Annotated in this window: 53 protein-coding genes, 2 tRNA genes and 1 riboswitch (2 of these 56 cut by a window edge); of the genes, 30 read left to right on the top strand and 25 right to left on the bottom strand. The window is 70.1% G+C overall.

Annotated features, from left to right (window positions below; all coding sequences use genetic code 11):
* The 3 genes from MUN76_RS12190 to MUN76_RS12180 all read left to right on the top strand — a co-directional run.
* A protein-coding gene (locus tag MUN76_RS12190) for an FAD-dependent oxidoreductase (RefSeq protein ID WP_244685005.1) crosses the window boundary here: on the top strand, positions 1–78 show its end. The gene continues 1,065 nt to the left of window position 1, outside the view; 78 of the gene's 1,143 nt are visible here — the last part of the coding sequence; its start codon lies off the left edge, out of view; the stop codon is at positions 76–78.
* 122 nt (positions 79–200) lie between these two features.
* Positions 201–824 carry a PadR family transcriptional regulator gene (locus MUN76_RS12185; protein WP_244685004.1) on the top strand — a complete coding sequence of 208 codons (624 nt, stop codon included), beginning with the start codon at positions 201–203 and terminating at the stop codon, positions 822–824.
* A 44-nt stretch (positions 825–868) separates the two neighbouring features.
* Positions 869–2,320: an MFS transporter gene (locus MUN76_RS12180; RefSeq protein WP_244688776.1), complete on the top strand. Its 1,452-nt coding sequence runs from the start codon at positions 869–871 to the stop codon at positions 2,318–2,320.
* A gap of 215 nt (positions 2,321–2,535) precedes the next feature.
* Here the strand turns inward: MUN76_RS12180 and MUN76_RS12175 are convergent, their stop codons facing one another.
* The 5 genes from MUN76_RS12175 to MUN76_RS12155 form a co-directional block, all read right to left on the bottom strand.
* Complete coding sequence (locus MUN76_RS12175) at positions 2,536–4,377, bottom strand: ABC transporter ATP-binding protein (protein ID WP_244685003.1); 1,842 nt, start codon at positions 4,375–4,377, stop codon at positions 2,536–2,538.
* Complete coding sequence (locus tag MUN76_RS12170) at positions 4,374–6,224, bottom strand: ABC transporter ATP-binding protein (RefSeq protein ID WP_244685002.1); 1,851 nt, start codon at positions 6,222–6,224, stop codon at positions 4,374–4,376. Before MUN76_RS12170 ends, MUN76_RS12175 begins: the two co-directional genes overlap by 4 nt.
* 463 nt (positions 6,225–6,687) lie before the next feature.
* Entirely contained in the window at positions 6,688–7,647 is a 960-nt protein-coding gene (locus MUN76_RS12165; protein ID WP_244685001.1) for a 1,4-dihydroxy-2-naphthoate polyprenyltransferase, read from the bottom strand.
* Positions 7,644–8,963: an AMP-binding protein gene (locus MUN76_RS12160; RefSeq protein WP_244685000.1), complete on the bottom strand. Its 1,320-nt coding sequence runs from the start codon at positions 8,961–8,963 to the stop codon at positions 7,644–7,646. Before MUN76_RS12160 ends, MUN76_RS12165 begins: the two co-directional genes overlap by 4 nt.
* Before the next feature lie 51 nt (positions 8,964–9,014).
* Entirely contained in the window at positions 9,015–9,788 is a 774-nt protein-coding gene (locus MUN76_RS12155) for an IclR family transcriptional regulator (RefSeq protein WP_244684999.1), read from the bottom strand.
* 133 nt (positions 9,789–9,921) lie between these two features.
* Between MUN76_RS12155 and MUN76_RS12150 the strand changes: the two genes are divergently transcribed.
* Positions 9,922–12,084 carry a malate synthase G gene (locus tag MUN76_RS12150; RefSeq protein WP_244684998.1) on the top strand — a complete coding sequence of 721 codons (2,163 nt, stop codon included), beginning with the start codon at positions 9,922–9,924 and terminating at the stop codon, positions 12,082–12,084.
* 80 nt (positions 12,085–12,164) lie between these two features.
* Here the strand turns inward: MUN76_RS12150 and MUN76_RS12145 are convergent, their stop codons facing one another.
* On the bottom strand, positions 12,165–13,115 hold the full coding sequence (locus MUN76_RS12145; RefSeq protein WP_244684997.1) for a 1,4-dihydroxy-2-naphthoyl-CoA synthase: 951 nt from the start codon (positions 13,113–13,115) through the stop codon (positions 12,165–12,167).
* A 287-nt stretch (positions 13,116–13,402) separates the two neighbouring features.
* Here MUN76_RS12145 and MUN76_RS12140 point away from each other — a divergent pair, with 287 nt between their 5' ends.
* On the top strand, positions 13,403–14,425 hold the full coding sequence (locus MUN76_RS12140; protein WP_244684996.1) for an o-succinylbenzoate synthase: 1,023 nt from the start codon (positions 13,403–13,405) through the stop codon (positions 14,423–14,425).
* A 40-nt stretch (positions 14,426–14,465) separates the two neighbouring features.
* Here the strand turns inward: MUN76_RS12140 and MUN76_RS12135 are convergent, their stop codons facing one another.
* From MUN76_RS12135 to MUN76_RS12120, 4 genes are all read right to left on the bottom strand, one after another.
* The gene (locus MUN76_RS12135; RefSeq protein WP_244684995.1) at positions 14,466–15,674 is read right to left on the bottom strand and encodes a cobalamin-independent methionine synthase II family protein; all 1,209 of its coding nucleotides are present in this window, start codon (positions 15,672–15,674) and stop codon (positions 14,466–14,468) included.
* A 67-nt stretch (positions 15,675–15,741) separates the two neighbouring features.
* Positions 15,742–17,475: an AMP-binding protein gene (locus MUN76_RS12130; RefSeq protein ID WP_244684994.1), complete on the bottom strand. Its 1,734-nt coding sequence runs from the start codon at positions 17,473–17,475 to the stop codon at positions 15,742–15,744.
* Between the two features lie 5 nt (positions 17,476–17,480).
* Entirely contained in the window at positions 17,481–20,639 is a 3,159-nt protein-coding gene (locus MUN76_RS12125; RefSeq protein WP_244684993.1) for a DUF2207 domain-containing protein, read from the bottom strand.
* Positions 20,640–20,643: 4 nt separating this feature from the next.
* Positions 20,644–21,252 (bottom strand): adenine phosphoribosyltransferase, encoded by a 609-nt coding sequence (locus MUN76_RS12120; protein ID WP_244684991.1) that lies wholly within the window; start codon positions 21,250–21,252, stop codon positions 20,644–20,646.
* Between the two features lie 131 nt (positions 21,253–21,383).
* On the opposite strand from MUN76_RS12120, the gene MUN76_RS12115 reads away from it, so the two are divergent.
* Positions 21,384–21,457, top strand: a tRNA-Arg gene (locus tag MUN76_RS12115).
* 99 nt (positions 21,458–21,556) lie between these two features.
* Here MUN76_RS12115 and MUN76_RS12110 read toward each other — a convergent pair.
* Positions 21,557–21,775 (bottom strand): hypothetical protein, encoded by a 219-nt coding sequence (locus tag MUN76_RS12110; RefSeq protein ID WP_244684990.1) that lies wholly within the window; start codon positions 21,773–21,775, stop codon positions 21,557–21,559.
* A 114-nt stretch (positions 21,776–21,889) separates the two neighbouring features.
* The gene (locus tag MUN76_RS12105; protein WP_244684988.1) at positions 21,890–22,300 is read right to left on the bottom strand and encodes a DUF1801 domain-containing protein; all 411 of its coding nucleotides are present in this window, start codon (positions 22,298–22,300) and stop codon (positions 21,890–21,892) included.
* Between the two features lie 202 nt (positions 22,301–22,502).
* On the opposite strand from MUN76_RS12105, the gene MUN76_RS12100 reads away from it, so the two are divergent.
* Positions 22,503–23,456: an EamA family transporter gene (locus MUN76_RS12100; protein WP_244684986.1), complete on the top strand. Its 954-nt coding sequence runs from the start codon at positions 22,503–22,505 to the stop codon at positions 23,454–23,456.
* A 62-nt stretch (positions 23,457–23,518) separates the two neighbouring features.
* Positions 23,519–24,046: a Dps family protein gene (locus tag MUN76_RS12095; RefSeq protein WP_244684984.1), complete on the top strand. Its 528-nt coding sequence runs from the start codon at positions 23,519–23,521 to the stop codon at positions 24,044–24,046.
* A 131-nt stretch (positions 24,047–24,177) separates the two neighbouring features.
* Here MUN76_RS12095 and MUN76_RS12090 read toward each other — a convergent pair whose 3' ends face one another.
* On the bottom strand, positions 24,178–24,735 hold the full coding sequence (locus MUN76_RS12090; protein ID WP_244684983.1) for a small multidrug efflux protein: 558 nt from the start codon (positions 24,733–24,735) through the stop codon (positions 24,178–24,180).
* A gap of 190 nt (positions 24,736–24,925) precedes the next feature.
* Between MUN76_RS12090 and MUN76_RS12085 the strand changes: the two genes are divergently transcribed.
* Together MUN76_RS12085 and MUN76_RS12080 are read left to right on the top strand one after the other, a co-directional pair.
* The gene (locus MUN76_RS12085) at positions 24,926–26,164 is read left to right on the top strand and encodes a sensor histidine kinase (protein ID WP_244684981.1); all 1,239 of its coding nucleotides are present in this window, start codon (positions 24,926–24,928) and stop codon (positions 26,162–26,164) included.
* Positions 26,161–26,763 carry a response regulator transcription factor gene (locus tag MUN76_RS12080; RefSeq protein ID WP_244684979.1) on the top strand — a complete coding sequence of 201 codons (603 nt, stop codon included), beginning with the start codon at positions 26,161–26,163 and terminating at the stop codon, positions 26,761–26,763. The genes MUN76_RS12085 and MUN76_RS12080 overlap by 4 nt, the downstream gene beginning before the upstream one ends.
* Positions 26,764–26,781: 18 nt before the next feature.
* Here MUN76_RS12080 and MUN76_RS12075 read toward each other — a convergent pair whose 3' ends face one another.
* Complete coding sequence (locus tag MUN76_RS12075; protein ID WP_244684978.1) at positions 26,782–27,252, bottom strand: MarR family winged helix-turn-helix transcriptional regulator; 471 nt, start codon at positions 27,250–27,252, stop codon at positions 26,782–26,784.
* Between the two features lie 139 nt (positions 27,253–27,391).
* On the opposite strand from MUN76_RS12075, the gene MUN76_RS12070 reads away from it, so the two are divergent.
* Positions 27,392–27,658 carry a hypothetical protein gene (locus MUN76_RS12070; protein WP_244684976.1) on the top strand — a complete coding sequence of 89 codons (267 nt, stop codon included), beginning with the start codon at positions 27,392–27,394 and terminating at the stop codon, positions 27,656–27,658.
* Here the strand turns inward: MUN76_RS12070 and MUN76_RS12065 are convergent.
* A complete protein-coding gene (locus MUN76_RS12065) occupies positions 27,627–28,295 on the bottom strand; it encodes a TetR/AcrR family transcriptional regulator (protein ID WP_244684975.1) in 669 nt (222 codons plus the stop codon). The genes MUN76_RS12070 and MUN76_RS12065 overlap by 32 nt on opposite strands.
* A gap of 73 nt (positions 28,296–28,368) precedes the next feature.
* Here MUN76_RS12065 and MUN76_RS12060 point away from each other — a divergent pair, with 73 nt between their 5' ends.
* The 3 genes from MUN76_RS12060 (at position 28,369) to MUN76_RS12050 (ending at position 31,116) form a co-directional block, all read left to right on the top strand.
* The gene (locus MUN76_RS12060) at positions 28,369–28,947 is read left to right on the top strand and encodes a hypothetical protein (protein ID WP_244684973.1); all 579 of its coding nucleotides are present in this window, start codon (positions 28,369–28,371) and stop codon (positions 28,945–28,947) included.
* Positions 28,948–28,956: 9 nt separating this feature from the next.
* Positions 28,957–30,156, top strand: coding sequence for an MFS transporter (locus MUN76_RS12055; RefSeq protein ID WP_244684971.1), 1,200 nt, complete (start codon positions 28,957–28,959; stop codon positions 30,154–30,156).
* 66 nt (positions 30,157–30,222) lie between these two features.
* Positions 30,223–31,116, top strand: coding sequence for a class II glutamine amidotransferase (locus MUN76_RS12050; RefSeq protein ID WP_244684969.1), 894 nt, complete (start codon positions 30,223–30,225; stop codon positions 31,114–31,116).
* Positions 31,117–31,201: 85 nt separating this feature from the next.
* Here MUN76_RS12050 and MUN76_RS12045 read toward each other — a convergent pair whose 3' ends face one another.
* Positions 31,202–31,624: an SHOCT domain-containing protein gene (locus tag MUN76_RS12045; protein WP_244684968.1), complete on the bottom strand. Its 423-nt coding sequence runs from the start codon at positions 31,622–31,624 to the stop codon at positions 31,202–31,204.
* A gap of 147 nt (positions 31,625–31,771) precedes the next feature.
* Here MUN76_RS12045 and MUN76_RS12040 point away from each other — a divergent pair, with 147 nt between their 5' ends.
* A complete protein-coding gene (locus tag MUN76_RS12040) occupies positions 31,772–33,694 on the top strand; it encodes an AMP-dependent synthetase/ligase (protein WP_346730393.1) in 1,923 nt (640 codons plus the stop codon).
* A gap of 79 nt (positions 33,695–33,773) precedes the next feature.
* The gene (locus MUN76_RS12035) at positions 33,774–34,697 is read left to right on the top strand and encodes a DUF1295 domain-containing protein (protein WP_244684967.1); all 924 of its coding nucleotides are present in this window, start codon (positions 33,774–33,776) and stop codon (positions 34,695–34,697) included.
* Here MUN76_RS12035 and MUN76_RS12030 read toward each other — a convergent pair.
* The 4 genes from MUN76_RS12030 to MUN76_RS12015 form a co-directional block, all read right to left on the bottom strand.
* Entirely contained in the window at positions 34,694–35,242 is a 549-nt protein-coding gene (locus MUN76_RS12030) for a DUF4395 family protein (RefSeq protein WP_244684966.1), read from the bottom strand. The genes MUN76_RS12035 and MUN76_RS12030 overlap by 4 nt on opposite strands.
* The gene (locus tag MUN76_RS12025; RefSeq protein WP_244684965.1) at positions 35,239–35,670 is read right to left on the bottom strand and encodes a TlpA family protein disulfide reductase; all 432 of its coding nucleotides are present in this window, start codon (positions 35,668–35,670) and stop codon (positions 35,239–35,241) included. Before MUN76_RS12025 ends, MUN76_RS12030 begins: the two co-directional genes overlap by 4 nt.
* A 207-nt stretch (positions 35,671–35,877) precedes the next feature.
* Positions 35,878–36,330: an SRPBCC family protein gene (locus MUN76_RS12020; protein WP_244684964.1), complete on the bottom strand. Its 453-nt coding sequence runs from the start codon at positions 36,328–36,330 to the stop codon at positions 35,878–35,880.
* A 374-nt stretch (positions 36,331–36,704) separates the two neighbouring features.
* A complete protein-coding gene (locus MUN76_RS12015; RefSeq protein ID WP_244684963.1) occupies positions 36,705–37,916 on the bottom strand; it encodes a cation:proton antiporter in 1,212 nt (403 codons plus the stop codon).
* Between the two features lie 190 nt (positions 37,917–38,106).
* Here MUN76_RS12015 and MUN76_RS12010 point away from each other — a divergent pair, with 190 nt between their 5' ends.
* Entirely contained in the window at positions 38,107–38,553 is a 447-nt protein-coding gene (locus MUN76_RS12010) for a DUF5684 domain-containing protein (RefSeq protein WP_244684962.1), read from the top strand.
* 332 nt (positions 38,554–38,885) lie between these two features.
* On the opposite strand, the gene MUN76_RS12005 is transcribed toward MUN76_RS12010, so the two are convergent.
* Complete coding sequence (locus tag MUN76_RS12005; protein WP_244684961.1) at positions 38,886–39,416, bottom strand: hypothetical protein; 531 nt, start codon at positions 39,414–39,416, stop codon at positions 38,886–38,888.
* A gap of 1,371 nt (positions 39,417–40,787) precedes the next feature.
* Here MUN76_RS12005 and MUN76_RS12000 point away from each other — a divergent pair.
* Positions 40,788–41,030 (top strand): hypothetical protein, encoded by a 243-nt coding sequence (locus MUN76_RS12000; protein ID WP_244684959.1) that lies wholly within the window; start codon positions 40,788–40,790, stop codon positions 41,028–41,030.
* A gap of 243 nt (positions 41,031–41,273) precedes the next feature.
* On the opposite strand, the gene MUN76_RS11995 is transcribed toward MUN76_RS12000, so the two are convergent.
* Positions 41,274–41,501, bottom strand: coding sequence for a hypothetical protein (locus MUN76_RS11995; protein ID WP_244684957.1), 228 nt, complete (start codon positions 41,499–41,501; stop codon positions 41,274–41,276).
* Between the two features lie 175 nt (positions 41,502–41,676).
* A tRNA-Ser gene (locus MUN76_RS11990) sits at positions 41,677–41,767 on the bottom strand.
* Between the two features lie 127 nt (positions 41,768–41,894).
* On the opposite strand from MUN76_RS11990, the gene MUN76_RS11985 reads away from it, so the two are divergent.
* A complete protein-coding gene (locus MUN76_RS11985; protein WP_244684955.1) occupies positions 41,895–42,224 on the top strand; it encodes a DUF7882 family protein in 330 nt (109 codons plus the stop codon).
* Between the two features lie 75 nt (positions 42,225–42,299).
* Positions 42,300–42,605: a DUF7882 family protein gene (locus tag MUN76_RS11980; RefSeq protein WP_244684953.1), complete on the top strand. Its 306-nt coding sequence runs from the start codon at positions 42,300–42,302 to the stop codon at positions 42,603–42,605.
* Between the two features lie 48 nt (positions 42,606–42,653).
* Here the strand turns inward: MUN76_RS11980 and MUN76_RS11975 are convergent, their stop codons facing one another.
* Positions 42,654–45,380 carry a helix-turn-helix domain-containing protein gene (locus MUN76_RS11975; RefSeq protein WP_244684951.1) on the bottom strand — a complete coding sequence of 909 codons (2,727 nt, stop codon included), beginning with the start codon at positions 45,378–45,380 and terminating at the stop codon, positions 42,654–42,656.
* 153 nt (positions 45,381–45,533) lie between these two features.
* On the opposite strand from MUN76_RS11975, the gene MUN76_RS11970 reads away from it, so the two are divergent.
* The 3 genes from MUN76_RS11970 to trpS are packed head-to-tail and all read left to right on the top strand — an operon-like array spanning position 45,534 to position 48,356.
* On the top strand, positions 45,534–46,412 hold the full coding sequence (locus MUN76_RS11970) for an exodeoxyribonuclease III (protein WP_244684949.1): 879 nt from the start codon (positions 45,534–45,536) through the stop codon (positions 46,410–46,412).
* Positions 46,413–46,445: 33 nt separating this feature from the next.
* Complete coding sequence (locus tag MUN76_RS11965; protein WP_244684947.1) at positions 46,446–47,303, top strand: exodeoxyribonuclease III; 858 nt, start codon at positions 46,446–46,448, stop codon at positions 47,301–47,303.
* Positions 47,304–47,348: 45 nt separating this feature from the next.
* Entirely contained in the window at positions 47,349–48,356 is a 1,008-nt protein-coding gene (trpS, locus tag MUN76_RS11960) for a tryptophan--tRNA ligase (RefSeq protein ID WP_244684945.1), read from the top strand.
* A 2-nt stretch (positions 48,357–48,358) separates the two neighbouring features.
* Here trpS and MUN76_RS11955 read toward each other — a convergent pair whose 3' ends face one another.
* Positions 48,359–49,357 (bottom strand): hypothetical protein, encoded by a 999-nt coding sequence (locus tag MUN76_RS11955; protein WP_244684944.1) that lies wholly within the window; start codon positions 49,355–49,357, stop codon positions 48,359–48,361.
* A 239-nt stretch (positions 49,358–49,596) separates the two neighbouring features.
* Here MUN76_RS11955 and MUN76_RS11950 point away from each other — a divergent pair, with 239 nt between their 5' ends.
* The 7 genes from MUN76_RS11950 to MUN76_RS11920 form a co-directional block, all read left to right on the top strand.
* Positions 49,597–51,726, top strand: coding sequence for a bifunctional lysylphosphatidylglycerol flippase/synthetase MprF (locus MUN76_RS11950; protein WP_244684942.1), 2,130 nt, complete (start codon positions 49,597–49,599; stop codon positions 51,724–51,726).
* 17 nt (positions 51,727–51,743) lie between these two features.
* Entirely contained in the window at positions 51,744–52,448 is a 705-nt protein-coding gene (locus MUN76_RS11945) for a DUF1345 domain-containing protein (protein ID WP_244684940.1), read from the top strand.
* Between the two features lie 80 nt (positions 52,449–52,528).
* A riboswitch (FMN riboswitch) is annotated at positions 52,529–52,676 on the top strand.
* A gap of 54 nt (positions 52,677–52,730) precedes the next feature.
* Positions 52,731–53,984, top strand: coding sequence for a bifunctional diaminohydroxyphosphoribosylaminopyrimidine deaminase/5-amino-6-(5-phosphoribosylamino)uracil reductase RibD (locus tag MUN76_RS11940; RefSeq protein WP_244684938.1), 1,254 nt, complete (start codon positions 52,731–52,733; stop codon positions 53,982–53,984).
* Positions 53,957–54,625, top strand: a complete 669-nt coding sequence (locus MUN76_RS11935) for a riboflavin synthase (RefSeq protein ID WP_244684937.1) — start codon at positions 53,957–53,959, stop codon at positions 54,623–54,625. The genes MUN76_RS11940 and MUN76_RS11935 overlap by 28 nt, the downstream gene beginning before the upstream one ends.
* Positions 54,622–55,884 (top strand): 3,4-dihydroxy-2-butanone-4-phosphate synthase, encoded by a 1,263-nt coding sequence (gene ribB / locus MUN76_RS11930; RefSeq protein WP_244684936.1) that lies wholly within the window; start codon positions 54,622–54,624, stop codon positions 55,882–55,884. Before MUN76_RS11935 ends, ribB begins: the two co-directional genes overlap by 4 nt.
* Before the next feature lie 56 nt (positions 55,885–55,940).
* The gene (ribH, locus tag MUN76_RS11925) at positions 55,941–56,450 is read left to right on the top strand and encodes a 6,7-dimethyl-8-ribityllumazine synthase (RefSeq protein ID WP_244684935.1); all 510 of its coding nucleotides are present in this window, start codon (positions 55,941–55,943) and stop codon (positions 56,448–56,450) included.
* Between the two features lie 56 nt (positions 56,451–56,506).
* A protein-coding gene (locus MUN76_RS11920) for an ABC transporter ATP-binding protein (RefSeq protein ID WP_244688772.1) crosses the window boundary here: on the top strand, positions 56,507–56,647 show its beginning. The gene runs 1,866 nt beyond the window's last position; 141 of the gene's 2,007 nt are visible here — the first part of the coding sequence; the start codon lies at positions 56,507–56,509; its stop codon lies off the right edge, out of view.

Below are 56,647 nucleotides of genomic sequence, written 5' to 3'. Positions count from 1 at the left end.
GCCGTCGGTCGGGTCCTCGCCGATGCGGTGCAGGGGATCGCGTTCACGCCCGAGCCGTTCCGCCTCGCCGCGCACTGACCCGCTCGGCACACCGCCGACACGCCCGGCACGATACCGACCCACCCGGCGTCCTGATCCGGCGTCGATCGATCCGTGCCGAGTGATATAGTCCATCCGTACTAGTACGAACGGACCAGATCGTGACCTCCCCCACCCCGCGCCTCACGCCCCTCGGCGTCACGGTGCTCGCGCTCCTCATCGAGGACGACATGCACCCCTACGAGATGCTTCGCCTCATGGAGCAGCGCCGTCGGGACCGCATCGTGTCGGTCACGAAGGGCTCGGTCTACCACACCGTCTCGCGGCTCGAAGCGCAGGGCTACATCGCCGAGGCGGGCGTGGATCGCGACGGCAACCGCCCTGAACGGACGCGTTACACCCTCCGCCCGCCCGGCCGCGACGCGGTTCCCGCCTGGGTCATCGAGGAGCTCCCACGCACCGACCGGCCGGCCGCGTTCCGCGTCGCGCTCGCCGAGGCCCACAACATCCCTCTCGACACGGCCACCGCACTGCTCACCCAGCGCCGCGACGCCCTGCGCGTGCAACTCGACACCCTGCGAGAGGGCATCACCGCCGCCCGTGACCGCGGCACCCCGGACCAGTTCCTGATCGAGTTCGAACGCGAACTCGCCCTCCTCGACGCCGACCTGAGCTGGAGCGACACCCTGCTCGACCGCATGTCGAACGCACCCATCCCCTGGGGCGATGACGGTCGTTCCGACCCCGCCCAGTACGCCCTCCTCCGAAAGGCCGCCCAGCTGTGAGCACCCCCACGTCCCCCCGAAGCCCCTGGCCCGCCCTCTGGGCGATGGTCATCGGCTTCTTCATGATCCTCGTCGACACCACCATCGTGTCGGTCGCGAACCCGGCCATCAAAGCCGCACTCGATCCGAGCACCAACAACCTCGACAACGTGGTGTGGGTGACGAGCGCGTATCTCCTCGCCTACGCCGTGCCCCTCCTCATCACCGGCCGCCTCGGCGACCGCTTCGGGCCGCGCACCATCTACCTCATCGGCCTCGCGATCTTCACGCTCGCCTCCCTCGGCTGCGGGCTCTCGACATCGCTCACCTCCCTCATCGTGATGCGCGCGCTGCAGGGCCTCGGCGCGGCGCTCATGACCCCGCAGACCATGGCCGTGATCACCCGCACCTTCCCGCCGAACCAGCGCGGCGCGGCGATGGGCCTGTGGGGCGCCACCTCGGGTGTGGCCATGCTCGTCGGTCCGCTTGCGGGCGGCCTGCTGGTCGACGGCTTCGGCTGGGAGTGGATCTTCTTCGTCAACATCCCGGTCGGGATCGTCGGGTTCGTGCTGGCCTGGATCCTCGTGCCGCGCCTCGAGACCCACCCGCACCGCTTCGACATGGGCGGCGTCGTGCTGAGCGCGATCGCCCTGTTCCTCATCGTCTTCGGCCTGCAGGAGGGCGAGAAGTTCGACTGGGGCGTGATCTGGGGGCCGATCTCGGTGTGGCTACTGATCGGGTCCGGGATCGTGGTGCTCGGGCTCTTCATCTGGCAGCAGGCGAAGACGCGCAGCGAGCCGCTCGTGCCGCTCGATCTCTTCCGCGACCGCAACTTCTCGATCGCGAACTTCGGGATCGCCACCGTCGGCTTCACGGTGACGAGCATGTCGCTGCCGCTCATGTTCTTCATCCAGCTCGCACGCGGGCTCACGCCGACGCAGGCGGCACTGCTCATGATCCCGATGGCGGTGGGCGCCGGTGTGCTGTCGCCGTTCGCGGGCAAGCTGCTGGATCGGATCGACCCGCGCTTCCTGCTGGTGCCCGGGCTCACGTGTGTCGTGCTCTCGCTCGTGTGGTACTCGCTGCTGATGAACGCCGACACCCCGATCTGGATGTTCCTGCTGCCCTCCGCCCTGATGGGCGTGGGCAACGCGGGCATGTGGGGACCGCTCGCGACCACCGCGACCCGGAATCTGGCGCCGCGCCAGGCCGGTGCGGGCGCCGGGATCTACAACACGACCCGCACGATCGGGTCGGTGCTCGGGTCGGCCGCGATCGCCGCGTTCATGCAGGCCCGCCTGGAGTCGAACCTGCCCGCCGCGGCGGAGGCCGGATCCGGGAGCTTCGGCGGGGACGCGCTGCCCGCCCCGGTGGTCGAACCGTTCGCGACCGCGATGTCGCAGACGATGCTGCTGCCCGCGATCGTGCTGCTCCTCGGGGTGGTCGCGGTGTTCTTCCTCAAGCGCCCGCCGACGGCCCGAACCGCCGCCCGGCAGGAGGCGCCGGCGGACTCCTAGCCAGGGTCCCGCGGGCTTGGGGGTCTCCGGCGTCGATCCCGCGCCGCACGCCAGCCCGCCCGGCTGCCCCACCGCTCGCCACACCAGCCCGCCACTTCCGGCGGAGATCTCAGTTATTCAGGAGCAGATCCTGCGATTCGGTCCGAAAGAGCTGAGATCTCCGCGTGGAGGACAGGGAGCAGAGGCGGGAGTTCGCGGTGCAGGGCGGGCGCCGCCTACTCCTCCTCCTCGGGTGGCGCCGCCGCGAGGGTGCGCTCCCACTCGGCGTGCAGCTTGGCGAAGCGGCCGCCGCGCGCGACCAGCGCCGCGGGGCTGCCGTCCTCGATCACGCGACCGCGCTCCATCACGAGCACCCGATCCGCGATCGCCACGGTCGAGAGCCGGTGCGCGATGATGATCGCCGTGCGATCCGCGAGCAGGCGCTGCAGCGCCTCCTGCACCAGCCGCTCGCTCGGCAGGTCGAGCGACGCCGTCGCCTCGTCGAGGATGAGCACGGCGGGATCCGCGAGGAACGCGCGCGCGAACGAGATGAGCTGCCGCTGCCCCGCCGAGACCCGCCCGCCGCGCTTGTTCACGTCGGTGTCGAACCCGTCGGGCAGCGCCTCGATGAAGGCCTCCGCTCCCACGGCGCGCGCCGCGGCCCGGATCTCCTCGGGCGTCGCATCGGGTTTGCCGAGCGCGATGTTCTCCGCCACCGTGCCGGTGAAGAGGTACGCCTCCTGCGTCACCATGACCACCGCGCGGCGCAGATCCTCCGTGGCGATCTCACGCATGTCGACGCCGTCGAGCAGCACACGCCCCGCGCTCGGGTCGTAGAACCGCGCCACGAGCTTCGCGAGCGTCGACTTGCCGGCTCCGGTCGTGCCAACGAGCGCCACGGTCTGCCCGGCGGGCAGCTCGAGCGAGCACTCCTCCAGCACCGTGCGGCCGTTGCCGTAGCCGAAGACGACCCGGTCGAAGGCGAGGGCGCCCCGGGCTCGCGCCATCGTGACCGGCTGACGGGGATCCGGAACCGTCGGCTCCTCCTCCAGCACCCCGGAGACCTTCTCGAGCGCGGCAGCCGCCGACTGGTAGGAGTTCAGGAACATCGCCACCTCCTCGAGCGGGCCGAAGAAGTTGCGCACGTAGAGCACGGCCGCGAGCAGCACGCCGAGCGCGAGCGTGCCGTCGCTCACCCGCAGCGCACCCCAGAGGAGCACCACGGCGATCGTGATGTTCGCAAGCAGAATGAGGCCGGGATCGAGCACGCCGAGCAACCGGATGACCCGCAGGTTGGCCTTGCGGTAGTCCTCCGACACGGCCGCGAACGCCTGCGCGTTGCGACGCTCCGTGCGGAACGCCTGCACCGCCCGGATCCCCGTCATCATCTCGACGAACTGCACGATCAACCGCGCGCTCACGACGCGCGTCGTGCGGAAGCCCTTCTGCGACTCCACCACGAACCACCGCATGAGGATCGCCAGCGGGATCCCCATGCACACGAGCAGCAGCCCGCTCTGCCAGTCGAGCAGGCAGAGGGCGATCACGGTGAACGTGCCGATCAGGATCGCGTCGATGAGCTCGTTGAGACTGCCGTCGAGCAGCTCCTGGATCGACTCCAGATCGCTCGTCTGCCGCGAGATGATACGCCCCGAGGTGTACCCCTCGTGGAACTCCAGGCTGAGTCGCTGGGTGTGCCGGAAGATCCGCATGCGCATCTCCAGCATGACGGCCTGCGTCAGTCGCGCGATGAGCACGGCGTACCAGCCGATGAGCGCCGCCGCGGCACCGCCCGAGACCAGGAACGCCAGCGTGATCCCGATCGCGGGCCACCACTGCCCCTGCTCCACCGCGAGCGGCAGCGCATCGTCGATCCCGGCCGCGATCAGCATGGGACCGATGACTCGCAGCACGGTCGATACGAGGATCACCGCGGCGGTCAGCAGCAGCAGCTTGTGCAGCGGCTTCAGGATCGACCCGAGCAGACGCAGCGACCGCCGCCGGATCGCGCGGCTCTCGGCAGTCGTGTAGTCCTCGCGGTCCTCGCCGCTCGTGCCCCGCACGCTCTCCGCGCTCATGGCCGGTCCTCCGATGCGATGCTGACGATCAGGTGGCGGTAGTGCTCGCTCGTGCGCAGCAGCTCCGCGTGGGTGCCGACGGCCTCGATCCGACCGTCGCGCATCACGGCGACCCGGTCGGCGAGGGCGACGGTCGAGGGGCGGTGTGCGACGATGAGTGCCGTCGTGTCCGCGAGCACGCGTCGGAGCCCGGCCTCGACGAGCGCCTCCGTGTCGACGTCGAGCGCCGACAGCGGGTCGTCGAGCACCAGCACCGCGGGTCTCGCGGCCACCACCCGGGCGAGCGCGAGCCGCTGCCGCTGACCGCCGGAGAGGCTGAGCCCCTCCTCGCCGACCTCGGTGTCGAGTCCGTCGGGCAGCTCGAACACGAAGCCTGCCTGAGCCACCTCGAGCGCCTCCCGCAGCACCTCCTCCGCCTCGGCGCCGGTCGGATCGAGATCCGGCCGCCCCAGCAGCACGTTCGCGCGCACCGACGACGAGAACAGCACGGGCTCCTCGAACGCGATCCCGATGTGCCGGCGCAGCTCGTCGAGCCGGAGCTCGCGCACGTCGACGCCGTCGAGCGTCACCGCGCCGCCGGTCACGTCGTAGAGCCGGGTCGGCAGGGTGGTGAGCGTCGTCTTGCCGCATCCCGTCACCCCCACGAGCGCCATGGTCTCGCCCGGACGCAGCACGAGTTCGAAGTCGTCGATGATGTCGGCCTCGGTGTCGCGTGCGTCGGGGTAGTGGAAGTTGACGTCGCGGAAGGCGAGCTCACCCCGCGGCTCCGGGATCGTGCGGGGGGATTCGGGATCCCGGATCACGACCTGCGCATCGAACACCTCGAACACCCGATCGGTCGCGGTGCGCGTGTCGATGAGGAAGGAGAAGAGGAAGCCGAGCGACCCCATGGGCCAGCGCAGCGCCGTCGCCATCGCGAAGAACGCGAACAGCTCGCCCACCGAGAGCTCGCCGCGGCTCACGAGCCAGATGCCGGTGCCGAGGCACCCGCCGAGCGCGAGCACCGGCACGAGGTCGTACCAGAACCACAGCACACCGACCTCGCGCCCCTTGCGCAGCTCGGTCGCGCGCAGGGACTCGGCCTGCTGCGCGAACTTGCGCAGCGCGTGCCCGCCCCGGCCGAACGCCTTGAGCACTCGGATCCCGTGGACGCTCTCCTCGACGGCCGTCGCGAGGTCGCCGACCTGATCCTGGCTCCGTCGCGAGAGCGCGCCGTAGCGGCGCTCGAAGCGGTAGCCCATCACCCAGATCGGGATCGAGCACACGATGAACACGACGCCGAGCGACCAGTGCCAGCGGAACAGCAGCGCGGTGCCGACGACGATCGTCGTCAGGTTGATGAGCAGGAGGATCGCACCGAACGCCACCCAGCGCCGGATCATGCTGATGTCCTGCATCATGCGGCTGAGCAGCTGCCCCGACTGCCAGCGGTCGTGGAACGCGACCGGCAGGCGCAGCAGGCGCTCGGTGAAGCTCTGGCGCACCGCGTACTCCACGGCCGTCGACGGCACCAGTACGAGCATCCGGCGGAGGAACACGAGCAGCGCCTCCAGGACGCCGAGGGCGAGCACGCCGAGCGTCGCCCACACGATGAGCGAGCGGTTGCCCGAGAGCAAGGGGCCGTCGATCACCCACTGCAGCACGAGCGGGATGCCGAGGCTCGCGAGGGCGGCGCCGAGGCCGACGAACGCGCCGGTGATGAGGCGCGGCAGCGCGGGCCGGGCGAACGGGAGGAGCCGCGCGAGCGCGCGGAGCGTCGAGACGCGGGGCGCGGACTGACCCGCGGCGAGCGAGTGGGCGGACGGGTGGGAGTGAGGCGCCTCATCGGGCGACGGAGAAAATGACATGATCCCTGGTCAGACGTGCGCCAGTGGCGCGAGAGTGCGGTATCGGACGGAGCGGCGAGCGGTGCTCGCGGTCGGCGGCGCGTGAGGCGGGCGGCGCACGGCCGCGACGAACCTAGATGCTGCCGGACAGGGCACTGCCCGGATGAGTGAACGCGATCGGCACGATGTGAGATGCCATGTTCTCCTCCTTTCCGGGTGCGAGGGATACCGGGATCAGCCTATCGAGCGGCTTCCGCGCGCCGCAAGCGCCAGTTCGCGGGTGCCCCGGGCGACGGTGCGCCCGGGCCACGTGGGCTTGGGTGGCCGGCGCGCTGCTGATGGTCGCGGGACTGCAGCGCGTCACCGAGCGGACACGATCGCGCCGATTGGACACGATTCGCGCGGTACGGTCCGTGTTCGGTCGAGAGGATCGTGTCCGCTCGGCGGCGGCCTCGCGGGCGAGCGGGTCCGGGATCCCGACCCGCTAGAAGGCGAAGCCGATCCCGAGCAGCACCCCGTAGGCGAGCGCGGCGAGACTCGTGAGCTGCAGCACGAGGATCAGCTCGCGCGGCGTCTTCGCGGTGATGATGATCAGGATGCAGGGAGCCACGAGCAGCAGCACGAACCAGACGAGCAGCATGCCCGGGTTCACGAGACCGAAGAACGCGGGTACCGCGAACGGCAGCAGCACGCAGACGATGTAGAGCACGCGCGAGGCGCGATCGCCGATGCGGACCGACAGGGTGCGCTTGCCCGCGAGGCGGTCGGTCGGGATGTCGCGCAGGTTGTTCACGACCAGCACCGCCACGGCGAAGAGCCCGACGCCTGCGCCCGCGTACCAGGCCTCCTGGTTCTGGATCTCGGTCTGCAGCCACACGGTGCCGACCGTCGCGACGAGACCGAAGAAGATGAAGACCATCACCTCGCCGAGACCCGCGTAGCCGTAGGGCCGTTTGCCCCCCGTGTAGAACCACGCCGCGACGATCGCCACCGCGCCGAGCGCGAGGAACCACCAGCGTTCGCTCAGCACCACCGCGATGATCCCGGCGACAGCCGCGAGGCCGAAGAACACGAGCGCCGTCGCCAGCACCCGCTTCGGGTTCACGAGCCCCGAGGCGGTGAGCCGGGCCGGGCCGACCCGGTACTCGTCGGTGCCGCGGATCCCGTCGGAGTAGTCGTTGGCGAAGTTCACACCGATCTGCAGGCAGACAGCCACCGCGAGGGCGAGCAGGGTGAGGGGCCACGAGAACTCGCGGAGCATGTGGGCGATGCCCGCACCTGCCGCCACCGGGGCGATCGCGAGCGGCAGCGTGCGCAGGCGCGCACCGCCGACCCAGCTCCGCCAGGTGATGCGGGGCGGCTCTCCCGCCGCCACCTGGCGCTCGGCCGCCGCCCGCCGGGCGGGGTTGCCCGAGCGGCGGAGATCTCTCGACGACTGGTTCATGCGCGATCCTCTTCCTGCTGCGATGATGCCGACTGCGATGGCGATACCTGCGACTCTGGCTCCGCGTGAGCCTCAGATCGCGCCCGCGTCTCCCGCTCGGCCTGCGCCGTCGGTGCGCCGGCCGCGGCCCCGATCTCCCGGAAGCTGGCGCGGAGCCTGCCGAGCCACTCGGCCACCCGCACCAGGTCGGGTTTGCCGCCCGGGAGGCGCGGAATCTCCTCGATCTCCGTCGCCCACTCGGGCGCCGCGGCCGTGCCGAGCCGATCCTTGATCGCGGCCCGCACGTCGTCGAACGGCACCGCGTCGGGCCGCGTCTCGACGACCAGCGACGGTCGCTCGCCCCACTCGGAGTGCGGCAGCGCGAGCGCGAGCGCGTCCTCCCAGCCCGTGAACTGCCGCGCGACCGCCTCGATCTGGTCGAGCGAGACGTTGACGCCGCCCGACACGAGCACCCGATCGAGCCGCCCGGTGACGGTGAGCATGCCGCCCAGCAGCTCACCCGCGTCACCCGTGCGGTACCAGCGGGTGCTGCCGCCGTCGCGGTCCGCGTCGTCGATGAATCGCTCGGCCGTGTGCGCGGGATCCCCGACATACCCGAGCGCCAGCGTCGACCCGGCGAGCTGCACCTCGCCCGAGCGGATCCGCACCCGGGTGTCGCCGATCTCGACGCCGTCGTAGACGCACCCGCCAGAGGTCTCCGTCATGCCGTAGCTGCGCCGAAGCGCGACGCCGAGGTCGTGCGCGCGCCGCCGGAGCTCCAGCGACACCGCCTGCCCGCCGACGAGCACCGCGTCGAACCGCTGCAGCGCCTCCGCAGCGTCGGGATCCCGCTCGGCGAGATCCAGCAGCCGCGAGAACTGCACCGGCACCAGCGAGACGTACCGCCGCGGGCCCTCCATCCGCTCGGCGGCGTCGAGCAGCGCCGCGGGGTCGAACGGGCCGTCGACGAAGACGGGGTCGATGCCCGAGACGGCGCTGCGCACGAGCATCTGCACCCCCGAGATCAGGTGGCTCGGCAGCGCGACGAGCCAGGCTCCCGGGCCACCGAGGGCCTCGTGCGTGAAGCGTGCGCTCGCAAGCAGGGCGGACGCCGAGAGCGCAACCGCTTTCGGCACGCCGCTCGACCCGGAGGTGCGGATCACCATCGCCGTGCCGGAGGGCAGCGAGGCGGCGAGCAGTTCGTCGACGGAGTCGGGATCCGCCCCCGGCGGCAGCGGCAGGATCGGGGCGCCCCCGCCCAGGGCGTCGCTCAGCGCGGCGAGCAGCCAGGCGCGATCCTCGGACGGAATGGCGCGGAGCCCGTGTTGCGAAGTCACCCGACCAGGGTACTCCGGTTGGCGGGGCGCGGGCGTCGCACCGGTGCCGGATCAGCGCGCTGCGGCGAGCTCCTGCGCGGCGAGGGTGAGCTCGCGGACGGCCGTCTCGACGATCGCATCGGTCATCCGGACCGCCGGTCCCGAGATGGACACCGCGGCCGCCGTCCCCGGCACGGCCACGGCGATGCAGCGCACCCCTACCTCCTGCTCCCCGTCGTCGATCGCGAAGCCGCGGCGACGCGTCTCGCGCAGGTCCGCGAGCAGGGCGTCCTCCGCGGTCAGGGTCGTCGGGGTGTACCGCGGTAACCCGGTGCGGGCGACGAGGGCGCGCACCCGGGGCTCCGGGAGGGCCGCGAGCATGGCTTTGCCGACGCCGCTCGCGTGGGGCAGCACCCGGCGGCCGACCTCCGTGAACATCCGCATGCGATGCCGCGACGGCATCTGCCCGATATAGGTGACCAGATCGCCGTCGAGCACCGCGAGGTTCGCGGTCTCCTGCGCCGCGTCCTCCAGGCGGATCAGCGCCGGCCGCGCCAGCTCGGCGAGCTGGGGCGTGGCCCGCTCTCCGAGCCCGATGAGCGCGGCCCCCAACGCGTAGGAGCGCTGCTCGTCCTGCCGCACGTACCCCAGGTCCCGCAGCGTGGCCAGGAGCCGGTGCGCGGTCGGGACCGCCAGCCCGACCCGCGCGGCCAGGTCGGCGAGGGCGACGCTGCGGTCGGCGCTCGCCAGTGCTTCGAGCAGCGCGAACGCGCGCTCGACGGACTGGACTCGGGTGCTGGATTCGCGGGTGCTGGACGCGGGTGTGGACGCGGGTGTGGCGCTCATGATTCCACTATACGAAATGCTGACTCCGACAGAGGGAATGCCGCCCTAGGCTGGAACCGCCGTCCCGATCTACGCCCACTTCCCCCGCACCGCGCCACCCCTTGCGCCCCCTGCCGCCGCCCCGAGGAGACCCATGTCCCGCCACCTGTCACGCGCCGACCTCGCCGTCGCCGAGCCCATCGCCCAGTTCGCCGAGGAGTCCCTCGAGCGCCACGGGCTCGATCCCGAGTCCTTCTGGACCGGGGTGAGCGCGATCGTCCACGAGCTCGGCCCGCGCAATGCCGAGCTGCTCGCGGAGCGGGAGACCCTGCAGGCCGCGCTCGACGCGCACCACCGCGCCCGCCCGGGGGCACCGGATCCGGCACAGACCCGTGCCTTCCTGACCGAGATCGGCTACCTGCACCCGGAGCCCGCCGCTGTGACCGTCACCACCACGGACGTGGCTCCTGAGATCGCCGAGCTCGCAGGCCCGCAGCTCGTAGTGCCGCTTCTGAACGCCCGGTTCGCGCTGAACGCCGCGAACGCGCGCTGGGGCTCCCTGTACGACGCGCTCTACGGCACCGACGCGATCCCGCTCGACGGTGAGCTCGCGCCCGGGGACCGCTACAACGCGGCGCGCGGAGCGGCAGTGATCGCCCGCGGCCGCGCCCTGATCGACACGGTGGCGCCGCTCGCCGCGGGATCCCACGCGCAGGCGGTCGGCTACCGCGTCGACGGCGGCGCGCTCCGCGTGGAGCTCGGCGACGGCGCTCGCACCGAGCTGGCCGACCCGAGCGGATTCGCCGGGTTCCTCGGGGATCCCGAGACCCCCGACTCCGTGTTCCTGCGCCACCACGGGCTCCACGTCGAGATCGTGGTCGACCGCTCGGGAGCGATCGGCGCGACCGACCCCGCGGGTGTGCAGGACGTCGTGCTCGAGTCGGCGCTCACCACGATCATGGACCTCGAGGACTCGGTCGCCGCGGTCGACGCGGACGACAAGGCGCTCGGCTACCGCAACTGGCGAGGGCTCATGGACGGCAGCCTCGCCGAGGACGTCGCGAAGAACGGGCGCACGATCCGGCGCACGCTCCACCCCGACCGCACGATCACCGCCCCGACCGGCGAGGCCGTCACCCTGCCGGGCCGCTCGGTGCTGTTCGTGCGCAACGTGGGCCACCTCATGCGCACCGATGCCGTCCTCGACCGAGATGGCGCCCCCATCGGCGAGGGGATCCTCGACGCGATCATGACATCTCTCGGATCCCTCGACGACCTCCACGGCACCCGCGCCAACTCGCGCACCGGATCCGTGTACATCGTGAAGCCGAAGATGCACGGCCCCGACGAGGTCGCCTTCACCGTCGAACTCTTCGAGCGCGTGGAGCGCCTGCTCGGCCTCCCCGCGCGCACCGTGAAGATCGGGATCATGGACGAGGAGCGACGCACCTCCGTGAACCTCGCGGCCTGCATCGCGGCCGCCTCCGACCGGGTCGTGTTCATCAACACCGGATTCCTCGATCGCACGGGCGACGAGATCCACACCTCCATGCACGCGGGCCCGTTCCTGCCGAAGGCCGCGATCCGGTCCCGGCCGTTCATGCAGGCGTACGAGGCGCGCAACGTGCAGGCCGGGGTCGCGGCCGGGCTCACGGGGCACGCGCAGATCGGCAAGGGCATGTGGGCGATGCCGGACCTGATGCACGACATGCTCGAGCAGAAGATCGGGCACGTGCGCTCCGGCGCCTCGACCGCCTGGGTGCCGTCCCCGACCGCTGCGACCCTGCACGCGACGCACTACCACCTGGCCGACGCGTTCGCGGAGCGGGCGGCACTGCCGCCGCTCGATCCCGCGTCGCTCGACACGCTGCTGCAACCGCCGCTCGCCACGCCCGCCGACCTCGGGCCCGAGGTGGTGCAGACCGAACTCGCGAACAACGCGCAGTCGATCCTGGGGTACGTGGTGCGCTGGATCGATCAGGGAGTCGGCTGCTCGAAGGTGCCCGACATCCACGATGTCGCGCTCATGGAGGATCGCGCCACGCTGCGCATCTCGAGCCAGCTCCTTGCGAACTGGCTGCTGCACGGCGTCATCACCGAGGCCGAGGTCGATGCTGCGCTCGCGCACTACGCCGCGGTGGTGGATGCGCAGAACGCCGGGGATCCGGGGTACGAGCAGCTGCTGCCGGAGGGCGAGCCGGGGGTGGCGTTCACCGCCGCGCGCCGGCTGATCCTCGAGGGGGCCGCGCAGCCGAGCGGGTACACCGAGCCGCTCCTCCACGAGCTGCGGCGGGCGAAGAAGGCCGGGGCCCGGTAGGGGCTGGCCGGACTGGCCGCCCGGTCAGGATCGCCGGGTCCGGGTCCGGGTCCGGAGCTGGGCCCCGGGGCGCCGGGCGGCTAGAAGTGGTACGGGTAGGGGCTCCAGTCGGGATCCCGCTTCTGCAAGAAGGAGTCGCGCCCCTCCACGGCCTCGTCGGTGCCGTACGCCAGGCGCGTGGCCTCACCCGCGAAGAGCTGCTGGCCGACGATGCCGTCGTCCACGGCGTTGAACGCGTACTTCAGCATGCGGATCGCGGTGGGCGACTTGCCCAGGATCTCGCGCGCCCACTCGATCGCGGTCGACTCGAGTTCGGCGTGCGGCACGACCTCGTTCACGAATCCGATCTCGTAGGCGCGCTGCGCATCGTACTCACGGGCGAGGAAGAAGATCTCCCGAGCCACTTTCTGCCCGACCTGCCGCGCGAAGTAGGCGCTGCCGTACCCGGCGTCGAACGAGCCCACATCGGCGTCGGTCTGCTTGAAGCGCGCGTGCTCGGCGGACGCCAGGGTGAGATCGCAGACCGCGTTGAGCGAGTGCCCGCCGCCGGCCGCCCAGCCGGGCACCACCGCGATGACCACCTTCGGCATGAATCGGATCAGCCGCTGCACCTCCAGGACGTGCAGACGCCCCGCGCGGGCGCGGTCGACGCCCTCGGCGGTGTGCGCCGTGTCCGCATCCGCGTCGGCCGCCGCGTACTGGTACCCGTCGCGGCCGCGGATGCGCTGATCCCCGCCGGAGCAGAACGCCCAGCCGCCGTCTCGGGGACTCGGGCCGTTGCCCGTGAGCAGCACGACCCCGACCCGCGGGTTCGTGCGCGCGAGGTCGAGCGCGTCGTAGAGCTCGTCGACCGTGTGCGGCCGGAACGCGTTGCGCACCTCGGGCCGGTTGAACGCGACGCGCGCGATCCGACCGTCGAGGCTGAGATGGGCGGTGATGTCGGTGTAGTGCTCCGCGCCGGGGGCGACCTCCCACACCGAGGGGTCGAAGATGTCGGAGACCGTGCGTGGCTGCGAGTCCTGTGGCGTCATGGTTCCAGCCTAGACACCGCGGGCCGGGTGCGGGTGCGCGCTGCGCTTCGGCCGGCACCTGCGCCCACCGCGCACGGCCATCTGCACAGTTGCGGGGTCACTCGTGCGGGGTGCGAGACGCGAAACACTCCCCCAAAGTGACCCCGCGCGGGTGCGGGTGACGGCAGGTTCGGGTGACGGCGTGTACGGGTGACGGCGTGTACGGGGTGACGGCAGGTGCGAGTGACGGGCAGGTGCGGGGAAGGCGGGGAACGCGCAGCACAGGGCCCGCTCCCTAGGATGGAGCTATGTCCGGCCGTCCGCTCCCCCCGCTCGACACGGTGCTCGACGCGGCGCGGGTGGTGACGATCCCGACCCGCACCCGGTTCCGCGGCGTGAGCGTGCGCGAGGCCGTGCTGCTCGCCGGCCCCGAGGGACCGAGCGAGTTCTCGCCGTTCGTGGAGTACGACGACGCCGAGGCCGCGACCTGGCTGGCGGGGGCGCTGGACTTCGGCTGGCACCCGCAACCCGCCATGCGACGCGATCGCATCGCGGTCAACGCGACGGTGCCCGCGGTCGATCCTGAGGCGGTGCCCGGGATCCTCGCGCGGTTCCCGGGCTGCCGCACCGCGAAGGTCAAGGTCGCCGAGCGCGGGCAGGATCTCGCCGCCGACGTGGCACGCGTCCGTGCGGTGCGCGAAGCGATGGACGACGAAGCGCGAGTGCGCATCGACGCGAACGGCGGCTGGACCGTGGAGCAGGCCGTCGACGCCCTGCGCGCGCTGGCGTCGTTCGATCTCGACTACGCCGAGCAGCCGTGCGCCACGGTGGCGGAGTTGGTCGCCGTGCGCGATGCTCTCGCAGGATCCGGCACGCGAGTGCGGATCGCCGCCGATGAGAGCGTGCGCAAGGCCGACGACCCGATCGCGGTCGCCCGCTCTGGCGCCGCCGACCTGCTGATCCTGAAGGCGCAACCGCTCGGCGGGATCCCGAACGCCCTCGGCATCGTGGCCGAAGCCGGTCTGCCCGTCGTCGTATCGAGTGCGCTCGACACCTCGGTCGGCATCGCCATGGGACTGCGGCTCGCCGCCGCACTGCCGGAGGAGCTCCTGGCCGGGGCCTGCGGGCTCGGCACCGTGGCGCTGCTCGACGGCGACGTGACGGCCGACTCGCTGCTCCCGGTCGACGGGGCGATCGCCGTGCGGCGACCGGCGCTCGACGCCGCACTCCTCGAGCGGCACCGGGCCACGCCGGAGCGAGAGGCCTGGTGGCGGGAACGGATCCGCCGCTGCTACGACGTGCTGGTGCAGCGGGCCGCGGCCGTCGGCTGAGCGAGCGTCAGGCTCCGCTCAGCCGGCGATCCAACAACGCTCAGACGCGAGCCGACGCGCGACGCGCGCCCTCGCCGAGCGACTCGAGCTTCGCCCACGCGATCTGCGGGTGCACGCGCCCGCCGAGTCCGCAGTCGGTCGCGGCGATGACCCGATCCGGGCCCACGACGCGTGCGAAGCGCTCGATGCGCTGCGCGACGAGATCCGGGTGCTCGACCAGGTTCGTCGAGTGGCCGATGACGCCGGGGACGAGGATCAGGTCGTCGGGGATGATCGCGGCGTTCTCCTCCCACACCGCCCACTCGTGCTCGTGGCGGGCGTTCGCCGCCTCGAAGGAGATCTGGCCGACCTTCGCACCGAGCACCGTCTTCAGGATGTGCTTCAGCTCGATGTCGGTGGTGTGCGGGCCGTGCCAGGAGCCCCAGCACAGGTGCAGACGGATCTGCTCCTTGGGCAGCCCCTCGATCGCCGCGTTGATCGCGTCGATGCGGATCTGCGTGAACGCGAGGTAGTCCTCGACGCTCGGCTCGGGGTTGATCTGGTCCCAGTTCTCGGCGAGCGACGGATCGTCGAGCTGCAGGATCAGCCCGGCGTCGGTGACGGCGCGGTACTCCTCGCGGAGGGCCGAGACCCACGCGTCGATGTGCTCCTGCTCGCTCGCGTAGTACTCGTTCTCGATGCGGGCGGCGGATCCCGGTGCGATCGCGGTCAGGAAGCCGCGCTCCCCCTCGCGCAGCGCGGCACTCAGGTTACGGGTGTCGGCGGCGATGGCGGCCTGACCGGTGTAGCTGATCGGACCGGTCGTCGCGGGGAACGCGGTCGCGTTCTTGCCGACGCTGATCCCGCTCTCCGGATCGCGGTAGGCGTCGGCGAAGATGCTCCAGTCGCGACGATCCGGGAACGAGGTGAGCTGCACGTCACCGGGGGCCGAGCGCACCGGGGTCTGGCTGAAGATGTCCTTGCCGGTGAGCGAGAGCCCGGCGGTGCGCTGGAAGGAGTAGGTCCACCAGGCGCCGTAGTCGACCGCGTTCGACATGGCCTTGCCGAACTCGCCGTCGCCGGGCTGGGTGATGCCGGCCTCGCGCTGACGCTCGACGATATCGCGCACGGCCTCGCCCACCAGCGCCTCGTACTCGGGCGTCGAGCGCAGCGTGAAGCCGTCGTCCTCGAACGTTCGGGCGGCGTTCGCCTCGATGAGGGCCTGCGTGCGCGGCAGGCTTCCGGCGGTGGTGGTCTCGATCTGCGTCATGCCGACCACGCTAGCGGGCCGTCGGGGCGGTCCCGAATTGCGTGACGTTCCGTGACCCCGCCCGCGACTACCCCTTCAGGCCGGGGAAGTCCTCCTCGCGCCACTCGCTCGCGATCCGCTCCCCGGCGGCGTGCGCGGCCTCCTCGCGCTGCCGCAGCTCGACCCGCCGGATCTTGCCCGACGTCGTCTTCGGCAGCTCGAAGAACTCGACGCGGCGCACCCGCATGTAGGGCGGCAGCGCGGTGCGCGCGTGCGCCAGAATCGCCCGCGCCGCGTCGGCATCGGCAGCCGTGCCCGCGGCGAGCGCGACGTAGGCCTTCGTCACGTTGAGGCGAGTGTCGTCGGGGGCGGCGACCACCGCGGCTTCGGCCACGAAGGCGTGCTCGAGGAGCGCGCTCTCGACCTCGAACGGCGACACCTTGAAGTCGCTCGACTTGAAGATGTCGTCGGTGCGCCCGACGAACGTCAGGACCCCGTGCGCGTCGCGCTGCGCGACGTCACCCGTGTGGAACAGCTCGCCCTCGGTCGCGCGGGCGGTCGCGGCCGGATCGCCGTAGTACCCCGGCATCAGGTTCACCGGCCGCTCGGGCGCGAGACGCAGGCAGATCTCCCCCTCATCGACCTCCGCACCGGACACGGGGTCGATGAGCACCGCGTCGACGCCCGGGAGCGGTCGCCCCATGGCACCCGGCACGAGCGGATCGCCCGGCATGTTGCCGATGAGCGCGGTCGTCTCCGTTTGCCCGTAGCCGTCGCGCAGCTCGAGGCCCCACCACTCGTGAATCCTGGCGATGACCTCGGGGTTCAGCGGCTCACCGGCCGACACGATCTCGCGCAGGGCGTGCGGCTTGCGGTCGAGCCGGTGCTGGATCAGCATGCGCCACACCGTCGGAGGCGCGCAGAACGTGCTCACCCCGGCGCGATCCAGCTCGGAGACGAGGAACTCGGCATCGAACCGCGCGTAGTTCGCCACGAAGATCGTTGCTCCGACGTGCCACGGCCCGAAGAAGCTCGACCAGGCGTGCTTCGCCCACCCGGGGGCGCTGATCACGAGGTGGGTGTCGCCCGGTCGCACCCCGAGCCACGACAGGGTCGTGAGGTGGCCGAGCGGGTAGCTCGTGTGGGAGTGGACGACGATCTTCGGCAGGCTCGTCGTGCCCGAGGTGAAGTAGAGCAGCGCGGGATCCTCGCTCGCCGTGGTCTTCGCGATCGGTGCGACCGACGCCGCGCTCGATTCCTCGTACCGCACCCAGTCGAACAGCGCCGCGCGCTCGTCTGCCGTCGCCGCGTCGAAGCCGACCCCGACACCGCGGTAGTCGCCGGGAACCGCTGCGAACTTCATGGCGTCCTCGGCCGCCGCGAACACCCACCGCACCGTGCCCCGTGACACCCGATCCTCGAGCTCATGCGGGCCGAGCACGACCGAGGTCGGCAGCAGCACGACCCCGATCTTCATCGCGGCGAGCATGATCTCCCACAGCTCCACGCGGTTGCCGAGCATCAGCATCGCCACGTCGCCGCGTCGCGCGCCGATGCGGAGCATCCAGTTGGCCACCTGATCGGAGCGGCGCTTGAGCTGCGCGAACGTGCGGGAGAGCTCGCTGCCGTCCTCCTCCGAAATGCGCAGGGCCGGAGAGTCGTTGCCGTCCGCAAGCACATCGAAGACATCGTGGGCCCAGTTGAAGTGGGCTCCGACATCGGGCCAGCGGAACTCCGCTCGGGCGCGATCGGGAGCACCCGCCAGCTCGAGCAACTGATCCCGGGCTGCGAGGAAGGCGGCGGTGGCGTCGGTGTGGCTCATGGGTCCTATTGTCTCTTGGATCGTGCCGCGCGTTGCGAGGTTCGGGATCGCGCCGCGGCCTGCGCACGCGCTTGCGCGCCCGTGGACGTGCGCGGCGGCGTCGGCCGCGCCTTCGCGACCAGGACCGCCTGCGCCGTCACCGCGACCAGCATGACACCGCCGAGCAGGAACGCGGCGATCCCCCGGGAGTCGCTGCCGGGCATGCTCATGACCGCCCAGCCGAAGGCCACGCACTGCGCGACGGTGGCGATAGGGATCGCGGCGAAGGCGATCGTCGCGAGCGACGCGCTGGCGCCCCGGCGCGAGCGCACGGCCATGACCATCGTGCCGACCGACGCGACCGTGATGAGCCCGGCGAGACCGAGCACCAGCCCGTAAGGCAGGTGATAGGCGGTCTGGTAGCGCTCGAACGCCTCGTCGTCGACGCCGCTGAAGGTGCCCTCGGCGAAGTCGATCCGCACCCCGAGATCGTTCGTGCGACCCAGGTCGTACTTCGTCAGCCAGGCGTTGACGTCGGGATCGATCGTGTACGGCGGTCCCTCGCCCTCGGCGTCGCCGGGTCGGGACTCCACCTCGTCGACGGCGAGGCGGACGACGAGCGCGCCGTCCTCGTCGACGCGCTCGCTGCCGATGCGCAGGTCGTAGGCCTGGCTGTCGTCGGAGTAGGTGCGGAACTCCATCTCCCACGGCTCGTACCAGTTACCGCTCTCGAACGGGATCCGGTCGCGATCCATATCGGAATCGATCCAGCCGCCGCCACGGATTGCGTCGACCAGGTCGGGCGCGACCGTGAGCTGCAGGCTGATCGGGCGCACCGGGGCATCGCCGTCGAAAGGGTTGCTCGGGTTCGTGTAGAACGTGTCGTCCCAGAAGGTGTAGAGCGCGGTCCACCGCAGCTGCTGGGTGGTCTCGGGATCCGTCACCGCATCGACCACCGGGGTCGACAGCGTGTACTCGATCTCCACGTCGTGCGAGCCGCTCAGCACCTCCTCGAGCTGCGTCACGACCGCGAGGCTCTGCGGCTGCGGGATCTCCCGGAACGGGACCTCCTCGCCGTCGATCCGCACCGCGTCGACGGCCGTTCCGAGGGGCTGCCCGAGTCGGGTGCTCGGCCACTCGCGCACGAACTGCGGCACGCGCCCGCCGTCGGCGAAGCCCACGGTGTGGTGCTCGACCACACGAAGCGACGCCCGCCGCTCGGCGTCGCGCTCGAGCGTCGCCTCGATCTCGAACCCCTCGATCTGGGTGAGCGACGTGCCCGGCAGGTCACTGAATCTCGAGATGTGGTCCAGCGAGTGCATGTACGGCGCCGGCTGGGTCGCGGCGGTCACGACCGCCCCCGCGAAGAGGGCGATCGATGCCGCGAGCGCAAGGAGTGCCGGGATCGACACGAAGTGCTCCGTGCGCCAGCCGCGGCCGAGATGCGGATCCCCGGCCTCCTGCCCGGCGAGCGCAGCCGCGGCGCGACCGGCTCGGCGCGGCCGCTCGAAGAGCAGCGCGTACGGCAGCAGTGGATCGTCGACGGGGCCGCGATCCCGCAGCCGGGTCGCCTGCGCGTACGCGTCGATCCCGCGCAACTGCTGCATCAGCAGGGCGCCGGATCGGGTGAGCGGACGCGGCCGCTGGACGACCCACAGGGTCGCGAACGCGAGGGCCGTCGAGATCACGACGAACGCGAACGGCCACCACACGACGGTGAGGATCACCTGCTCCGACAGCTGCCGCAGGATGCCCCACTGCAGCAGGGTGAGGGCGATCGGCGCGCAGCGGAACGTGTCGCGCACGTAGCTGTCGGGCACCCACCGCAGCTTCTCCTCGACGACGAGGTCGTCCTTCGACCAGCGCGACGAGCGGCGCCAGACGGATGGGAAGTTGCCCGCGCGACCGGCGCGACGGCCGGCGCGGGCGACGGCGCTCAACCAGCTCGTGCGCTTCTCGGTCAGGCGCGCATCGGGCTCGCCCCGGCGGGTCCGCGGCACCCGGGCCAGAGCATCGACGAGCTCGGCGTGCCGGGGCCGGTCGAGGAACTGCGCGACGAGCCCGGGCGAATCCTCCGGCGGCGTGCTCCGCGGCAGGTACCAGGGCTCCCCCGCGCTGTCGGCCCACACGATCCGGCGAGCCGCGAGCGCGAAGAGGAGCAGGATCCCGAGCAGCACCAGCGGGATCAACGGGCCGTAGGTCTGCACCCAGAACAGCGTGGTCTGCGGCGGCTGCTCGAAGGTTCCGGGCGCGAAGCTGGCGTCGATCCAGACGTCGGCGTTCGGCGGCAGCGTGTCGTCGTTGGTGAAGGCGTAGCGGACGCCCGCGGCGGTCTCGGCCTCGGGGGTGAGCCACACCGTCTCGCTGAGGAGCAGCCAGCCGACGTACGCCTTCGGCGCGCGCACCAGCGCGTCGTTCACCTCGGGCGCGAGCGTCAGGGAGACCTCGATGCCCTTCGTGGCCTGCGGCCACGTGGGCGCGAACAGCGGCCAGGAGAGCTCGTCGATCGGGCGGTCCGTGGCTTCGTCGACCTCGCTGGAGACGAGGTGGTGGAGGACGTACGAGACGCGGATCTCCGGTGTGCCCGAGAAGTCGGCGCCGTCGGCGCGCGCGAGCCGGATCGTGGTGGTGGTCGGCTGCGCGTCGATCGTCATCTCGGCGGCGACCCCGTCGATCGTGGCCTCCACCAGCTCGAACTCCACGTCGTGACCGCGGAACTCCGTGACGATCTCGCGTTCGACCCGCGATTCCGGACCGTTCACGAAGTCCGCGGTATACGTCTCGCTCACCTCGGCGACGAACGCGCCGTCGTCGTCGCGATCCACCACGTAGTCGATCGCCGCGTCGCGGGCGACCCAGTCCACTTCGCTGAGCTCCGCGGAGTCGATCACGTCGTCGAAGTCGAGGGGCTTGTTGATGATCGGCCCGAACAGCAGGAACACGCCGATGAGCGCGAGCGCGACCCAGCTCGCGATGATCCCGCCGCGCACCGTCCGATCGCCCCGGGCGCGAAGGCGTGTCTCGACCGCGGTGAGCACTCGTGCGAGCCAGCGGAAGAACGGGGTGTGCTCGGGCTGCGGATCGGGGATCCTGCCCGAGGTCAGCAGCTCCGGATCCGACCCCTCGAGGTCGAACGGATCCATCGGGGGCAGCTTGCCGCCCGTCTTGCGCCGCTTCGTGCTCATCGGGTCAGCTGTGGAAGACCGTGTGCAGCGCGGGATCGTCGATGGCCGCCCGGCCGCCGAGGCCGTCGATCTCGAAGAGCACGGCGGTACCCGCGACGGCGTAGCCGAGCTCGCGCATCAGCGCGTGCGCCGCGACGAGGGTGCCTCCGGTCGCGAGCACGTCGTCGATGAGCAGGACGCGGCTCCCCGGGGCGAAGTCGGCGTGCGCCTCGATCTCGGCAGTGCCGTACTCGAGGGCGTACCCGACCGTGCCCGCGGGTCGGGGCAGTCTGCCCGACTTCCGGATCGGCATGAGGCCGGTTCCGCTCGTGTACGCGGCGGCGCTCGCCAGCAGGAACCCGCGCGCCTCGAGGCCCGCGACCACGTCGAACCGGCCCGCGAAGGGTGCGATGAGCGCGTCGACGGTCGCGCGCAGCGCCGGGCCGTCGGCCAGCAGCGGGGTGATGTCGCGGAACAGGATCCCCTCGGACGGGTAGTCGGGGATCTCGAGGATCAGCGACTCCGCGCGTGCGAGCTCGGCGGACGGCGCGTCGAGATGAGCGCCGGAGCGAGCGCCGGTGCGAGCGTCGGAGTGAGCGGAGTCGAGCTTCGCGCTCGTCGGGTTCGTTGACACGCCCTCTAGGCTACCCGCAGCCCATGACATGCCACGGCCGGGAACGGCGCGACGCCACGCGCGGCGGGGTCGGCGTGATTTTCGTTTTGCCCGAGGGTCGTGTAATGTATCTCTGGTTGGCACGCCAACATGCGCCCCTAGCTCAGCTGGATAGAGCATCTGACTACGGATCAGAAGGTCAGGGGTTCGAATCCCTTGGGGCGCACAGCAAGACCCTCACCGTTCGCGGTGGGGGTCTTTGTGTGTGCGCGGTGCGGCTTCCGGGCATCACACCACCACTCGTCACGACCGGTGAAGGTACCCTCTACTCCCCGTCGTAGTTCTCCTCGCGGCGCCGACGCACGGGCGACGTGGTGGCCTTCACAAACAACCGCACGAGCGACTGCTTCTTCACGAGGTACGAGCGCGCGTCGATGTCACCCGCCGCGAACTGCTCCTCGAGCTCGCGCAGCGTGTCCTCCGCCGCGGCGGCGTCGAACCGGGACTGCCGCCCGTCGAACGCCGACGTCTCCCTGATCTTCACGTCGCCCCCATCCCGAGCGCCGCGATCGATGCTCGTGGCGACAGCCTCTCATGCGCCGCTGACACTCGCCCGCTGACACTCGCCCGCTGACACTCACCCGCCACGGCGAACGGCTCAGCGGGACGCGGCCATCGAGCGCTCGATGAGCGTGCGCAGCACGCCGCGATCGACCTTCGAGAGCCGAGTGAGGTACAGGCACGCCGTGCTCGCCCTGTGGGGCCCGAGCTGCTCCAGCAGGTCGGGCCAGCGCTCGGCGAAGTCGCTCACGAGGTACAACGTGTGCTTCGCGGCTCCCGGGGCGAACGCGAGCAGCGGTGCGATCCCCGTGCGTCCGCTGTCGGTGGCGTAGTCGACCTGACCGAACCCGAGGATCCGCCCGGCCCACACGACGGGTTCCTCTCCGCTGATCTCGCGGTGCATCTGCAGGAGCTCGTCGACCTCGGCGCGGCGCGGGCCGGTCGCCCGATCGAGCACCTCCGCGACGGGCAGGTCGGACGGCGACATTGCGGGTTCAGATGTCGGCATGGGACCCTCTCGATCGCTGCGGGAGCACCGCCCGGAGACGCATCGCTCCGCGGTTCTGCGACTCACCGTACGCCGCCCGGGGAATCCCCCGCAAGGTGTGACGTGAGTTCTGGTCGCCGCCCGCTCCGGCAGCCGGTAGGCTCACCTTAGAACGCGTCGGCACCCCGCTCGCGCGGACCGGGACGATCGAGAGGCGGCGGCGGTGGGAACTGGGCGCGCATGGCCCGTGATGGGATTCCTGCTGGCGCTGGGGTCGGCGGCCTGCTTCGCGCTTTCGGGCATCTTCGCCAGTGCGCTCATGTCGGCGGGCTGGAGCGCCGGAGCCGCCGTCACCGCGCGCATCGGATTCGCCGCGGTCGTGCTCGCCGTGCCGACCTGCATCATGCTGCGCGGCGAGTGGGATCGGGTGCGTCGCGCCTGGCGACCGATCCTGCTCTTCGGGCTGCTCGCGGTGGTCGGGTGCCAGCTGGCGTTTTTCCTCGCCGTGCAGTTCATCCCGCCGAGCCTTGCGCTGCTCATCGAGTTCCTCGGTCCGGTCATGCTCGTCTTCTGGTACTGGATCCGCACCCGGGTGCAGCCGTCGGGTCTGACCCTGATCGGCGCCGCCATCGCCGTGCTCGGCCTCGTCGCGGTATCGGGTGTGGCGACCGGCGGAGCCCTGCATCCGCTCGGGATCCTCTTCGCCCTGATCGCCGCAGTCGGCAACGCCTCCTACTTCGCGGCCGGCGCATCGAGCGACCACGGCATCCCGCCGCTGCCGTTCGTGGGGCTCGGCCTCGCGGTCGGGGCGGTCGCGCTCGTCGTCGTGTCGGCGACCGGCCTGCTCCCCTTCACCGCGACCGCAGCACCGGCCACGCTCGTCAGCGTCTCCGTGTCCCCTGTCGTGGTCGTGACCGGCATGGTGCTGATCTCGACCGTGATCTCGTACGTGCTCGGCGTCGCCGCCGCCCGCCGGCTCGGCGCGACCGTGGCGAGTTTCACCGGCTACTCCGAGCCGCTGTTCGGGATCCTGTGGACCATCGTGCTCCTGGCCATCGTGCCGACCGGCCTGCAGTGGGTCGGCGCGGCACTCGTGGTGCTCGGCGTGGTCACGGTGAAGCTCGGGGAGTTGCGGCCGAGAGTGCGGCCCCGAACCCCCGCGCTGTCGGACTCATAGCAATCCGCCCGCGATACGCAACCCCCTGGTGGCCCCGCGCGAGGGGCGCGTACCGTGACGGCATGGCTGAACAGAAAAAGGCGACCGCTCGCGGAGCCCGGACCACCCGTCGTCAGAATGCGGAAGGCGGGTTCACCGCCTCGAAGCAGCTCGTCGAGCACCTCCAGGCCGTGCTCGTCGACCTCATCGAACTCGCCGGCCAGGGCAAGCAGGCGCACTGGAACGTCGTGGGGCGCAACTTCCGCGACACGCACCGAGTGCTCGACGAGATCATCGAGGCCGCCCGCGGCTTCAGCGACGTGATCGCGGAGCGCATGCGCGCGCTGCACGGGATCCCCGACGGCCGCAGCAGCACGGTGTCGAGCACCACCTCGCTCCCGCAGTTCCCGAACGGCGAGGTCGACACGACGGAGACCGTGGATCTCGTGACCGCGCGCCTCGAGTCCGCGGTGGGGACGATCCGGGACGTGCACGACGACGTCGACGACGAGGATCCGACGAGCGCCGACATCCTGCACCAGATCATCGAGAGCCTGGAGCAGTTCGCCTGGATGGTGTCGGCCGAGAACCGCTCGCCGGCCGGGCGCTAGGCTCCCTCAGGATCGAGCGGCCCCCGCTCGGAGCCCACTTCTGCAGCGCGATCGGGGCATCGGGTGCGGAAGTGGGCCTCGACCGGGGGCCGCGCGTTCGACGGCGGACCGCGAGCGGCAGGTGCCTCGGTCTAGCGGACCGCGGAGATGACGCCGGTGGCGATCAGCGTCACGAGTGTGGTCCAGCCGATGATCGCGAGCGCCTGCCAGAACAGGATCCGGCCTCGGCCGATACCCGACGCGGCGAGCATGGTCGCGGTGAACTGGGTCGGCAGGAGCAGTGGACCGAGGAGACTCACGCCGGGAACGCCATACCGCTCGAACGCCCGCTGGAACTTTGCGCGGCGCTCCTCCGATCGCTGACCGGCCTCCGGTCGATCCGCGACCGCGACCGCGGTCGTCGATCCCGCGCCCTCGGCGCCGGCGCGCATCCCGCTCCGCGCCCGGCTGCGCGTCACGACGGCGGTGCGGGCCCGCGCGCTCAGCAAGACCAGCACGGCGACGCAGACGAAGTTGCCGATGATCGCCGACACCGCGGCGACCACGGGGTTGATCCCGCCGAGCACGCCGATCGTCGCGGCCCCCTCACCCTCGACGAAGGGGATCGCGCCGGCGGCGGCGAGGATCAACGGCTGCACGAACTCGTTGACCTGCCCGACGAGGTCCTGGAAGGTGTCGATGATGTTCATGTGCGGTCTCCTCCTGCTTCGGGGCCCGGGATCCGGCGGCGCCGGATCGGGCGGGATCGGAGCCGGCTGCCCCGAGGTCCTCTCCAGTTCATCGGCTCTCCGCCTCCCGCGGAAGTGAGGGGCGTCACGACGTTCCGTGCACCCGTCACGGTCGACCGCTGACAATTGTCATGCGTCTAGGGTGGTCACCATGCAGACCGACGGCAGGACCCGGACGGCGGCGGACGCCACCGCACCCGCGACGCGCCTGCGCCTCACCCGAGGCATCACCGCGACCTGGTGGTACACGGTTGCGGGGGTCCTCGCCTTCGAGATCCTGCTCATTCTGCTCTGGATCACCGCGATGCTCGAGGGCGGGGCGCCCGCCGTGGAGCTGCTCGCCGTGCTCGCCGCCGGATGCATCTGGATCGCCTCGACCGTGCCGCTCACGCTCCGGTACCGCGCCCAGGAGGAGGGGCTGCCCGACGTGCGCTGGCTCAGTGCGCTCGTGCCGCTCGTCGTCTCGGTGGGCACCGGCCTGCTGGCGTGGTGGTTCTCCGGGCTCTGGGTCGCTGCAGCATTTCCGCTGGCGCAATCGCTCGCACTCCTGAACTGGCCGCGCGGCGTACGGTTCCGCGTGGTCATCGCCGCGACCCTGCTGCTGATCGCCCTCACCGTCGTCGACGTCCGCGTCACGATTCTCGCCGAGGACGGCGCCGCCGCGCTCGGGCAGTGGATCCTGCCCTGCACGTACGCGATCATCCTGCCGTCTATGACGGCGGCCTCGCTCTGGTGGTGGGACGTCGTCATCAGCCTGGATCGCGCGCGGGGCGCTGAGGCGCGGCTCGGTGCAACCCAGGAGCGGCTGCGGGTCGCCACCGACGTGCACGACCTGCAGGGGCACCACCTGCAGGTGATCGCGTTGCAGCTCGAACTCACCGAGCGCCTCATCGGCCGCGACCTCGACGCCGCGCTGGATCAACTGCGGGCGGCACGGGCCAGCGTTGATGAGGCACGGCAGGGCACGCGGGATCTCGCGCTCCGCTTCCGCACCGTGCCGCTCGGCGACGAGATCGCGAACGCCGTGGACCTGCTCCGCGCCGCCGGCACCGTCGTCGAGTCGCGGGTGGTGGAGGGCGCGGAGCTTGCTCCCGGGAGTGTGCTCGGCCCCGTGATCCGGGAGACGACGACCAACGTCCTGCGTCACGGCGGCGGCCGCTGGGCGAAGCTCACGCTCGAGCACCAGGGCTCGCAGTGGCGCTACGAGGTGAGCAACGACGACGGATCCGATGCGGCGCCCACCGGCGGAGCGCTCGCCGGCGCGGCGCCCGAGGGCTCCGGGCTCGCGGGCATCGTCCGCCGCGTGGAGGAGGCCGGCGGCACCGTGGAGGTGCGCCGCGGTCGGCACGAGTTCGCCGTGGTGATCCTCCTGCCGGAGGAAGCCCGATGATCCGCGTGCTGCTGGCCGACGACGAGGCCATGATCCGGTCCGCCCTCGCGGCGCTGCTGGACCTCGAGGAGGACATCGAGATCATCGCGACCTGCGCGGACGGGGACGAGGCCGTCGCCGAGGCCCTGCGACTGCGGCCGGACGTCTGCCTGCTCGATCTCGAGATGCCCGGACGCGACGGGGTCGAGGTGGCGGAGCGGTTGCGCGATGCGGGCGGCGTGCGCTGCGTCGTCGTGACGCGGCACGCGCGACCCGGAGTGCTGCGTCGCGCACTGGCCTCGGGGGTCTCGGGCTTTCTGCCGAAGTCCCGCGACGCCTCCGAGGTGGCGGCCGTGATCCGCAGGGTCGCCGCGGGCGGCCGCTACGTCGACCCCGAGATCGCCGCCGACGCACTCAGCGCCGAACGGTGCCCGCTGACCGACCGCGAGCTCGACGTGCTGCGGGCGGGGCAGCGCGGGGAATCGACCGCGCACATCGCTCGGTCGCTCTTCCTCGCGCCGGGCACGGTGCGCAATCACCTGTCAGCGGCGCTCGGCAAGCTCGGCGTTTCGAGCCGGCAGCAGGCCGTGGTGCTCGCCTCCGAACGGGGCTGGCTGTAACGGGCGTGCGGCGGAGGGCTACTCGGACTCCGGGAGCGCGGGATCGGGATCGATCCGTTCCGCGATGACCCGGCGGAGCGACGCGAGCCCGCGCACCAGCGCGTCCAGATCGTCCACGGGCATGTGCTCCAGGTAGTGCTCCCAGGCGCCGTGCCCCTCGAGGATCTGATCGTGGATCCGGGTCGCCCGTTCGGTCGGGATCAGGTGCGTCACCCGCCGGTCGCCCGCGTCACTCGCACGGGACAGGTAGCCCATCGCGACGAGGCGGTCGACGCTCGTGGACACCGACGCCGGGGAGACATCGAGCACCTCGGCGAGATCCCGACCGGTCTGCGCGAGGTCCGACGTGATGAGCAGAATGATCTTCAGCTGATTCGCCGTGAGTCCGGAGGTGATGAGCGGACTCACGAGTCGAGACGCGAGCAGCGCCGTGACGGCGTGCCGTTCCTCGGCGTAGCGCTCGATCAAGCGCGCTCTCGACTCCGTCACACCACTCCGTCCCCCGAGCTTCTCAGCATTCTTCAAACAGTTTAGCTCTTTCTAACTATTAGGATGAATGCCAACCGAGGTCGACGCACGCTGTCCGCGCGCCGGCTCGGCGACGGACGACCGGAATCGGGAGCACACCATGAACATCGACAAGCACCTCGCAGCGTCGAACGACGAGGCCATCGCCCTCGCCACCGCGCTGCTCGCCGAGGGAAAATACGTCGCCGTCGTCAGCAAGCAGATCTCACCGTTCGCGATGCTCGTGAACGAGCACGGCGATCAGTTCACGACCATCGAGATCGACCCGATCGAGCTGATCCCGAGCCTCGAAGCGCTGCAGAACTACGATCTCTCGGGTCACACCCTCGACGCGGTCATCGTCGTGTCGTCGACTCAGGCCGCGTAGCCGCGCCGGTCGATTCGGCGCGCACGTCGCCGAGCGTGGCGATGCGCGCGATCTCCTCGCGCAGGATCCGCACCGCCCAGTCGCGGGGGTCCGGGGCCTCTGCATCGGCCGACTCCGTCTCCGTCTCGGCCAGGATGTGCAGTGCGAGCCCATCCAGCAGCGCGTGCAACCGACGCGACTCGAGGGCCGCCCGGGTCGCCGGGAGCCCCGGCGCAAGGGACTCCACGAGACGCCGGCAGAGGCCCAGGATCGCCCGCGCAGCCTGATCCCGGATCGGCACGAGCTCGGGGGTCGCGGGCGCTTCGGCAATGAGCGCGATGTTGACCTCGAGCTCGGCTCGACTGTCGGGCTCGAGCGGCAGCAGGTGCGACAGCAGGGCGACGGCGTCGCGCTCGGGATCCCCGCTCCGCGGCGCGGCCACGATCCGGTCGGTCGCCCGCTGCACCATCAATTCCGCGGAAAAGGACAGCAGCTCGGTGCGCGTCGGGAAGACGTGGCGCAGCGACCCCACGGCGATCCCCGCGGCGTCGGCGACGGTGCGGACGGAGACGGCGCCGATCCCGCGCTCGAGAATCGTGCGCCAGACGGCCTCGGCGAGCTGCGCCTTGCGCTGCTCGAGATCGATCCGACGGGGCATGGACTCAACGTAGCACGGTCGTGCTACTATGCGTTCTAGTACGAGTGTGCTACGAAAACACGGAGGTCGTCGCGTGATCCTTGCCATCATCCTGAGCTGTGAGATCGGCTTCTGGGTCCTGATCCTGCTCGGCCTCATCGCGCGCTATGTGTTCCGTCGGCCGAAGCTCGGCGCCGCACTGCTGATCATGACCCCGGTCGTCGACCTGATCCTGCTGGCGGCGGTCGCGATCGATCTCAGCGGCGGCGGCACCGCGCACTTCGCGCACACGCTCGCCGCGATCTACCTCGGGTTCTCGATCGCGTACGGGCACCGCATGATCGCGTGGGCCGACGTGCGCTTCGCCCACCGATTCTCGGGCGGCCCCGCCCCCGTCAAGCGCTTCGGCGCCGCCTACACCCGCGCGTGCTGGGCCGATGTGCTCCGTACCGGGCTCGCCATCGTCATCGCGTCCGCGGTGCTGGGGCTGCTCATCGGGATCACGGGAGACGCGGAGCGGTCCCGGGCGCTCACCGAGACCTTCCGCTTCCTCGGCATCATCTTCACGATCGAGGTGATCTGGGCGGCGAGCTACACCGTGTGGCCGAAGAAGGCGCCGGCGGAGGCGGCCGACGCCGGAAACGCCACCGCCGCACCCGCACTGAGACCGTAGTCTGGAGCCATGCGCTGGACCGAACCCTGGTACGCCGCCTACGCGCTCGTGGGCATGATGGTGCTCGGTGTCGCGCCGATCCTCGTCCCCCTCACCGTCGAGCAAGGCGGAAGAAACGGCGCGACCCTAGTCGGACTCGTGGTCGCGGCGTTCTACGTCGGCGGGCTCTTCGCCCCCGTGCTCGGCTCGCTCGCGGATCGCACCGGACGCCAGCGCCTCGTCTTCCTCCTGTGCTTCCCTGTGATGGCGCTCGCCGTAGCCGGTTTCGCCTTCGCCCAGGACGTCTGGCTCTGGGCACTCCTCGCACTCGTGTTCGGCGGCGCCGGCTCCCTTGCGGGCACGGTCGCCGGCCTCTTCATCGTTGAGGCGCACCCGCAAGCCGAGTGGAATACTCGCATCAGCTGGTTCCGGCTGGCCTACGGCGCTGGGCAGGTCGTGGGCCTCATCATTGCCGCGGTGGCGGCGGCGCACCTCCAGCTCGGGTGGCTCCTCACGGCAGTGCTGCTCGCCGCGGGCGTCGCGCTCGGCCGGATCCGCCTGCCACGCCTGCGGCCCGTTCCGTCGGCGGCGAGCGCGAAGCCACACATGAGCGTCCTCGCAGCTCTGCGCGGGCGGTTCGGGATCTTCCTGCTGACGTGGCTCCTCACGATGACGGGAGTGCAGACGTTCTTCAACGTCGTGCCCCTCGTCATGCGCGACGGCTTCTCGGTGCCCCCGAACATGTCGTCCCTGCTCTTCCTCGTGGGTGCCGCGATCGGCACACTGCTCTACCCGCTCGCGGGGCGCTTCGCCAACCGGGTCGGTCCGGGCGTCGTGCTGTTCATCGGACTCGTCACCACGATCGTGGCGTTCGGCGCGATGGCATTGACCACCGCACTCCACCTCCCAGGGGCCACCGTCATCGGATCGGCGGCGTTGGTGCTCGCAGCGATCGCCTACTCGTTCGAGGTGGTCGCGGCCACGATGATGGTGGTGCAGGTGGCACCGGGGTCCGAGGGTTCGGCAATGGGGCTGCTCAACGGGATCATCGCAGCCGGTGCCGTGATCGGCGCGATAGCCCCCGCGTTCCTCGCCCAGGCCCTTGGCTACTCCGCCCTCCCGGCACTCGCGTGCGGGGTGCTGCTGCTCGCGCTCGTCGCCGGCCTGCCGCTCTACCGCCGCTCCGCCTGGGGGCCGCGCACCTTGTCCCCGGCACGATCGGCCGGTTAGCCTGGGCGCACCGTCCCGCATCACCCGCATCATCCCGCATGACCCCGAGAGCGGAGGGAGCACCGCATGTGCCGCTGGCTCGCCTACCTGGGGTCGCCGATCCCGCTCGAGGACGTGCTGGTCACCCCGAACCACTCCCTCATCGATCAGAGTCTGCTCGCCCGCGACCTCATCGTTCCGGGCGCGGGCATCGGCGCGCAGTTCCGCGGTCACGCCTTCCCGACGAACGGCGACGGCTTCGGCGTCGCCTGGTCCGGTCGCGGCGGCCGCATCGGCCGGTTCCGCCAGGTCGAGCCGGCCTGGGACAGCCAGAACCTTCGCGCACTGGCCGCTCAGATCGCATCCGGCTGCTTCCTCGCCCACGTCCGCGCCGCGCCGGGAGGCACCATCGCGGAGCAGAACTGCCACCCCTTCGTGCACGACGGCTGGATGTTTCAGCACAACGGCGAGATCAACGGCTTCTCGGCGCTCAAGCGCGACCTCACCTTCGACGTCGCCCCGGACCTCTACCCCGGCATCCTGGGCAACGGGGACACCGAGGTCTGCTTCTTCCTGGCGCTCACCTACGGCCTCGCCGACGATCCCGTCGCGGCGCTGCGTCGGATGGTGGCCCGGGTCGAACGGGCGCGGCACGAGCGCGACATTGCGGAGCCGTTCCGCGCGACCATGTGCGCGTCCGACGGGTCCCGTCTCGTGGTGCTGCGCTGGATCAGTCCGGATCAGGACCCCGCCGCGCCCGCGCAGGAGGCCCCGTCGCTCTTCCACTCGGCCGGACCGGTGTCGCTCCACACGGCGGAGGACGCGGGATCACCGCTACCGGACGACGCCCAACTCGTCGCCTCAGAGCCGCTCGAGCTGCACTGGAGCCGACGCACCTGGCACGAGGTGCCGACCGGAACCATCGGGGTGTTCCGGCCGGGCGCCGAGCCCGAGTTCACCCCCGTCACGTCTGACGCCTGACGCGTAACGGCTGACGCATCGCGGCGCCGACCTCGCGGAGACGACGTCGCGGGGTCGGGGCGGCGATGCGCCGACCCCGCGAGGCTCAGTTCGCGCGCGCCAGCGCCTGCGCCTTGAGCTGCTGGTACTCCGCCTCGGTGATGCTGCCCGCGTCGAGCAGATCCTTCGCCCGGGCGATCTCGTCGGTGGGCGTCGAGCCCGCAACCTGCTGAATGTAGGCGTCCTGCGCGTCCTGGAACTGCTTCGCCTGCGCCGCCGCGCGCTCGGACATGCCGCGACCGCGCGCGATCAGGTAGATCACCACGGTGATGAACGGCACGAAGATCAGGAAGATGACCCAGACGGCCTTCCACCAGCCGTTGAGCGTGTGGTCGCGGAAGAGATCCGAGATCACGGAGAACACCGCCATGATGTAGGCGAACAGCACGAACAGCGACAGGAACCACCAGATCAGGTCGCCGAACGACCCCCAGAATCCCTGATACTCGACAACAGACAGAACGTTCACGGTGCGGCCTTTCACGACAACATCCCCAGTGAGGACGCAAGTCGCGCTCCCCAAAAACTGACTGTACTGCGCCGCGACCCCGGGACACGAGATCCCCGTCCACGTATTTACCTAGCTTGTCTAGCAATATTCCGATAGTCTCGAACCGTGACCAGCAGCGATCCCAGACACCAGCCCGAGGCGACCTCGACGATCGCAGCGGCGTCCGGCGCTGCGGCGCCGCACGCGTCGACGCCGCAGACCGTCGACATCGAGCAGACGAGGAACGTCACCGAGCTCCTCATGCAGCGCGTCCGCACCGCGCCGCGGCACATCGCGTTCGAGACGCGTCCCGCGGGCAAACCGCTCGATGCCGAGTGGACGCAGATCACCACGCGCGAGTTCGCCGATCAGGTCAGCGCGTTCGCGAAGGGCCTGATCGCCAGCGGCGTGCGCGCCGGGGACACCGTGATGATCATGGCGCCCACCCAGTATCTCTGGGCGGTGGTGGATCACGCCGCCCTCTTCGCCGGGGCCGTCGTGGTGCCGGTCTACGATACGGCGTCCCCCGCGCAGCTCCAGGCCATCATCGCGGATGCCCGCCCGGTCCTCGCTTTCACCGGCACCGCCGTGCACGGCGAGCGCCTGGCGCAGGCGGCCACGGCCTCCGGTACCGAGGCCCCGCAGCTTCGGCTACTGGATCCCGATCCCGCGATCCCGAACGACGCCTCGCTCGCGGGGCTCGCCGAGCTGGGCACGACGGTGACCGACGCGCAGCTCGAGGAGCGGCGCCTGGCCGCGACCCTCGACGACGTCGCCACCATCGTCTACACCTCCGGCACGACGGGCGACCCGAAGGGTGCGCTCATCACGCACCGCAACCTGGTCGGCCAGGTGCTCAACACCGCCGCGGCCTACTCCGAGGTCGTGCAGGAGACGGGCAACACCGTGCTCTTCCTGCCCCTCACCCACGTGCTCGGCCGGGCCCTGCAGCTCATCTGCATCGCCAACGGCATGCGCGTCGCCCACCTCTCGGACCCGAAGGAGGTCGTGCAGTCGCTCGCGATCCTGCGACCGACGTTCCTCGTGGTGGTGCCGCGGGTGCTCGAGAAGATCGAGGACGCGGCCGCGAACTCCGCCCGGGAGAAGAAGGTGCTGCCGCTCTGGCGGGCCGCCCACCGCGCCGCCGTCGCCTGGGGCGTGCACCTCGAGGCAATGGATCGGGATCCCGGTGCGCGTGCACCGCTCGGGCTCCGACTGCGGCACGCACTCTTCGATCGGGTCTTCTACGGCAAGCTCCGCGCGGTCATGGGCGGCCGGATCGACTACCTCCTGTCGGGTGCCGCCACGCTGCGCCCGGAGCTCGCCCGCTTCTTCCGCGGGATCGGGGTGCCGGTCATCGAGGGCTACGGCCTCACCGAGACGACCGCACCGCTGACCGGCGGACGCCCGGGCTCGCTCGTCGCCGGCTCCGTCGGCACGCCGCTCCCCGGCAACGCCGTGCGGATCGCCGACTCCGGGGAGGTGCTGGCGAAAGGCGTCGGCGTCTTCGCGGGGTACCGCAACCCGGTGCACACGGAGCAGGCGTTCGTCGACGGCTACTTCCGCACCGGCGACCTCGGATCCCTCGCACCCGATGGCACCCTCACCCTGCGCGGCCGCCTGAAGCACGTGATCGTGACCTCGACCGGGCGCACCGTCTCCCCCGAGAGCTGGGAGCAGACCGTCGAGCAGCACCCGCTCGTCGCGCACGCGGCCCTCGTCGGCACGGATCGTCCGTACCTCACCGCCCTGGTGGTCATCGACACCGAGGCGGCGACGGCGTGGTTCCGCGACCGCGGCGACGCGCCCGCGCGAGCCCTCACCGAGGACGGGCTGGTCGTCTGCGCGGACGGCCGGCTGACCGAGGAGATCTCGGCGGCGATCCACCGCGCGAATGCCGCCGTCTCGCCCTCCGAACGCGTTCAGGCGTGGGAGGCGGTCGTGATCGGTGAGGACCGCGCGAGCGAGTTCGTCACGCCGACCATGAAGCTCAAACGGCAGGCGCTCCTCGACGAGGCCGCGTCGATCACCGACGGCCTCTACCGCTGAGCGCTCCCGCTCCGATCCCCCGCGGCATTGATCCCGCACCCCGCGTCACCCCGCTCCCACCGAAGTCGAGGAACCCACCATGTCCCAGCCGCGATCCCGCTCGCTCATCCTCATCGTCGTCGCGATCGTGCTCGGCGGGCTCCTCGCCTGGGCGGGCAGCCAGCACGGCTGGATCCTCGGCGGCGGCACCTCCGGGGTCCCCGGGTTCGCAGTCGCCGTGGTGATCGCCTTCGTCGTGCAGTGGCTCGTCTACATCCCGTCGGCGATCGCCCAATCCGACCGCTACTTCGATCTCACCGGCAGCGCCACCTACATCCTGGTGACGATCCTGCTCCTCGTGCTCTCCCCGGGGCTCGATCCGCGCAATGTGATCCTGACGGTGCTGATCGTGATCTGGGCCGCCCGCCTCGGCAGCTTCCTGTTCGCCCGCAATCGGCGATCCGGCACCGACGACCGCTTCGACGAGATCAAGACCTCGAAGCTGCGCTTCCTCTCCGTGTGGACCGTGCAGGGGCTGTGGGTCAGCCTGACCGCCGCAGCCGCCTGGATCTCGCTCGCGTCGTCGAACCACGCCCCGCTCGGCTGGTCGACGTGGATCGGGCTCGCGATCTGGATCCTCGGATTCTCCTTCGAGGTCATCGCCGACGCGCAGAAGAGCCGCTTCAAGGCCGACCCCGCGAACGACGGGAAGTTCATCCAGTCGGGGCTGTGGTCGGTCTCGCGACACCCGAACTACTTCGGCGAGATCCTGCTCTGGGTCGGCGTCCTCGTGATCGCGGCGCCCGCGCTGCAGGGCTGGCAGTGGATCGCGGTGCTCTCGCCGATCTTCGTGTTCGTGCTGCTCACCCGGGTGAGTGGGATCCCCCTGCTCGAGGCGAAGGCGAAGCGCAAGTGGGGCGATGATCCCGAGTACCAGGCGTACCGGGCGCGCACGCCGCGGCTCATCCCCCGGCTCGGTGCCGGTCGCCGCCCGCGCGGCACCGACCCCGACCTCGTGGGCTAAGCCCGGCGGGAGCGCAGCCTGGCGAGCAGCAGGTAGATCTCGCAGCCGAGGCAGAACCCGATCGCCGCGTTGAGGAACGCCGCGACGAAGGCCGCCGCCGCCGCGATCGGCAGCCCCCACGGCACGCCGGCGAGCTGGAGCACCAACCCGACACCCACGACCACGAGCCCGACACCCTGCGCGAAGCGCGGCGGCCTGGGGTCCTCGCGCTCCGCGGTGGGGGCCAGGCGCGGCTGGACGACCCTGCGGAAGAACACCGAGAGCGGCTGAGTCCGGGCCGACACGAGCGACCACGCGAAGAGCAGCGCGACCACCAAGAGCAGGAGGAACGCGGGATCCGCGATCCGCTCCCCGATCGAGAGGGTCGACAGCGCGCTGGACGTCGACGTGCCGGTCAGCGCGAGGAAGATCGTCACGACGAGCAACAGCGACGTGATCGCGGCGCTCACGCGGGGTCCGCGCGGGTCGATGCCCGCCTGGGAGGTCTCAGCCGCTGCGGGTGCGGGGGTGTCCGGGGTGGTGGGCGGGGTGGTGTGCTGGGTCATGCGGTGCCTCCGGTGAGTGCGTTGAGTTCGTGGACGAGGGCCGGTCTCGTGACGGTGCCGCTGATGCGGGTGCGCGGCCGACCGGCCGCATCGACGAAGAGCACGGTCGGGGTCTGGAGCAGGCGGTACTTCGTGGCGAGGCGGGGATCCTCGGTGACGTCCACGTGCAGGAACGTGATGCCGTCGCGGTCGCGCACGAGGTCGGTGAGCAGTCGCTGCGTGCCCGGGCACCGGGTGCAGTACGCGGTGCTGAACTGCACGACCGTGCCGACCTCGCCGAGGGAGAGTGCGCCGAGCTCGACGGGATCCACCCGTTCATCGCTTGCGACGGCCCGCACCCGCGGCCCACGACGTCGGAGTGCGAGGCCGAGGCCGAGGGCCGCGAGCACGAGGAACAGGATCGCGATGCCGGCGGCGACGGGGGTCATCTCAGCCCTCGTCCGACGGGGCGATCGTGGCGCGGCGGCGGGAGGGCCGGAGGGCGGGAGAGCGACGGGCGCTGCGGAGAGACAGCAGTGACATGCTCGTGAGCGTAAACAGTCGCACGAACGCGAACAACGTACGTCGTCACACTACGCAATATGAGACATAAGCTCCATTAATGAAAATCGGAGCGGAATCGGCGCAGGGTCGCATCACTCGGCGCGATCCGGACCCCGCTTCGCCTCAGCGATGTATGCGAGCCGGCGGAGCACCTCGGTGTTACGCCATCGGAGCAACGCGTTCGTGAGCGGTCTCGGCACCAGCGCGACGGGGCCGCGAATCGCGGCCTCCGTCATCGTCACCCAGCACCCGGAGGCTCGGGCCTCGACGTCGAATGCCACACGAGCCTCACCCATCGGCCAGCCTCGTGCTATGAACACGGCCCGCGTCGGCGGATCCCACTCCACGCACCGAGTCGTGTCATCGGTGAGGATCGGCCAGGCTCCGAAGGAGTGCCGCAACCGTGCACCCGGGCCCGGCCACCCCTCGTCGACATCGCGCATCCGCGCGGCCCCTACCACCCAGGTCGGGTACAGCCACCCGTCCGCGAGCACGTCGAACACCGCCTCGGGTGGGCACTGGAAGTGCCGGGTGTTGGTCGCCACGTCGCCTCCGATCGCGGGTCGCACTCAGACGCCCGAGGGATTCAGAACCCCATCATGGCACGCAGCGGCGCAAGGGGGTCAGCCCTTGACAGGGATCGGCACTCGGGCCAAGCTCGCACCCTTCGAAGCGCATGTACCCATTCAACGGATGATGGTTAGGGTCCCCTATAGCACATCAGATGAAGGGTTCGCCATCGGCGTTCTCACACCCAACGTCCTTAGATTTCTTTTCGGGAGCCCTCTCGTTGTCACCGCTACTGCGGGCTCCTTGACTCCATAGAAGTGTGGCCCCCGATCCGAGCGAGAGCCCGGGTGGGGGCCACTCCTCTGTCGGGGGGCTCCACGATCCCGATCCACGCGGCAAAAATGTCGACTCAGGCGTCGGGCGTTCTGGTCGCGGGTGTCCCGTCAGTACCGCGCGAGACTGCGCGCGAGCGACCGACGAGAGCCAGCATCGGGAAGAGCAGCACCGAGAGCAGCGCCCCGCCCGTCAGAGCGGCGGCGAGCGAGGCATCGAGCGCACCGGTGTCGACGCCGATCGTCGTGACCGCGATCACGATCGGCAGCGTGGTCGCGGTGAACAAGGCGACCGTGCGGCGGTCGCTCAGTGAGGTGCCCCGCGGCTGGGTCAGGAAGGCCGGCACACCTCGCACCACCAGGATGACGCCCGCGAAGAGCGGCACCAGCGCGAGCGCTGCACCGTTCGCGAGCAGATCCCGAAGCGGAAATCCCACGCCGGTCGTCACGAAGAAGAGCGGCACGAAGAAGCCGAACGCGACCGCCTCGAGTTTCATGTCCACGATCCGGTGCTCCTCGCGGGGCAGGGCGCGGAGCACCACCCGAGCGAGCAGCCCCGCAGTGAAGGCGCCGAGCAAGAAGTCGACATCCAGCACCAGCGCCATGGCGATGAGACCCGCGAGGAGCGCCATGACCATCCGCACCCCGAACTGCCCGCTCGTGTGCAGGGTCGAGACGACCATGCGATGCAGGCCCGGGCTCGGCGCGCGCAGGGAAACGACGAAGGCCACGGCCGCGAGCGAGACGAAGATGACGAGGGTGAGCAGCCCGGCGATCGGTTGCTGCCCGCTCAGGAACACGGTGATTGCGACGAGCGGCAGAAACTCCCCGACGGCGCCCGCACCCGAGATCGCGACGCCGATGCGTCCAGTATTGAGCCCGGAGTCCCGAAGAATCGGCGTGATCGTGCCGAGGGCCGTGCTGGTGAGGGCGATCGCGATGATCACCGCGGCGAGCAGGCTGCCCCCGAATACCAGACCCGCGGCCAGCGCGAGGATCGCCGAGAGCATCCAGCTCCCGAGTGCGCGCGCGCCGTTCGCCCCGTGCACGGACTGCAGGTCGATCTCGCTGCCCGCCATGAAGAAGAGCATGGCGAGTCCGACCCAGGAGAAGACCTCCAGCGTGCTGCTGTCCTGTACCCAGCCGAGACCCGACGGCCCCATCGCCATGCCGAGGCCGATCTCGAAGACGATGAGCGGCACGACGAGCACCCGCTTCACGAGTGCGGCGAGGAGCGGGGCGATGACCGCGGCGAGTGGCACGAGGAAGAAGGTCAGGTCGATGGTCATCCCCCGTCGGATCTCGGTCCCGTCACGGTCCCGCTTCGGTCCCGCAGCACGCGCTCACCGGATCGTAACACCCGCGCGCGCAACTCTGACGTTTGGTGGACCCCGGGGCGTCACATTCGGTGTGCGGAGTCCAAGTTTGCACTAGCCTGATTCCACCGAACACCACACCGTTTCTTGGGGGGAACATCATATGGAGAACGTGTCGGAGCTGGTCTCGACCAGCACCTATGTCTCGTCCGTCATCAGCAGCATCGTCTTCTACGTCTTCTACGGATTCGCGCTGACGTACATCTTCCGAAAGGCCGGGCTGAAGGCCTGGCCCGCCTGGGTGCCGTTCTTCAACACCTGGCGGATCCTGCAGTTGGGCGGCCAGAAGGGGTGGTGGATCCTGGTCGGACTGATCCCGATCGTCGGCACGATCATCTACCTGGTGTTCCTCATCATCGCCGGCATCAAGATCCAGACCGCTTTCGGCAAGCCCGGGATCTTCTACCTGCTCGCGATCCTCGTGACGCCGGTGTGGTACGGCATTCTCGCCTGGGACCGCTCGGAGTGGCGGCCCCAGCACCGCCCGATTGTGCCCGCGAGCGGGTACGCCTCCGGCGCGCTGCCGGCCGTTGCGGCGGCTGCGACGTAGACCGCGGCAGCGGGGTCAAGGTTGATCTCAGCCGCGACCGCGGCCTCGGAGATAGCGGATGAGCACCACGATCCCGAGCAGCACGAGGCCCAGTCCGAGGATCATGCGGCCACGGTAGCAGGCGGGGCCGGGAACAGCGGCAATACTGGCGTGCAGCGTGAACGCCTGTGTCGGGGCGGGGAATCGACAAAACCCCTCGGGTCTGGATCGCTCCGGACGCCGAGGGGTTCTGCGTGTTGTTCAAGTGGCGGAGACGGCGGGATTTGAATCCACATAGCACGAAGCCTCCGTCTGAGCGATGCTCGGGCGGGGGCTCCTTTGCGTTTGGGGGTCTACTCGACCACTGCGGGGGTGCCGTTCTGGTCAGTCGCGCATACTCGCATGTTGCTGTCACCCGCACATGCCTCGATGGGCTGGCCTATCGGCACGAAGGTGAGGAGGGCAGCAATAAGTGATACGGCGCTCACCACGAAACCCCAGAATTCGAATCCGTTCCAAACGATCGGGACGCCATTTCGCACCTCCACACCCGGAGGAACGGCGACTTGCGACTCATGGTTCTGGTGCTGGCCATCCGCGGGGTCAGGCTTCCGGCATGATTCCATCCGCCTGAGCTTGGAAAGTCGCCATGAAAGCTGGAACTTCGGTATCACCGGGATCACTACGCCCACGATTGCAACAATCAGGCTAATAACAAGCCAGTGCTCAGGGAACTGCACCTGCATCGCTCTGACTAGAAGAATGATCCCAACGAGAACCAAGATGACCACCAGAACCACCGTGACCAGGACCCACTTCCGGATCATCCTGACGGGTGCATTCAGAGTGACCATAGCGTCATATTCTTTTTCGTTCTTGCCCACGCTCTCGAGGATAGACAGCCTTGCCAATCCCGCTCTACCAGAAGCGCACCCCGTAGCTGGGCATCCGATGGCCGATATTCGAGAAGTGAATGCTCGGCTCCGACGCCCGCCCACACTACGTTGCATGCTACGGCTCGTGATATTGAACCGAACGGGGTGACCTCGGCGAGGAACTGGTATTCATCCAGCGGGCGCCCGCGGACCTCATCCTTTAGTGACCCCGGTGTGGGGGTCATCTCTACTCTCAGAGGAGATCTGCCCGTACTCTGAACGCAGTGCGATGACCGCACCCACCTTTTCGCACCGTCAGGAGATAGTCCTATGGCTCGACGAATAACCCCAGTCCGTGTACTCGTGATCGGGGCACTCCTCGCCGCGCCACTGACGATCGCGGGCGCTTCCACCATCGCGACCGCAGCGGAACCGACGCTCAACTGCACCGCCCCGCTCGCCCCGACCGGGGACACCGGCGAGACCGGTGAAACCGGCGCCACGGGCGCTGCAGGTGCTGACGGCATCGACGGTGTCGATGGCGTGCCCGGCACCGACGGGGCACCTGGGCCCACTGGCTTTCCTGGACAGGACGGACCGCAGGGCTTCCCGGGAGACACCGGCGAGACTGGTCCCGAAGGACCAGAAGGAGCCCAAGGACCGCAAGGACCCACGGGCCCGCCGGGCGATCCAGGCCCCTCTGGTGGACCTGAGCGTGCGGTCCACTTTGCCGAGAGCGTGGTGACGTGTGCGGAGGTCCCGACTGTTTGTGTGACGGTCACGAAGGGTGCGACCGGCACGCAGGGTGCCATCGGTGCGACTGGTGAGACCGGCCTTCCCGGTGAGCCCGGGGCCGATGGCATCGACGGTAACGATGGGGCCGACGGGAGTCGAGGGCCAGATGGAGCGCCGGGAGATCGCGGACCTCGAGGCCTTCCGGGCGAGACCGGTGACCCCGGGAATCCCGGCCCTGCGGGCCCCGCGGGACCGCAGGGGCCGCAGGGTGAACCCGGACCCCCCGGTGGCACCGCGAGAGCGGTGCATCAGGCGGTCGTGCAGACGAACTGTGACGGATTCCCAGAGGCCTGCGTGGCAGAGGTTGTTGGCGCCACGGGCGAGACCGGCATCATGGGTGCGACTGGCGCCCAGGGCCCCCAAGGTTCCCCCGGGCAGAGTGGTGTTGACGGCGTGGACGGGGCAGACGGTCCCACGGGACCGGCCGGACAACAAGGAGAGGATGGCCCCCCGGGAGTTCAGGGCGACAAGGGCGAGCAGGGCCCGGATGGGCCCACGGGACCCCAAGGGCCCATGGGCCCGCCGGGACCGCAGGGACCTCCCGGAGATCCTGCAGGTCCTGAACGTGCGGTACACCTCGCCGCGGTGACCGTTGAGTCCGGCGCCACGATCACCTTCCCGGCAACGTGTGCACCGACCACCCCTGCCACTCCGACGACCGGCACGAGTGCGCCCGTGGTGGCCGGCACGGCAGGCGGGCATGGAGTGGGCCTGGCGGTCACCGGTGGCCCCGCCTCGGTCTTGCCGCTCGCGGCAGGCGTCCTGCTCGTCGGAGCCGGCGGCGCGGGCATCCTCTACGCCATTGAGCGGAGGCGCGTCAACGCGTAGTTTGCAGCGCTAAACCATCGGGCGCGGGTGGCTTCGACTATTCGCGCCCGCACTACATCCGAGCCGTTGAATGACGGTGAGGCAGCATGCACTCACTTGCTGAAACCACCGTAAAGTCCCTGAAGGGCGCTACAGCATCCACCAACCCTACGTACCCCGCTCACGCGACAGAATCCCCTCACTCAGCCTCCGGGCCGAGTGGGGGGCTTTTCTGAGTTCCCGGGCGCGGAGGAAGCCCCAGGGTCACTCCGGTCCTGGGCGGCCAAGGCAGGGCCTGCTCGGCGGCGTGCAGCCCCTCGTAGATCCGACCATGCGTCGCGCCGACGGCTCGGCCGCCCACGTCATAAGCATGTAGCGGTCGTCCCCGGTGGTGTCGGTGATCTTGTGGATCACGGCCTTCGGGTGCTGCGAGACCTCGCGCATGACGACCCACACGTTGGTCTCGATCTGGATCAGGCCTCCCGGATGCATGCGCGCGCTCCCCTCTGCGACGGTTCGTGGTCAGGCTACGTCGAGCCACTGACATCGCACCGCGTGTGGGCAAAAAGTGGGCAGACGCCTCGATCGGGTCGACCCCGAGAGACAGAGAACCCCCGGACTCCGTTGATATTTCAACGATGTTCGGGGGTTCTGCGTGTTGTTCAAGTGGCGGAGACGGGGGGATTTGAACCCCCGGTCGAGTTAACCCCGACCCTTCATTAGCAGTGAAGTCCATTCGGCCGCTCTGGCACGTCTCCATACGCGAACAACGTCCTCCATACTAGCCCGAGGAGTGGGCGCGCGGGAAATCCACCAGCAAGACCCGGGAACCCCCGCTCCCGACTCCGCCCTGCACCCGGCTCAAGGTGTGTCACTATAGACCGCATGGGGACTTTTGCGTATGGGAACTCCGGCGAATACGAGTTCGAGGATCGCACGCTCGCGCACCTGAAGGTGGCGATCAGTCTGAAGCTGCGCCGGCAGGAGTGCTTCTTTCTGAGCTGGTCGAATCCTGCGGAACGCGGCAGTGGTCGGGTGTCCCTGTGGATGTCCCCGAACATCCCGATCACGATTCGTTTCGCGGGCAGCAAGGCTCCGGAGCTCAACGAGGTGTGGCTCCGTGTGCTCAACGAGCTCTCCCACACCCCCCGCGGGCTCGTCGTCATCACGGAACGCGAGGCCGAGGCCTACGCCCTCAGCCAGTCCGCCGAGTAATCCCCCACTTCTGTCGTCCGCACAATCACCACTTCCCCTTCACTCCCCTCATCTCCCCCGAGAAAGCGTTACATCATGGGTTGCCTGCACACCGGACCGCAACAGGTCTTCATCTTCGACGATCGTGTCCTCGCCCACCTCCGCGCCGTGATCTTCGGCAAGCTGAGCCTGCAGGAGAGCTTCGTCTTCACGTGGAACGACTCCGGGGCGCAGCGAAGCATCTGGATGCACCCGGGAATGTCGGTGCAGTTCGAGTTCGACTCCACCGAGGCCCACGAGATCAACCGCGAGTGGATCGAGGCCCTGACCGCGCTCGCGAACAGTGCGGGCGGGCTGCGACTTGTTCCCGAGTCCTCCCTGGAGGCGGGCGCCGCCTCGTAGTCGTCGCCGCATCGTCGCCGGCGCCATCCGCGGCGCGATCCCCGTAGCTCAGTCCGCCTCGTACCTCCGCTCTCGCCCGACCCATCGCCGGAGGTCGTCGCGGTTGTCGAGCCCGAGCTTGGCGAACACGTTTGAGAGGTGCGTCTCCACCGTGCGCACCGAGATGTGCAGCCGCTCGGCGATGAACCGACTGCTGTGGCCGAGCGCCGCGAGGAGCACGACCTCCCGCTCGCGCGCGGTGAGTTCCGCCGCCGGGGGCATCGGAAGCCAGATCCCGAACTCCGCGAGCAGTCGGATCTCGGGTTCCTCGCTGTCGGTCGCATCCTCGCCGGTGCCGGCCGCGAGCCGCTCGATGTGCGCGACGAACGCTTCGCCGAGCGGCGGATCGACCTGGGCAGCGAGCTCGCGGGCCCGGTCGATCAGATCCCCCGTCGCGCTCTGCGATTCGTAGGCGATCGCGTGCAGCGCCTGCAGTTCGATGAGCGGAAGTCGCTCGTCCGCGGCCCACTCCGCGAGCGCTGCTGCCTCGCCGATGAGATCCCCCGTGCGCAACCACTGCCGAGCGCGAAGCAGCAGAAGTCGCCGATACCCCGACAGCGCGAGTCCGATGCCCCGGCGCGGGACCTCGGCCGCGTGAATCGCGCGAATCGCGTCATCGCGATCCCCGAGCACCGCCAGGGCGAGCGCGCTGGCGGCCTGGATGAGCGATTCGAGGCCGTATCCGTCGTGGCGGCTCAGTCGGTCGAGCAGCAGCTCGGCGCACTGCGCCGACTCGCGCCACCGCCCGTCCTGCACCCCCAGCAGCACCGTGCCCGCCTCCACAAGCCCTGAATAATACGTCTCCGCGTGCGTCGTCGCGGATGCCCCCTGCGCGAGCTCGTCGAGCACCTGGTGCGCGGCGTCAGTACTCCCGCCCACCCAGTAGCCGAGCAGCCAGCAGAAGCCCTGGAAGTCGACGAACTCGGCGCGGGCCCGCGCGCCCAACTGGCTCAGCTTGCGCGCGTTCTCGGCGCTCCGGATCGCCATCGCGATCCGCCCCTGCTGCTCGAGAATCAACGACCCCACCGCACGCGCGGGCGATCGCACCCACTCGATCTTCAAGTCGGTCGAGGGTTCGGGATCCGGTCCCGCCTCGGCCGCCTCCCGAATCCGGCCGGTGTAGGCCAGGGTCAGCACCACGGAACTCCGCACGAGCTCCACCAGCGCTCCGTCCTCGTCCGGGATACCGTCGAGCACCTCCTCGTGCGCAGCGAGCAGGCGGTCCACCTCCTCCTCGTCCCACATGCGCTGCCGCAACGCGGCGAGCTGCAGACTGACGTGCACGGTCGGAGAGATCTCCGCCGTTCGGGCGGAGTCCGCGAGGATGCTCTGGATGATGGCGTAGGCGCTCCGCAGACTCCCCTCGTCACCGATCGAGCGGGCGACTCGGCCGCCCAGCAGAATCGCCACTCCGGCCTGCGTCGCGTCGGCCTCCGGGTGCACCGCGACGGCGAGCGCGAGCCGGAGCACCAGCCGCGGATCACCGCCCCTCGCCATCAGCTCGAAGGCCGACCACGCCCACGCGATCGGGAGGGAGTGCCCGCCCTCAAGCCCGAACACGACGAGGCGCACGAGCAGATCCGGGGTGTAGACGGGGTCGACGGCGCCGCGTTCGTCGTCGAGGAGTCGAAAGATCTGGTCGTTGAGCTGGATCCGGCGCACCGGGGAGAGTCGCGCCCGCAGCGACGCCCCCAGCATCGGGTGCGCCGTGACGAGCGAGACCCCACCGCCCGGCCGAGGTCGCGAAAGCACCAGCTCGCGCTCGAACAAGACCGAGAGCACGACGGCCTCGAGGCTGCGCAGGATCGCCGTCTCGTGGATGGGCTCGGCGAGCGCGATCAGCTCCAGCATGCGCCACTCGGCCTCAGTGCAGGCGCCCGCGATCGCGTCCGCGAATCCCGGCGGCGCGGTGTCGTCGTCGGCGGCGACCCAGGCCATGCCGCGGCTCCGCTTGAGTACCCCGGTCTGGTCGCTCGCGAGTGCGAGCATTTCGAGGGCGTACGTGTTGCCCTCCGAGACGGCGTACCAGCGCCGGAGTGTTTCGTCCTCGACCAGGTCGACGCCGAGGATCCCCGCGACATACTGCTCGCTCTCCGACAGGCTCAACGGTCCGATCGGGAGGTTCTTCGCCCGCGGGCCTCGACTGACGCGCTCGACCGCGCGGTTCATGTGCCGCGCGGTCGCAATGAGTCGGAGCCGTCGGTCGTGGACGAGGTGCTCCAGGATGGAAACGTCGCTGGGTGAATACTCGTCGATCCCGGGGGCGACCAAGATGAGATCCTGGGCGGCCTGATCCTCGGCGAGGCGATCCCAGATCAGTTCCGCCAAGTGCCCGGCATCCTGCCGGTCGTCGGTGTCTCCGGGTGAATGTCTGGGTGGACCACCCGACGGGTCACCGCGGGGGTCTCCGCGCGCGACTCCCACGGCGCCGGAGAACACCGCGGGGAACCCCGTTGCGAAGACGGACACGACGCCATTCGTGAGTCTGGGCGGCTCCGGCAGCACCACGATATTCGCCTCGCCCGGCGGCCGCTCCGCCAGCGCCATCGCCGCCTGCTCGGCGAGATAGGCCTTGCCGTTTCCGGCGTCGCCCACGAGCACGGTGATCGAGTCCGCTGCGGCATCGACGGTGGCGACGACTCGCTCGAGGCGCTCCGGCGTGCTGCCCGCCGTGCGTGCCCCATTGCGTCCGCGCCCGGGAAGGGACGGTACGGTCTCCCCGGTGACTTGCCACATTGCTTTCCCCAGTCTGCTGATTGAGATTATTCGTCGCTCGCCCGCAATCCGCAAGTAGACCTGGGTCCCGTGGCGGCGATCCCGCGCGCGCTCCCGTCGATCCGGAGGGTCCGACACGGCCTGACGACCCGCCCTCCGGCTAGGCTGGGCAGCATGCGCATCGCCACCTGGAACGTCAACTCGATCCGGACTCGCTACGGACGGGTCATCGACTGGCTCGTTCGCAATGACATCGACGTGCTCGCGATGCAGGAGATCAAGTGCCGGCCGGATCAGTTCCCGGTCGAAGCCTTCGCGCAGGCGGGGTACCAGCTCGAGATCAACGGCCTCAACCAGTGGAACGGCGTCGCATTCGCGAGCCGCCACGAGATGACCGACGTCGCGCGCACGTTCGACGGCATGCCCGGGTTCGGCGCGCCCATCAAGGGCCAGGAGGCAGTGCAGGGCGAGGGCGCGAACGGGCTGCCCATCGAGGCCCGGGCACTCGGTGTGACGGTCGGTGATCTCCGACTCTGGAGCCTGTACGTGCCGAACGGCCGATCCCTCGACGACCCCCACTTCACCTACAAGCTCGCCTGGCTGGAGGCGCTCCGCGCGAACACCGAGGCGTGGCTGGCCGAGGATCCTGATCTGCCGCTCGCCCTGATGGGTGACTGGAACATCGCACCGCTCGACGGCGATATGGGCGATCCCAGCTTCACGGTTGGGCGTTCCACCCACGTGTCCCCCGATGAGCGCTCGATGTTCGCGTCGTTCGCCCCGCTCGTCGAGGACGTGGTGCGGCCGATCGTGCCGGAGGGCTACACCTTCTGGGATTACAAGGCCGGACGGTTCCCCAAGGACGAGGGCATGCGGATCGACTTCATCATGGGATCGCGGGCCTTCGCCGACGCGGTGACGGGAGCCTCGATCGAGCGGGATGAGCGCAAGGGAGATGCGCCGAGCGACCACGTGCCGGTCGTCAGCGACGTCGACCCCTCGCTGTTCAGCGGCAGCTTCGAGGACGAGTACGACCGCCCGATGGTCTTTTAGCCCCGGGCGCGCTCCGGCCGTAGACTGGAGCGCATGGCTGAAACTCTTCGCGTTGCTTCCGTGAACGTCAACGGCATTCGCGCCGCCTACCGGAAGGGGATGGGCGACTGGGTCGATTCCAGCGGGGTCGACGTGCTCGCCATGCAGGAGGTGCGGGCCGACGACTCCCACATCCTCGAACTGCTGGGCGACGAGTGGCACGTGCTGCACGACCCGTGCGAGATCAAGGGTCGCGCGGGTGTCGCGATCGCCAGCCGCGTGCCCTCCACGGCGCACCGGATCGGGCTCGGGGCCGTCGAGGTGCAGGAGCAGATCCAGTCCTCCGGCCGCTGGCTCGAGGCCGACTTCGATTTCGGGGGCGGATCGCTCACCGTGATCAGCAACTACACCCATTCGGGCGAGGTCGACACGCCTCGCCAGGAGGCGAAGTGGGCCTTCCTCGACGCCATGGGCGCCCGGATGTCCGAGCTCTCGGCGGAGCGGGAACTCGCCGCGATCGTCGGCGACTTCAATGTGGGGCACCGCGAGTTCGACATCAAGAACTGGCGCGGCAATGTCAAGCGGAGCGGATTCCTGCCCCGCGAGCGCGCCTACTTCGACCGGTTCTTCGGCCCGCTGGGCGAGACGATCACGGGCGTCGACGGCACCGAGGGGCCCGGTTTCGGCTGGGTCGATGTGGGTCGCCGCTTCGCGGGTGAGGTCGACGGCCCGTATACCTGGTGGTCGAACCGAGGCCAGGCCTTCGACAACGATACGGGCTGGCGGATCGACTACCAGGTCGTCACCCCGGCGCTCGCGGAGCGGGTCGTCGACTACCGGGTCGCACGGTACCCCTCGTACGACACCCGCTGGTCCGACCACGCGCCGGTCGTCGTCGACTACCGCATTTAGCCCCACCTCGCTCCGCCACTCCTGACACCAGAAATTCCACCACCCATGAGCACTTCCGCCAAGCCCGTCATCTTCTCGGGCATGCAGCCTTCGAGCGATTCCCTGCACCTCGGCAACTACATCGGCGCCCTGTCGCAGTGGACCCGCATGCAGGAGGACTACGACGCCTTCTTCTGCGTCGTGAACCTCCATGCGATCACGGTGCCGCAGGATCCGAAGGACCTCGCCGAGCGCACCCGCGCGACGGCGGCCCAGTACATCGCAGCGGGCATCGACCCCGCGAAGTCGACCCTCTTCGTGCAGTCCCAGGTGCCCGCGCACGCCGAACTCGCCTGGGTGCTGAACACGCTCACCGGGTTCGGTGAGGCGAGCCGCATGACGCAGTTCAAGGACAAGTCGCAGCGGTACGGTTCCGACACCGCATCCGTGGGCCTCTTCACGTACCCGATCCTCATGGCCGCCGATATTCTCCTGTACCAGGCGAACGCCGTCCCGGTCGGTGAGGACCAGCGCCAGCACGTCGAGCTGACCCGCGACCTCGCGACGCGGTTCAACTCCCGGTTCGGGGACACCTTCGTGGTGCCCGAGGCGCAGATCCAGCAGGGCACCGCGAAGATCTACGACCTGCAGGATCCCACCTCCAAGATGTCGAAGTCGGCGGAGACCGAGGCCGGCCTGATCAAGGTGCTGGATCCCGCCAACGTGACGAAGAAGAAGATCATGCGCGCCGTGACCGACGACGACGCGACCATCCGGTTCGATCGCGCGGAGAAGCCCGGCGTCTCGAACCTGCTCACGATCTTCTCCGTGCTGACCGGGCGTCCGGTGGCGTCGATCGAGGACGAATTCGCGGGTCGGGGCTACGGCGACCTCAAGAAGGGCCTCGTCGAGGTCGTCGAGGAGACCTTCGCACCGGTGCGTACGCGCACCGAGGAGTTGCTCGCGGATCGCGCCGAGCTCGACCGGCTCCTCGCGTCCGCTGCCGAGCGCGCGAACGAGGTCGCCGGGCGCACACTGTCGCGCGTGTACGACGCGATCGGCCTGATCCGCTAGGTTCACGAGCCGCCCCCGCTCCAGTCGCGGGACCTCAGGGTGGCTTCGGCGATACCGCGCAAGCGCTCGGGTGTCGCGTACAGCAGGCGAGCGGTGACGCGCACCGTGATCCAGCGGGCCGCGGTGTACTCCCGCGCCTTCTCGATGTCGCGATCCCACTGCGCGCGTGAGACCCGGTGATGGTCGCCCTCGTACTCGAACGCGACCCGAAACTCGGGGTACGCGATCTCGGTGCAGCCGAGGAGGCGCCCCGACGCGTCGCGCACATCGACGTCGAGCGCGGGATACGGCAGGCCCCACTCCCGCAGCCGGAGACGCAGGTGCGACTCCGGTGCGGAGGCGCTGTGCGGAGACAACACCGGGAGTGCGCGCCGGGCGGCGGCGAGTCCCGGTCTTCGGCCGCGGTCGATCTCCGCGTGGAGATCCTCCAGGGTCGCGAACGGCTGCCGTTCGAGGCGAGAAGTGCCCGCAATCCTGGGGCGCCGTATGACCGCGTCTCCGAGCGCCACCAAATCCGGAAGCGCGAGGTCAGCTGCGAGCATCACCCAGGTCGACGGCGGCGACGTGACGCGGAAACCCCGGTGGGTCGTCGTGGAGACGAGGTGTTCACGTACGCGCGCCGAGAGCACCCCGCGCACCCGAGGCGCCTGACCGGGGACCACGCACGCGACTTCGATGTCATCCGTCGGACGCGGCGGCACCGGCAGATCACAGATCGCCGCCGCCGTGCGGCCAGAGAAGAACACGTGCGAGAGCATGATCCGACGGTACGCATCCGCGCGGTGCAGCTGTCGGCGCCGCCAGCGTTCGCGCGGGTGCAGCACACCGCCTCCCTCGTCCTCCTCCGACGGCACCGACCCGGCACGGGCATAGGCACCGCGAAACATCGACTCCACGTCCCCTGCGCGAAGACGCCCCCGATCAACACCGCAGGCCCGCGCCTCTGAAACGCTGAAGGTGTCAGAGAGTGTGGCGGGAAGAGCGAGGCGTGGACCGGTCATGCAGCGAGTGTGCCAGCCACGATCGTGATCTCCGGGTCGGGATGAAGAGTGGGGACGATCCGCACCCCATTCGCCGAAATACCGATATGTGAGCGGAGAACAAATGCCAGTCGCGGGCCGCACCGATCCTCCTTTTTCGAGCTTCAGTGTGCAGTTGCGCACGCGAATCCCCGGGAATCGGTACACAACTGCACACTGAAGGCACCCGGGCACAGCCCCGGCAACTCTAGACTGAGTCCATGACTGACGCCGCCGCCAGCCCCGACGCCGACACCACGCAGCAGACCCCGCCGCGCACCCCGAACCGCGCGCTCACGATCCTGCGACGCACGCCCTTCACCATCACGTTCGTGCTGCTCATGCTCGTCATCGCGGCAGCGACCGGCACACTCCTCTCCCCGGCCGCCGACAAGCCGTGGTTCACGGACGTCGCCACGGGCCTCCCGGCCTTCGCCGAGGGCCGCTGGTGGACCCTCTTCACCTCCCCGTTCTTCGTCGACCACCCCATCGTCTTCCTGACCCTCGCCCCGCTCGTCATCGGCGGCGTGGGCTGGGCGGAGTGGCGCTTCGGCTCCCTCCGCACCATGGGTCTGTTCATCGCGGGCCACATCGTGGGAGTGCTCGGCGCCGCCGGTATCCTCGCGATCGTCGTTCAGACGAACTGGGCCTGGGCCGTCCGCCTCTCCGAAACCACCGACGTCGGCCCATCGTGCGGCGCGTTCACGGCCCTCGTCTTCGCCATCGCCACCCTGCCCGCACCGTGGCGCCTCCGCGGCCGCATCATCATCGTGATCTGGATCAGCATCTCGGTGCTCTACCTCGGCCGTCTCTACGACCTCGAGCACGCCGTCGCGATGGTCGCCGCCCTGATCGCGAGCGGCTGGCTGCCCGCGTTCCGGCACCCCGCGGGCCGCCCGAGCGAGCGCGAGTGGCGCCTCATCGGTTTCGCGGGCCTCATCGCCATCGGCGTCATCCAGGTCATCGACCTGATCGTGCCGTTCAACGGGCCGCTCGGCGAGAACCACCCCGTCGCCTCGTTCGTCGACGTCGCGATCGACGTCGTGGTGATCACCCTCGTCGCGAACGGGGTGCGCCAGGGCTACCGGATCGCGTGGATCGGCGCCCTGATCGTCGGCGCCTACAACCTCGTCACCGCGGCGCTCGCACTCGCGGTACTCCCGGTGCTCGTCGACGTCGGGGCGCTCGACTCCCCCCGTGATCTGCTCGGGATCGTGATCGCGCCGACCGTGTTCTGGTTCGCGATCATGGTGTTCCTCATCGTCGGCCGCGGCGCCTTCCGCGTCACCCTGCGCCGCGCGCACCGCAAACTCCCCGCGGAATCTCTCTCCCAGCCCGAGACGGTCGAACGGATCAAGCGATTCGGCGGCGGCACCATCTCCTGGATGGTCACCTGGCCGGCGAACCGGTACATGGCGGTCGACGAGGGGGTTGTCGGTTATCAGGCTCACGCCGGCGTCGCGATCATGCTCGGCGATCCGATCATGCCGAGCGGCGCCCACAGCACCGCCTTCGAGCGTTTCACCCGGGCGACGCAGCAGGCCGGCCTGATCCCCTGCGCCTTCTCCGCGAACCGCATCAGCGACGACGCGAAGCCCGAGGGCTGGCGCTCCGTCATCGTCGCTGAGGACACGATCGTCGACCTCCCCGGTCTCAAGTTCACGGGCAAGGCCTGGAACGCCGTGCGCACCTCGATCAACAAGGCCGGCCGCGAGGGCATCGAGTTCCGCATGGTGCGTCTCGCCGAGGAGCCCTGGAACGTGCTCGCGCAGGTGCGAGCGATCTCCGAGCAGTGGACCGGCGACAAGGGGTTGCCGGAGATGCGCTTCACGCTCGGCACGGTCGAGGAGGCGCTGGATCCCGAGGCCTATGTGGGCCTCGCCGTCGATGCGGACGGCAGCCTCCACGGCGTCACGTCCTGGCTCCCCGTCTACGGCGGCGACGGACGGATCACCGGCTGGACCCTCGACCTCATGCGTCGGCGCGACGGCGGGTTCGGCCCGGTGATGGAGTTCCTGATCGCCTCCTCCGCGCAGTACTTCGCCGAGCAGGGGTACGACTTCGTCTCCCTCTCCGGAGCCCCGCTCGTGCGCCCTGAGGACGCCGAGGCCGGCCCCGTGGATCAGGTGCTCGAGCAGCTCGGCGGCATGATCGAGCCGCTCTACGGGTTCAAGTCCCTGCATCGCTTCAAGCAGAAGTTCAACCCGCGCTCCGAGCCGCTCTACCTGCTCTACCGCGACGAGGGTGACCTCCCCCGCATCGGCATCGCGCTCACCCGCGCGTACCTGCCCGACGCGTCGCTGCGCGACCTGGTGGCCTCGGCCGCTTCGGTCGCCAAGCCCGCGTCCTAACCCCTATCATTTTCCTCATGACCACACAGTCGTCGGTGCGATCCCGGCTCGGGATCGTGCTCTCGACGGGCAGCGAGATCATCGGCCTCATCGCGCAGCTGGTCCTGGTCTACGTGGGCGGCTCGCTGCTCCTCGGCGACGACGATCCCGACGACGTCTACCGCCTGCTGTTCTGGTGCATCATCGCGTCGCTGTACCTCGGCGCGACGATCCTGTCGCTCAACATCCTGGTGAGGCTCGATCAGCCGGATCCCGCCGCCACCCGCGTGCTCGTGGGGCACCCGCTCACCCGCGCCCTCTCCACGATCGTCAGCTTCGGCGCGAGCCTCGTCGGGCTGAGCGTCGCCCTCGACCTCATCACGAGCCTCGGTCTCGAACAGCACGACACCATTCAGGAGGCCAGTGCGATCTGGGCGATGATGCTGTCGTGGGCGATGTTCAACTGGGGGTTCGCGCGCATCTATTTCTCCCGGTACCACAAGGCCGGGACCCCGCCGCTCCTCTTCCCCGGGACCCCTGAACCGCGACTCGTCGACTTCGTCTACCTCTCGTTCACGAACGCGACGACGTTCTCGGTCTCCGACGTGCAGGTCGTCGACTCCCGCATGCGCTGGACCATCGTGTGGCACACGACGCTCGCCTTCTTCTTCAACGCCCTCATCATCGTGCTGACGATGAACGTGATCGCGAATGGCCGCCTCTTCGCCGATCTCTTCAGCTGAGCGGCCCACTCATTCGCTGAGCGAATGTTACGCATTGAGCGAACACCCCCATCTCGCCGCGCGCACCCGCTACAGTAGGAAGCGTGTTCCGGGGTCGGTGAGAATCCGAACCGGCGGTGACAGTCCGCGAACCTCGCTCCCGCGAGGCCGAACCGGTGGAATTCCGGTACCGACGGTGATGGGCACGCGGTCCGCCGCGTGACCGAGTCCGGATGTGAGGAACGCAGGGCCACCCGACGTGTGGACCCCTGTGCACCCGGCGCGCGAGAACAGCGAGACCGGATGCCCCAGCGAGACACCATCACCGACGCCATGCGTCGTGCGCTCGCGCTCGCCCGCCGGGGCCCGGCCGACAACCCGAACCCGCAGGTCGGCTGCGTGATCCTCGACCCCGAGGGACGTATCGTCTCCGAGGGCTGGCACCGCGGTGCCGGCACCCCGCACGCGGAGGTCGACGCGCTCGAGCGAGTCCCCGCCGAGTGTCGGGCACGGGCGCGGGATCTCACCGCCGTCGTCACCCTCGAGCCCTGCAACCACACCGGCCGCACCGGTCCCTGCGCCGTTGCGCTCACCGAGTTCGGATCGGGCGAGGCGCGCGGCATCGGCACCGTGGTCTACGCGCTCGGGGACCCGGGCGACGCGTCGTCCGGCGGAGCCGACACGCTGCGGGCCGCCGGGATCGACGTGACCGCAGGGGTGCTCGCGGGCGAGGCCCGGGCGCTGCTGGCCCCGTGGCTGGCGCGGCAGGCGCGGGATCGCGCAACGGCGTCGGCACCGGATCCCGGCCAGGCACCGGATTCCGCATCTGCACCGGAACCCGCGGCCCAGTCCGCGCGGCCCCACGTCACCGTCAAGTGGGCGCAGACCCTCGATGGGCGCGCCGCCGCGGCGGACGGATCGAGCCAGTGGATCACGGGTGCCGACGCCCGCGACGACGTGCACCGCCGTCGCGCCGAAGCGGACGCGATTCTCGTCGGCACCGGGACGCTACTGGCGGACAACCCCGCCCTCACCGCTCGCGCCACCGCCGGCGGCCTGCTCGTGCCCGCTGATCAGCAGCCGGTGCCCGTCGTGCTCGGCCGCCGCGAGATCCCCGCCGCGGCCCGGATCCGCGAACACCCCGCACTCGCGGCCCACGCCCTCGCCGCTCCGATCCAGTACTCGGGGGACGACCTCGCGGGTGCGCTCGCCGACCTCCACGGGCGCGGATTCCGTCGGCTGTTCGTCGAGGGAGGGCCGTCGGTGGCGAGTGCGCTGATCGCCGAGGATCTCGTCGACGAGGTACTCGTCTACGTGGCACCCTCCCTCCTCGGCGGGCCGCGCACGGCGCTCGGCGACATCGGCGCGGCGTCGATGTCCGGGATCCGGCACCTCCGCATCGTGCACACCGCGCAACTCGGCCCCGACCTCCTCATCAAGGCGACAGTCGATCCGCTCGCACCGGCACCGGCACTGACATCGCCCACGACTCCACCCCAGCCCCAGCCCCCGACCCAGGAAGGCTCCGCATGTTCACCGGACTCATCGAAGAAGTAGGGGAGATCGTCGCGGTCGATCCCGTCGGCGACTCCCTGCGCCTCACCATCGCGGGCCCGCTCGTCACGAGCGACGCAACTCACGGTGCATCGATCTGCGTCTCCGGCGTGTGTCTCACAGTCATCGAGCAAGGACAGACCCCGGACGGCCGGGGCACCTTCACGGCCGACGTGATGGCGCAGTCGATCCGTATGTCGACCGTCGGCGACCTCGCGCCCGGCAGCCCGGTCAACCTCGAGCGCGCGGTGCGCGTCGACACCCGGCTCGGCGGTCACATCGTGCAGGGGCACGTCGACGGCACCGCCACCCTGACGTCGATCACCCCCGGCGAGTCGTGGCAGGTGCTGCGGTTCGCCCTCTCCCCGGAGCTCGCGCCCCTGCTCGTCGACAAGGGCTCCGTGACGCTCTCCGGCGTCTCGCTCACCGTCTCGGCGATCGCCGACGAGCGCGATCCGGAGCAGTGGTTCGAGGTCTCGCTGATCCCCGAGACGCTCACCGCGACGATCCTCGGCACGCTGCAACCCGGCGACCGGGTCAACGTCGAGACCGATATTCTCGCCCGGCACGTCGCGCGGATGCTCCGCGTGCAAGCGGCCGGCCTCCCCCTCTCTCCCCTCACCACCGAAGGAACACAGGCATGAGCACCATCAGCGCGGGCATCTCCCCGATCGAAGACGCCATCGCGGCGATCAAGGCCGGTCGACCCGTCATCGTCGCCGACAACGAGAATCGTGAGAACGAGGGCGACGTCATCATCTCCGCCGAACTCGCGACCGCCGAGTGGATCGCGTGGACCGTGCGCTGGTCCTCCGGGCTGCTCTGCGCACCGATGACCAACGAGATCGCGGATCAGCTGGACCTCCCCATGATGGTCGAGCGCAACGAGGACGTCCGAGCGACGGCGTACACGGTCACCGTGGACGCGGCGCACGGCATCACCACCGGCATCAGCGCCAGCGACCGCACCGCGACGGCCCGGGCCCTCGCGAACCCTAACGCCGTGCCCACCGATGTGCGTCGCCCGGGTCACGTGCTCCCACTGCGCGCCGTCGACGGCGGCGTCCGCGCACGCGATGGGCACACCGAGGCGAGCATCGAGCTGATGCGCCTCGCGGGCCTCCGCGAGGTCGCCGTCATCGCCGAGATCGTCGCCGAGGACGGCGAGATGATGCGCCTGCCCGAGCTGATCACGCTCGGCGCACGCGAGGACATTCCGGTGATCACCATCGAGCAGCTCGTCGCATACCTCAACGAGCATGATCCCGAGGGTGCCCCCGCGGAGACACAGCATCGCAGCGTGAGCCTGCGCGCCGACACCCTCCTGCCGACCGTGCACGGCGACTTCCGCGCCCTCGCGTTCCGCGACCGCCGGGCCGGGGTCGACCACATCGCGCTCGTCGCCGCGGGCCCCGACGGTGCGCAGCCCGGCGACGGTGCACTCGTGCGCGTCCACTCCGAGTGCATCACCGGCGAGGCCTTCGGGTCGCTGAAGTGCGAGTGCGGGCCGCAGCTCGACGCCGCACTCGACCTGATCCACGAGCGCGGCGGCGTCGTCGTATACCTGCGCGGGCATGAAGGGCGCGGCATCGGCCTCGCCAACAAGCTGCGCGCCTACCAGCTGCAGGAGCAGGGCCTCGACACGCTCGACGCCAACCTCGAGCTGGGGCTCCCCGCCGACGCCCGCGACTACACCGCAGCGGCCGAGATCCTCAGCGAACTCGGCATCTCCAGCGTGCGCCTGCTCACGAACAACCCCGACAAGGTCGCGCAGCTCGAGGCGCACGGGATCACGATCTCCGATCGGGTGCCGCTCCTCGTCGGCGTCACCGAGCAGAACCTGGGGTACCTCTCCGCGAAGCGGGACCGCATGGGGCACCAGCTGCCCGACGAGGTCGCGTAGCCCCGCGCCCGACGCGCACCCGAATCACCACTGCACACGGACCAGAGGAGCACACCATGAGCGGAGCCGGAGCACCGGATCTCACCGTCGACGCCAGCGGACTGCGGATCGCGGTCATCGCGGGGAGCTGGCATGAGGAGATCATGTCGTCCCTCATCGCGGGCGCGCACGAGACGATCGTCGCCTCGGGCGCGGACCACACGCTCTTCCGGGTCGCGGGTGCGTTCGAGCTGCCCGCGGCCGCGCAGGCGGCACTGCAGAGCGGGTTCGACGCCGCGGTCTGCCTCGGGGTGATCATTCGCGGCGGCACCCCGCACTTCGAGTATGTGTGCAGTGCCGTGACCGACGGGCTCACCCGCGTGCAGCTCGACACCGGCCGCCCGGTCGGCTTCGGGGTGCTGACGACCGACACCGAGCAGCAGGCCCTGGACCGCTCCGGCCGGCCCGGCGCCCCCGAGTCGAAGGGCAAGGAGGCCTCCGAGGCCGCCCTGCACCTCGCAGTGCAGCTCAGGCGGATCCAGGAGCAGGGCACGACCGGTCTCGTCCCGGGGGCGCGCCGGGCCTGACGGGCGCCGGGCGGCGGGAATTACCAGGCGCACTGGCCTAGAGTGGGGCCGTGTCAGTGCAGGCAGACGATCCCGGATCCTCCCCCACCGAACCGCGGCGACCCGAGAGCAGGGGACCCGCCCCGCGAGGTCCACGGGCGACGATCCGGCAGCTGATCCCCTACCTCTTCGAGCAGCGCAAGCTCCTCGTCATCGCA

This window comes from Leucobacter rhizosphaerae, assembly GCF_022919175.1.
In the GTDB taxonomy this organism is placed as follows: domain Bacteria; phylum Actinomycetota; class Actinomycetes; order Actinomycetales; family Microbacteriaceae; genus Leucobacter; species Leucobacter rhizosphaerae.
This window is presented reverse-complemented; position numbering and strand designations above follow the sequence as displayed.

Coding starts and splice junctions, on each gene's coding strand:
- MUN76_RS12180 (WP_244688776.1), top strand. CDS start 869: ATGGTCATCGGCTTCTTCATGATCCTCGTCGACACCACCATCGTGTCG.
- MUN76_RS12175 (WP_244685003.1), bottom strand. CDS start 4,377: ATGAGCGCGGAGAGCGTGCGGGGCACGAGCGGCGAGGACCGCGAGGAC.
- MUN76_RS12170 (WP_244685002.1), bottom strand. CDS start 6,224: ATGTCATTTTCTCCGTCGCCCGATGAGGCGCCTCACTCCCACCCGTCC.
- MUN76_RS12165 (WP_244685001.1), bottom strand. CDS start 7,647: ATGAACCAGTCGTCGAGAGATCTCCGCCGCTCGGGCAACCCCGCCCGG.
- MUN76_RS12155 (WP_244684999.1), bottom strand. CDS start 9,788: ATGAGCGCCACACCCGCGTCCACACCCGCGTCCAGCACCCGCGAATCC.
- MUN76_RS12150 (WP_244684998.1), top strand. CDS start 9,922: ATGTCCCGCCACCTGTCACGCGCCGACCTCGCCGTCGCCGAGCCCATC.
- MUN76_RS12145 (WP_244684997.1), bottom strand. CDS start 13,115: ATGACGCCACAGGACTCGCAGCCACGCACGGTCTCCGACATCTTCGAC.
- MUN76_RS12140 (WP_244684996.1), top strand. CDS start 13,403: ATGTCCGGCCGTCCGCTCCCCCCGCTCGACACGGTGCTCGACGCGGCG.
- MUN76_RS12135 (WP_244684995.1), bottom strand. CDS start 15,674: ATGACGCAGATCGAGACCACCACCGCCGGAAGCCTGCCGCGCACGCAG.
- MUN76_RS12130 (WP_244684994.1), bottom strand. CDS start 17,475: ATGAGCCACACCGACGCCACCGCCGCCTTCCTCGCAGCCCGGGATCAG.
- MUN76_RS12125 (WP_244684993.1), bottom strand. CDS start 20,639: ATGAGCACGAAGCGGCGCAAGACGGGCGGCAAGCTGCCCCCGATGGAT.
- MUN76_RS12105 (WP_244684988.1), bottom strand. CDS start 22,300: ATGCCGACATCTGAACCCGCAATGTCGCCGTCCGACCTGCCCGTCGCG.
- MUN76_RS12095 (WP_244684984.1), top strand. CDS start 23,519: ATGGCTGAACAGAAAAAGGCGACCGCTCGCGGAGCCCGGACCACCCGT.
- MUN76_RS12090 (WP_244684983.1), bottom strand. CDS start 24,735: ATGAACATCATCGACACCTTCCAGGACCTCGTCGGGCAGGTCAACGAG.
- MUN76_RS12085 (WP_244684981.1), top strand. CDS start 24,926: ATGCAGACCGACGGCAGGACCCGGACGGCGGCGGACGCCACCGCACCC.
- MUN76_RS12080 (WP_244684979.1), top strand. CDS start 26,161: ATGATCCGCGTGCTGCTGGCCGACGACGAGGCCATGATCCGGTCCGCC.
- MUN76_RS12070 (WP_244684976.1), top strand. CDS start 27,392: ATGAACATCGACAAGCACCTCGCAGCGTCGAACGACGAGGCCATCGCC.
- MUN76_RS12065 (WP_244684975.1), bottom strand. CDS start 28,295: ATGCCCCGTCGGATCGATCTCGAGCAGCGCAAGGCGCAGCTCGCCGAG.
- MUN76_RS12055 (WP_244684971.1), top strand. CDS start 28,957: ATGCGCTGGACCGAACCCTGGTACGCCGCCTACGCGCTCGTGGGCATG.
- MUN76_RS12050 (WP_244684969.1), top strand. CDS start 30,223: ATGTGCCGCTGGCTCGCCTACCTGGGGTCGCCGATCCCGCTCGAGGAC.
- MUN76_RS12035 (WP_244684967.1), top strand. CDS start 33,774: ATGTCCCAGCCGCGATCCCGCTCGCTCATCCTCATCGTCGTCGCGATC.
- MUN76_RS12030 (WP_244684966.1), bottom strand. CDS start 35,242: ATGACCCAGCACACCACCCCGCCCACCACCCCGGACACCCCCGCACCC.
- MUN76_RS12025 (WP_244684965.1), bottom strand. CDS start 35,670: ATGACCCCCGTCGCCGCCGGCATCGCGATCCTGTTCCTCGTGCTCGCG.
- MUN76_RS12015 (WP_244684963.1), bottom strand. CDS start 37,916: ATGACCATCGACCTGACCTTCTTCCTCGTGCCACTCGCCGCGGTCATC.
- MUN76_RS12010 (WP_244684962.1), top strand. CDS start 38,107: ATGGAGAACGTGTCGGAGCTGGTCTCGACCAGCACCTATGTCTCGTCC.
- MUN76_RS11995 (WP_244684957.1), bottom strand. CDS start 41,501: ATGCATCCGGGAGGCCTGATCCAGATCGAGACCAACGTGTGGGTCGTC.
- MUN76_RS11985 (WP_244684955.1), top strand. CDS start 41,895: ATGGGGACTTTTGCGTATGGGAACTCCGGCGAATACGAGTTCGAGGAT.
- MUN76_RS11980 (WP_244684953.1), top strand. CDS start 42,300: ATGGGTTGCCTGCACACCGGACCGCAACAGGTCTTCATCTTCGACGAT.
- MUN76_RS11975 (WP_244684951.1), bottom strand. CDS start 45,380: ATGTGGCAAGTCACCGGGGAGACCGTACCGTCCCTTCCCGGGCGCGGA.
- MUN76_RS11970 (WP_244684949.1), top strand. CDS start 45,534: ATGCGCATCGCCACCTGGAACGTCAACTCGATCCGGACTCGCTACGGA.
- MUN76_RS11965 (WP_244684947.1), top strand. CDS start 46,446: ATGGCTGAAACTCTTCGCGTTGCTTCCGTGAACGTCAACGGCATTCGC.
- trpS (WP_244684945.1), top strand. CDS start 47,349: ATGAGCACTTCCGCCAAGCCCGTCATCTTCTCGGGCATGCAGCCTTCG.
- MUN76_RS11955 (WP_244684944.1), bottom strand. CDS start 49,357: ATGACCGGTCCACGCCTCGCTCTTCCCGCCACACTCTCTGACACCTTC.
- MUN76_RS11950 (WP_244684942.1), top strand. CDS start 49,597: ATGACTGACGCCGCCGCCAGCCCCGACGCCGACACCACGCAGCAGACC.
- MUN76_RS11945 (WP_244684940.1), top strand. CDS start 51,744: ATGACCACACAGTCGTCGGTGCGATCCCGGCTCGGGATCGTGCTCTCG.
- MUN76_RS11940 (WP_244684938.1), top strand. CDS start 52,731: ATGCCCCAGCGAGACACCATCACCGACGCCATGCGTCGTGCGCTCGCG.
- MUN76_RS11935 (WP_244684937.1), top strand. CDS start 53,957: ATGTTCACCGGACTCATCGAAGAAGTAGGGGAGATCGTCGCGGTCGAT.
- ribB (WP_244684936.1), top strand. CDS start 54,622: ATGAGCACCATCAGCGCGGGCATCTCCCCGATCGAAGACGCCATCGCG.
- ribH (WP_244684935.1), top strand. CDS start 55,941: ATGAGCGGAGCCGGAGCACCGGATCTCACCGTCGACGCCAGCGGACTG.